This window comes from Helcococcus bovis (assembly GCF_046035835.1).
Lineage (GTDB): Bacteria > Bacillota > Clostridia > Tissierellales > Peptoniphilaceae > Helcococcus > Helcococcus bovis.
Map to the genome: position 1 here is coordinate 1 of NZ_JBFNGB010000006.1, position 57,671 is coordinate 57,671.

Consider the following 57,671-nt stretch of genomic DNA (forward strand, 5'->3'; position numbering starts at 1 on the left):
TATATAAAATAATCTACTCAACCTTCTTGAGCTAATTTTGCTTGAATAAGGTTTTTAGCTGTAACTCCAATTATTTTATTTTTACCTAAATATTTTCTTATTTTATATAAATCGCCATCTTTTTGTCCAATATGAACTACATCAGAATCAATTAATTTAGATATTTTATAATTATCATTAATTATAAATTTAATGCCTTTTTCTTTAAACATTTTCTTTATAACTTTGGATTCTTCAATAAATTAATTTTCTGAAATATTTTTTTCTCTTAATTGAAGCATAGTTATCCCTGAATTTATAGCGATTTCAACATCTTTATAAAATTCTTCTTTATTTTCATTTTTTCTATCAGTAATAGCATAAAATTGTAATGATTTTTTTTATCATATTTTTTTCATATATTTTTTAACTTTAATCACCTCCTAAACAAAAAAAACACAAGCACGCAAAAATAGGCTTGTGTAATAAACATACTATTTCCCTACGTTGGCATTATCCAAATCAGGTCAAAGGTTAAAGCTTCAGCTTACTCTCAGCCCACTCTTGTGAGCACCCTATTTCATATTAATTATAAACAAAAAAGCCGATAAAAAGTAAATCATCCTTTTATCGACTTTTTAAAATATATATTATATAGGTAGATATTAAACAATATCTTTTATTACTGTTTTAGTTATCATATTGTGTCAAATCATATAGTTCAATTATGTTGTTTAATGTTTCAGCATAAATTGGCGATGTAGCATATGTTCTAGATAAATATCTTGTAGCATCTTTATATGAATTTGTTTGTGATTTTCTTGCTCCATAATAGTAACTATAACTCCAATTAGATGGATTTTCATGTCCTGTTATAAGATTTACATAATCTTGGAATGATTCTAGATATGATGGATATTTTCTAAATTCAGATAAAACATTATATGATTTTCCATTTGAATCGTATTCAAATGTAGGTATAACGACTGATGCTCCATCATATGTTCCTTTTATACCAAACATATTATGATATGGAACTGATGATAATGTAGATTTACCATATCCTGTTTCTAAAATTGTTTGAGCCATCATTACAGATGTATAAACATCCCTTCCCTTAGTTGCTTTTTTTGCGTAACTTGCAATTTTATTTATAAATTCTTGTGGTCTTGATGTTTGATAATTTGTATCTTTTACAAAATTTGAATTTGGGTTAATCCAATATCCTTCTCCAGAATAATCAAAACCTAATTTAATCATATTTTGACTTGTACCAATAATATAATAATCTCCTGGTTCAAATGTAACTGATGATGCTGCATAATTTTTAGCATCTTCAACTGTATCATATCCTTTTAGATTTACTTTTACTGGATATGATGAATATTTTGAAAATGTAGTTTCAAATAGAATTTCTTCTCTACTGTTTTGTTTTACTACTTCTTTCTTAACTTCATTAGTTTTTGCTGGACTTTCTGATTTCTTATTTGATCCAGCTTCATTTGGATCAATCCAACCTCCTGGTACACCTTTATATTGTGTTATATTGATCATTCCTCTACTTCTTGAAAAAATATAATAAGTACCTTTACTAAAATTCATTCTTGGATTTAATTTATGTTTTGCTTCATAATCAGAATAATAAACTTTAACACTCTTATTTAATACAAACATATTTTCATCATTTATATATCCTGTAGATTCTGAAACTTCATTACTTTGTGCTGATTCAGCATAAGCTACTTCTTCCTTAGGAACTACAGTCTTATTATCCTTTGGATTTATCCATGCACCTGGATAATTTGGATTTTTAGTAATATTTATCATTCCATCATATTCATTGAAAACATAATAATCTCCAGCAGAATATTTTAATTTTGATTCAGTTTTATATTTTGCGTTATATGATGTATAGTATCCATCTACAGTGTTAACTAATTTATAAGTATTACCAGCTCTTGAAGCCATGCTTCCAGCAAAAGCTATTGCTGTAGCAAATGTAGCAAGTCCCCCTATTTTTAATATCTTTTTTAGATTCATTTTAACTCTCCTGAAATTTTTATATATCTATATTACATCATTAATTAATAAAATGCAACAAAAAAGTTTCAAAATAGTTACAATATTTTTGTGGTTAAAATAATATACCTTTATCTTGTATATTATCATTATCAATTTGTTCAAACACACTATATATAAGCTTTTCAGCAAATTTATAATTTATTAAATTTTGTTTAAATTTTTCAAGTGATAATTTTTCAGCTCCTACTTTTTCTCTTTCAGAATTTAAATGTATCAAAATAGTTACAATTTCATTATCCGTTAAAAAGTTTTCTTCATCCAATTCAGCAATTGAAATTATATTAAAATCTTTATTTTTTATGTTTATATCAATCTCTCCACCTTTTATTTTATAATCTTTTCCAAATGGGAAATAAATATATCTATAAATATTATCATTTTTATCAGTTATTTTATAAGTTAACATATCTTCTCCTAAAAAAGCAGCTGTAAAATAAATTTTTTTGTTATTTTTCAACTGCTCCTTTAATTATTTATCTAATTGTAAAAATCCAACTTTTCTATAAACTTTATCCATTAGTCTTCTAGTTTTATATCTTGACTTTTCTGCCCCTCTAGCTAAAATTTCATCAAGTTTTTCTTTATCTTTCATAATCTCATTAAATTTAGTTTGAAAATCTTCCAATTTTGCAACTACAACATCAGCTAAATCCTTCTTAAATTCTCCATAACCTTGACCTTTATATTTTTCTACAACTTCTACAATTTCTTTTCCTTTAAATGCACAATATATATCAATTAAATTCTTTAGTCCTGCTTGTTCGTCATTATAATCAAAATTCGCAAGAGAATCTGTAACTGCTGACATTATTTTCTTTCTTGCTGCATTTAAATCATCTTGTAAAAATATAGACGCATTCTTATCTTCGTCTGATTTACTCATCTTCTTTTCTGGATTTCTAAGTGACATTATCTTTCTTGTAGATTCACTAATAAGTGGCTCAGGAATTTTGAATGTATCAGAATATCTACTGTTAAATCTTATCGCTAAATCCCTTGTTAATTCTAAATGTTGCTTTTGGTCCTGTCCAACTGGTACAAAATCAGCATTGTATACTAAAATATCAGCAGCCATCAATGTTGGATATGTAAATAAAGCTGCATTTTTATTTTCTTCATTTTTTTCCGATTTTTCCTTAAATTGTGTCATTCTAGACAATTGACCCATATATGAAATAGAATTTAATACCCAATACAATTTTAAGTGATCAACATTATGAGATTGAATAAATAATGTAACTTTTTCCGGATCTAATCCTAAAGCCATATATGTAGCCACAACTTCTCTAGAACGTCTTCTCAAATCAGCAGGAACTTGCGGAACTGTAATTGAATGTAAATCAGCAACCCCAATATAGCAGTCATATTCATCTTGTAATTTAATAAAATTTTGAATAGCTCCTAAGTAATTTCCAATTGTTAATTCTCCTGATGGTTGAACTAAACTTAAAACTGTTTTTTTATTTTCCATTTCTTTCTCCATTTCTTATTGCATTTCTTATTATCATATTAGAATTAATTCTTCCAATTCCTCCAATTGATGGTAAAAATCTAATATTAATTTGTTCATATTTTTCAGAGTTAAAATCTCCATATATTTTATTATCTATAACATCATAACCCAGATCTATTACAATAGCATTTTCTTTGTATTGATTAGTATCTATAATTTTAGCCTTTCCAATTCCAGATATAACAATGTCTGATTTTGAAATTTTTTCATATAAATTTACGGTCTTCGAATGAGCAATTTGAACTGTTGCTCCTTCATTAATTAACATCAATGCTAATGGTTTACCTATAACCTCAGATCTATTTATGATTAACACATCTTTTCCTTCTAAATTGGCTAAAGATTTTAAATATTCAAAAGTTGATAAAGCTGTTGTTGGTGTATTTATATAATCATTAGGTGAAAATAGCTTTAGCTTGCTAAATTCATTCAATCCATCTACATCTTTATATATTGAAATAGTATTTAATATCTTTTTCTGATCTAAATCTGCCTCAATTGGTACAAATACTAAAATTCCTTGTATACTTTCGTCATCATTGTTTTTATTTATATATGATAAAACTTCCTCTTCTAATGTTTTAGAATCAAAAACTTTACTAATTACTTCTAATCCGATTTTTCCAGCTTCTATTTTAATAGATTTTTCAAATGATATAGCTCCTTTATTATCACCTATTCTAATAAGTGATAATTTAATATTTTTATTAATTTTTGAAACAATATTTTTTAATTCTTCGTTAATCTGATTTATAAAATCTTTAGTATCAAGTATCATTTACACCTCTTTTAAAATAAAAAAATCACCATCTTAAATATCATTATAACATTTAGATAGTGATTTTTGAATTATTAATTTGCTTTTACATCTTCCCAAGCTTGTTCAAATTTTTCAACAAAATCTCCTAAGTCCTTAAATACTTCTTGTTGTTTTAAATCTTCTAAATTAGGATATAAAACTTTGTTTGATGTCATAGATTTTGTAGGTTCAATTTCTCTAGCTTTTGTTACAGGTGTTGCTTGAATGTTACCACTTCTTGCAGCAACTTTTGGATCACATAAATAATTTATCAATTTATGAGCATTTTCTAAATTAGTTGCATTTTTTACAATAGCGTAATTATCCATCCATAAGTTTGAATGTTTTGGTAAATAGTAATCTAAATCTGCATTTTCAGCTATAGCATCTGAAGCTTCCCCTGAATACATAACAGCTAAAGCACCATTTTTATTAACCATTTGTTGTTTAATTTCATCATGCAAATATGCTGTAACTAATTTTTTTTGTTCCGTCATTAATTTCTTAACTTCTTCTAATTGTTTTGGATCTTTTGAATTTGAGCTATATCCTAATTTCCAATATCCCGGTCCAAGTGTATCTCTTGAAGAATCTAACATAAATATTTTTTCTTTGTATTTTGGATTAAAAATTGCATCCCATTCATTCAAATCTTTAGGATCAACCATTGTTTTGTTATATAAAATACCTAAAGTTCCATAATACATAGGAATTGAATGTTTATTATTTGGATCAAATTCCTTATTTTTGAATACGTCATCCACTTCCTTAAAGTTAGGAACTTTTGACATATCTATTTCATTCAATAAATCTTCTTGAATCATTTTTTCAACCATGTATTCTGAGGGAACTATAACATCATAGTCTTTCATTGAATTTTTAACATTTGTATACATTCTTTCATTTTCATCAAATTCAGAATATACAACATGTATACCTGTTTCTTTTTCAAAGTCTTCTAAAACTTTTTTATCAATTGTTCCACCCCAGTTATAAAATGAAACTTCTTGTTTCTTTTGCCCTCCACATGCTACTAATACAAATACAAACATAGCCATGATCAAAGTTAAAATTTTCTTTTTCATCTATCAATTTTCTCCTTATTTTTTTTTCATATTTTTATTTTGTAAAATATTTACAATAATTAATAAAATTAAAACTGCTACAAACATTAATGTAGACAATGCATTAATTGTTGGTTCTATACCTCTTTTTGTCATTGAAAATACTGTTGTTGCAATAGTATTTAAACCTGGTGATACTGTAAAGAATGAAATTACAAAATCATCAATTGATAGTGTAAATGCCATCATTGCCCCCGCAATTATCCCCGGTTTTATTTCTGGAATAACTACTTTTATCAATGCTTGAATAGGTGTTGCTCCCAAGTCTAAAGCAGCATCTATCAAGTTTTTATCCATTTGTTTAATTTTAGGTAATACTGATAATACAACATAAGGTATTGTAAATGCAATATGTGATAATATCAGTGTCAAAAGTCCCTTTGGAATTTTTAACATACCATATAAAACCATTAATGAAATAGCTATAACTATATCTGGATTTAACACCGGAATATCATTAATTCCTAAAATTATTCTTCTTTTATTTTTACTAAATTCAGATATGCCAACAGCTGCAAATGTACCTACAATCGTAGAAACTATTGTTGCTGTTACACCTACTAAAAGTGTTGTATTAACAGCATTTAATATAGCTCTGTCTTCAAATAATCTTTGATACCATTTTAATGAAAATCCTGACCAAACTCCTAAAATTCTAGATTGGTTAAATGAGTAAAATATTAAAACGGCAATTGGAGCGTATAAAAATATAAAAACAAACAATAAATAAAATTTTTCAAAAAAGCTAGTTTTCTTATTCATTTATACCTCCCTTTTCTACTGATTCTTTATCAAAAATTAAACTAAATAAAATTATTATCATTAAAAATGTAGCTAAAGCTGAACCATATCCCCAATTTTGAGTTTTTGTAAATTGTCTTTCGATTACATTTCCTATCATATTTACCTTTCCACCACCAAGTAGTAATGAAACTTCAAATGTAGATATTACAGGTACAAATACCATTGTTAAACCTGAGAAAACTCCTGGTAATGACATTGGAAATATAACCTTCCAAAATGTTTTTCTGTCATTTGCTCCTAAATCATGAGCAGCTTCTATTAAACTTTTATCTATTTTTTCAAGCGATGTATAGATAGGAAGTATCATAAATGGTAAAAAGTTATATACCATACCTAGTGTTACAGATGCTTCTGTATACAAAAAACTATCATAAGTTATACCAAAAATTTTCAAGAAATTATCTAAAACACCATTTTGAGATAATATAGAAACCCAAGCATATGATCTAAGTAAGAAATTCATCCACATTGGTATCATGATAAGCAACATAGCCAATGTTCTATACTTCATATTTAATTTAGACATTATATATGCAAATGGGTAGCCTATAATCAAGCAAATTGCTGAAGTAGTAAACGCAATTTTGATTGATGTATAAATCATTTTTAATGTTGAATTTTCAAAAATTTTACTAAAGTTTTCAAAAGATAAGCTTCCACTTTTTGTAAAGGCAAAATAAAAAATCATAAATAAAGGAACAATTATAAATACTGCACACCATAAAAAATATGGAAATGCTAATTGCTTTATTTTTTTCAATTTTCGCCTCCTTTTTCCATAACATGAATATGGTCAGGAATAATTACTAATCCAACTTTTGCTCCTACAGGCTTATCCCATGTTGAATGTATCTTGTACATAAATCCATCAACGTCAACAATAATTTCCCAATGAACTCCCTTAAATGTCAATTCTACAACTTCACCTTGTATCATACCTTTTTCAGGAACTGTAAGTTCTATATCTTCTGGTCTAATTACGATGTCAACTTCTTCATTTTCATCAAATCCAACATCAACAGAATCAAATTCTGTATTTGAAAATTTAACTTTTTTATCTCTTATAGCAATACCATCTAAGATATTAGATTCTCCAATAAATTTTGCAACAAATTTATTTTCAGGTTCATTGTAAATATCAATTGGAGCTCCTATTTGTTGAATTTTACCATTGTTCATAACAACGATTGTATCACTCATTGTCAATGCTTCTTCTTGATCATGTGTAACATAAATAAATGTTATGCCTACTTGTCTTTGAATTCTCTTTAATTCATCTTGCATTGATTTTCTTAATTTTAAGTCTAAGGCACCTAGTGGTTCATCCAATAATAAAACTTTAGGCTTGTTTACCAAAGCTCTAGCAATTGCAACTCTTTGTTGTTGTCCACCGGAAAGAGAATCTACTGATCTATTTTCAAAACCTTCTAAATTAACTAATCTTAGCATTTCTTTTACATTTTTTTCAATTTCATCTTTTGGAACTTTTTTTAATTTAAGACCAAATGCAATATTATCAAAAATACTTAAATGCTTAAATAATGAGTATTTTTGAAATACTGTATTTATATTTCTTTTATATGCTGGTATTGATTGAATTTCTTTACCATCAAATAAAACTTCTCCTGAATCTGAAGTTTCAAATCCTCCAATTATTCTTAAAGTTGTAGTCTTTCCACAACCTGAAGGTCCTAATAATGTAAGAAATTCATCTTCTTTTATATTTAAATTTATATCATCTAATACTTTATTATCTCCAAAGGATTTATTTAACCCCTTCAATTCTATAATATTCATTTGACCTCCTAAAAATTTGGTGGATTTGATATCCACAATACTTTTGACTCACCTTTATATATATTTTTTATATATCTTTCTTCATCAGAAAAGAAATAAAATGTTTCACCTTTTTTTAATCTATATTCTTTTTCACCAAAAACTAATTTAATTTCACCTTTAACAACGTAACCAAATTCTTCTCCTTCATTTGGAGTATATACTTTGCTACATCCATCTCTATCTAGAGTAAACATCACAGGTTCCATATTATTTTTTACAGAATTTGGAACTATCCATTCCATCTTATGTCCTAATTTATCATTAGTTCCAACAAAAAAATCTTCTTCTTTGAAAATAATTTGTTCATCTTCCTTATTTGTAAAAAAATCTCCCAAATTAGTACCCAAAGCTTCTAAAACATCAGCTAAAGTATCAACAGAAGGAGAATTAAGATTTCTTTCAAGTTGAGATATAAATCCCTTTGTAAGTTCGGATCTTTCAGCTAATTCTTCTTGAGTTAAATCCATCTTTTTCCTAAGTTTTTTAATTTTATCACCTATTTCCATCTTATCTCCTTTCTAGTATTTTTTTAAGTAAAAAACTTAATATATTAAACACAAATATAATTATAGCAAAAAAAACACAAAATACAATACCTAAAAGTTTAATTTTTTGTGTTTTTTTTAAGAGTTATTAATTTTTTTAAAATAAAATCGCCACTAACAAATAGTGGCGAATTTACTTAATTAACTTTAATAATATATTATTAAATTATTTTTTTAATTTCCTACATTTAGATATAATTCCTACTACTAACATTCCTAATATAGCTATAACAACTATAGATCCCCCTGGTCTGATATCATAATAAAATGATATTGTTAATCCTAACATCATGTAAATTACACCTAAAAATACTGATAATATTAAGGATTGTTTATAGCTTCTAGCAATAAAAAGTGCAGTAGCAACAGGTAAAACAATTAATGATGCAACCATAAGAGCTCCTATAACTTTTGCAGCTAGTGCTATCGTTATTGCCGAAAATAGTGTAAATATAAAATTAATAAATTTTACCTTCACACCAGATAATCTAGCTAAATTCGGATTAATTGATATGTCGAGCAATGCACCATAATATATGATTGAAATCAACACAATAAATAAAAATACTATAGAAATAAAAATCAAATCAGTTTTTGTAACTGCTGAAATGGATCCAAATAAATAAGATTCAAATGTATTTCCGCCTGGTGCAAAATCTGATAATATTGCCGCTAAACCAAGTCCCAAGCTCATGATAACAGCAGTAGCCATATCTCCATATTGTGGGAATTTTTTTCTAATTATTTCTATAGCAAACGCTGAAAGTACTGCAATTACAACAGCTCCTATCGCAGGATTTATACTCAAAATTAATCCTAATGCTACCCCCATTAATGAAGTATGGGATAGAGCATCACCTATCATTGAAGTTTTTCTGTTTACCATTACAACACCAATTAGTGGAATCATAATTGAAAGCATAAGTCCAGCTAAAAGTGCCCTTCTCATAAAATCAAATTCAAATATTTCAAACATGACTTACACCCCCATCTTCAATTTTATATGTCTTATTAGGTTTTAATATTTCATTAATTAATTCTAGCTCATGTGTAACTATTAAAACTGTAACATTTGATTCTCTATTAATTTTCTCTATTAAATGTAAGAAATCTCTTTTACTCTTTTTATCAACTCCTGCTGTTGGCTCATCAAGAATTAAAAACTTAGGATTGTTAATCATAGCTCTTGCAATTATAACTCTTTGCTGTAATCCACCAGATAACTCATTAAATGGTGTATTTAAATAATTTTCTAATCCCATTTTTATTAATGATTGAATTGCTTTTTCCTTATGTTTTTTTCTTGCAATTTTTATAAATCCAAAGTTTTCATATTGATTAAGAGTAACTAATTCTAAGCAAGTAATTGGAAATGCTATTTTTTCAAAATTTTGAACTTGAGGTACATAACCTATTTCTCTAAAAGATTTAATTTTTGATATATCAGTATTATCTATTAAAATTTTCCCTTTATTTAATTTTATTTCTCCTAAAATAAGTTTCAATAAAGTAGATTTTCCACAACCATTTTCACCGGTTATAGCTACTAAAGATCCTTCTTCAATATTTATATTTAGACCTTTTAATACATATTCTCCTGCATATCCAAAATATAAATCTTTAACTTCTACATAGCTCATTTTACCTCCTTCATAGATTGATATAAATTTTCCAAGTTCATTTTAATTATTTTTTTATATGAATCTAACCCAAATTCTTTTAAGGAGTAATTATATTCCATTGATGCAAGTGGCTTGCTTTTTCCACCAATTTCACTTGCAACTGTATCTGCACCTTTTTGTTGTCCATTAAATTCATAAAAAATTGTCTTTACTCCATAAAACTCACAAAAATCTATAGCTTTTTTTATAGTTTTCAAACTAGGAGTTTCCGTACTTACTAAACCTTGCAATGGATATTGCTTTAATCCAAAATCTCTAGATAAATAAGCATACGCATTGTGAGTTACAACAAAATGCTTAAAGTCTAATTTATCAAATTTTTCCTTATATTCAAATTCCAATTCAGTTAGTTCACTAACTATTTTAGTCTTATTTTCTTTGTATTTTTCTGCATACTGCGGATATTTAGATGACAACTCATTCATAATAACATTAAGATACTTTTTCACATTAACAATTGACATCCAAGAATGAGGATCATATGTAATCTTATCAAGTCCTGATGTTGAACCTTCTAATAATTTTTCAACTAATAACAATTCTCCATTTTTATCAGTTAAATTATATGGAAGTAAAGGCTCTGAAATCCTATCTGAAACCATAACCCAATTTCCTGGTTTTGAAAATTTATAAAAAATCTCTCCTGATTCATGCCCCATTTCTAAAGCATATACCTTATTTTCCTCGACTTCTATAGTTGACTCTTGAGCAATTAATTCACCTTTTGATTTCATATTATTTTTACCAATTTTAATTAATTCATCTTTACTCTTTTTATCATTATTATTTATGAATGAAACTCGCATAACATCCTCATGTGTATGCCCAAAATCAAATTTATAAATTTCTCCTTCTTTAGATTTTTGTTGAACCATATATTGAAAATCACCAATTGCAGCAGCTCCTTTATATGTGATTAAATCTACAGAATCAGATAATGTTACTATTTTCAAATCTGGTGCTACATCTCTTATCTGTGGTAACCAACTTTCCATATTTGCTCCATTAACTATAAGCAAATCTGATTTTAATAATTTTCTCATATTTCTGGGACTTGGCTCCCATAAATGTGGTTCTTTATTTTCAGGCATAAAAGTCCTAACTTCCACCGTATCTCCTGCTATTTCCTTAGTTAATTCTGCAATAGGATAAAAAGAAGTATAGACTACTGGCTTTTTTGAACCAGTAGTCTTACCACTTGTACAAGACGATAAAATGAAAATCATAAAAGTTACTACTAAAATAGGTAGCATTTTCTTTTTTAATTTCATGATTTCACCTTTCATATTGTTAATATTTAACTTTTAAGATATTATACTTAATTTTTCTTTTCAGTTTTTTGCTTTTCAGCTTTTTGTCTTTCAAATCTTGTTTTTATCGCATTTGCAATTTGTGAAGGTTTTATGTCTTTTTTTACAAATGTACCAGTATTGATAGATTTATCTTTTAATATTGCTTCAGCATCATTACCCACTTTAAAATGATAATGCAACATTACTTCTTCTCCATGTGGTTCTAATAAAACAATAACTGGATATTTTGCATTCGCATCTTTTGCCTTAAATTCATGCCAATTGATTTCTCTCTTGCCATGTTTAGCTTTGTGGTCTTTTATGTATTCATATTCTGATTCTGATATAACTTTACCATCTTTTGCCATATCATAGAATTTTAATTTATTTCCTTCAACTTCCAATGCATTAAATCCTACTTCATTTCTCTTCTTAAAGTTTTCATACTCTTTATCTCCATTTTCTAATGAAGCAAAAGCATCTTTAACTTCTTTTGTTTCTCCAAATGAAGCGTAATTCACCCATTTACCAGCCCATTTATCAAGGCTAATAGACTTGTTTGTTTCTTCTTTTTTATCTACTTTTTTATCGATTTTTTGTTCAATTTTAGTTTCAACTACTTTTTTATCATCTTTTTTTTCTCCACAAGCTGATAATACGACAGCTAATGCTAAAATTGAAACAACCGATACTAATTTATTTTTTTTCATTTTTCCCTCCATTTTAGGTATACCTAATTTTTATATTAATTATATTATCATTTTTTAATTTTAATGTCAACTATTTTAGTCGAGATTATAATTAAAAAAATGAGATAGATACAATCTACCCCATCTTAATATTAATTATTTTTGTACATTTCAGCATATACACCATTTAATTTTACTAGTTCATCATGACTTCCAGATTCGATCAATTTACCTTTTTCTAATAAATAAATCTTGTCAACATCTTTTATAGTTGAAAGTCTATGCGCTATTATCAAAGTGGTTCTACCTTTTTTTAGTCTATTTAAACCAAACTGAATCAATTCTTCCGTTTCAGAGTCAACATTTGCAGTAGCTTCATCCAAAACTAATATCTTAGGATCTCTTACCATAGCTCTTGCAAATGAAATAATTTGTCTTTCTCCTGATGAGAATCCAGATCCTGATTCTCTTACCGTAGTATCAATTCCCCTTTCTCTTTGAAGAATTTTTTCTCCACCTACAGAAATTAATGCCAATTCAGCATCATTCTTACTTATTGATGGATCAAATAATGATATATTTTCATAAACAGTACCTTCAAAAATATATGGATTTTGAAATACAATCGCCATATTATTTCTAATTTTTTCCATATTAAGTTTATTGATATCATGTCCATCAATGGTAATTTTCCCCTTATTAATATTATAAAACTTATAAATTAAATTCATTACAGTTGATTTACCTGATCCAGTATGTCCAACAAATGCAGCTGATGTCCCTTTAGGAATGTCTAAATCTAAATTATGAATTACATATTCATCTTCATTATATGCGAATGAAACATCTTCAAATTTGATATTTCCCTCCATATTAGAAATATCTTCCGTTCCTTCTTCAAAACTTTCAACTCTCATAAGTTCAAAAAGTTGGTCAGCAGCTGATTTAGAACTTTGTAATTGTCCTGATTGTTCCATCAATGCATTAATATTTTGATAAACTCTTCTGTTATAGTCTATAAATACAAATAATCCACCAACAGTAATAAATGTTTCCCCTTTTAAGAAGAAATATCCAAATGATACAACAGCAATGGCAACTATAATATTACCTAATGTATTTGTACCATTAAATCCTGAATATGCCCAAAGAGTTGCTAAGTTCCAACCTTGCTTGTTTATGCTATTATTTATCTTAGAAAATTCATCATAAATTTCATCTTCTTTATTAAACGCTTGAACAATTTCCATAGTTTGAATAGTTTCAGCTAAGTTACCATTTAAATCAGATCTATATTTTTTCATATTTTTTTCGGTCTCAGTTGACTTATTAAAATAATCCTTAAATATCAAATAAATGATAGGTGTAGCAATAAATGTTAACATACCTAATTTCCAATTTATTAAAAACAAGGCAATTATTAACCCTATAGTTCTTACAAATGTAGTTAATATTTGAGCAAATAACAAATTAAATAACATCCTTACATCTCTTGTATCATTTGTAATTCTATTTACAATCTTTCCAATTGCGTATTTATCGAAGAATTGAACTGGTAATGATACAACGTGATTAAACGCATCAGTTCTAATATTTTTAGCCAAACTATTTGCTAATTTAGAGAATGCAAGCGAACTAAAATATGAAACAGCCGCTGATAATACTATCGCTCCAAAATAAAGTGATACTAGTAAATAAAATTTATCTATATCCTTAGCTCCAACTCCTTCAACTAATTCTCCATCTAATAATTTTCCTAAAATATATGGCCCTATTAATTCCATAAAAATAGCAATTATTGTAAATATCATGCTTATAAAGAATAGCCCCTTTAATTTCAAAAGATATTCCAACAATTTTTTATTTCTAAATTTTGCCTTTTGTTTATAATCTTCTTTTATAAAACTTCCTTTTTCATTTATATTATTTTTCATCTGAACCTCCTGACTTTTGAGATTCATATTGGCTGTAATACCAACCTTTTTTATCTAATAGTTCTTTATGATTTCCGGATTCAACAATCTTACCATCTTCTAAAACTATAATGTTATCAGCATGTCTTAAACCCGATAATCTATGAGCTACAATGATTGTTGTTTTACCTTGTCTATGATTTATTATATTTTCTATAATTCTCTTTTCAGTAATTGAGTCCACAGCTGATAAAGAGTCATCTAATATTAATATTTCAGGATCTTTAATTATAGCTCTAGAAATTGAAATTCTTTGTTTTTGACCACCTGAGATTGAAATACCTTTTTCCCCAATCATTGTTTGAAGACCGTTTGGTAATGTCCCCAAATCCTTTGTAAAATCAGCAAATTCTATCGCATCCATAACATTTTTTTCTGTCGCATTTTCCTTACCAAATGCAATATTATCATAAACAGATTTGGAAAATAGTAGATGTTGTTGTGGCACATATCCCATCTTATCTCGTATACTCTTTATAGAATATTGTTCTACTGGTTTTCCATCTAATAAAATCAATCCTTCTTCTACTGGATAAAATCTTAATAATTGTTTTAATAATGTTGTTTTACCTGAACCAATTTTCCCAACAATTCCAAGTGTTTCCCCTTTATTAATTCTTAAATTAATATTTTCTAATGAATAAGATTTTTCTCCTGGATATTTAAAATTAAAATTCTTAAATTCCAATGATTGTTCACAATTAAATTCTTCAACATTTTTTCTGTCAACTAAATCTTCTTTATAGGAATTAATTTCTTCTAATCTTTTTAATGATGCCGTTGATTCTTGAATTACATTTATTAAATCTCCAAATGCATACATTGGCCAAATTAACATATTTAAGTATAAGAAAAATGAAGTCATTTCACCTAAAGTTAACTTCCCTTGTCCCATCAAATTTTGTCCAAATAATAATGCAACTACAAATGTAATTGATGGAATCAATCTTCCAGTAGGAATGAAAATAGCATGCAATTTGTCTTGTGCTATCTGCGAATCATACATTTCCTGTGCACTTTTTTCAAATCTATCTTTAGAAACTTCCTGTGTCGAAAAACCTTTTATTACTCTTATACTTGTAATATTTTCCATTACAGATTCACTCATTTTTTCAAATGACTTTTGAATTTTTAAAAATCCAACATGTAATTTACTTCCTAAAACTTTTGTAACAATGATTAATAATGGTAAAAATATAATTGATGCAATCGTCATTGGCCATGAAATTGTAAATCCCATTATTAATATAATACTCAATGGATATACTGTAGAATCAAAAAATGCTAAAATTCCATATCCTGTTAATGTTTGAACTGCACCAACATCTTGAGTTGCTTTACTCATCAATGATCCTGTTGAATTATGATAAAAAAATGTTGGTGATTGTTTTATAATCTTTGTCACTAATCGTTTTCTAAAATCTGTAGCAGATTGAAAACTATATCCAAAAATGTAATAATGCCAAATATACTCTACAATGTATAATATTATTATTGATCCAAATAAAATTACTGAATGTGAAATTAACGTTTGTTGAGTTAATTCCTTATTTTTTACTAAATCAACAAATTTTCCAATCATCCAATTAGGGATTGGAATAAATAAATAGCATAAAAGTAGAGAAGCAATACCTATGGCATATCTTTTTTTGTATTTCTTAAAATACCAAAATATATATTTTAAATTACTCATCTAGCCTCCTAGTATATTTTTATAAATTTTTTCTCTATTTTTAACTATATTTTACATTGTTCTCTCCTCATTTATATATATTACTCTACTATAATATCAAAGATTTCTAATGTTTCAAGTGCTTTTTCAACTAATTCATCTATATTTAATTTAGCTTCTTCAGCTTCAATATCATAAAGTCTTGGTTTTGTTACTGGACGTTCTGGAGCAAAAAATGAACAGCAGTCATCATATGGTTCGATTGATATGTCATAAGTGTCTATCCATTTTGCTTTTTCAATTATTTCAGATTTATCCATATTTATTAATGGTCTAAATATAGGCAATCTTGTAGCATCATTTACAACTGAAATTGATTGAATTGTTTGGCTTGCAACCTGTCCCAATGCTTCCCCTGTAACAAATCCATCAAATCTGTATTTTTCAGCAAGTTTTTCAGCAATTCTCATCATAAATCTTCTAGAAAGAATTGTTGTAAATCTTTCTCTACAATTTTTGTTTATTGAAGTGTAAATATTTAACATATTGATTTCAAAATATCTTATTTCCCCAACATATATTGACATTTGTTTTGCTAATCTACGTGCTTTATCTTTAGCTCTTTCACTAGTAAATGGGTAAGAATGGAAATGTATAGCACCTATTTCAACTCCTCTTCTAGCCATTTCAAATCCAGCTACAGGAGAATCTATACCACCTGATAATAACAATAAAGCTCTACCACCAGTTCCTATTGGTAAACCACCTATTGTAGAATGTTTTTCTAAATAAACATAAGCTCGCTGTCTAATATCAACATGAACTTGAACTTCAGGATTTTTAATATCTACATGAAAATTATCAAAATGACGTAAAACCATTCCTCCAACTTTTGCTGCTATTTGCATTGAATTCATTTCAAATGATTTATCAGCTCTAACCGCAAATGCCTTAAATGATTTTTTTTCTTCATAATTTTTATCTTTTATTAATTCAATTATTGATTTTTCAATATCTTCAAAGTTTTTTTCGCATTGAATACATGGATAAACATATGATAATCCAAATACCATTGTTGATTTTTCAATAATTTCCGGAAATTGTTTTGTATCCAAAACTTCTATAAACAATTTTTCATGATCTAAAAAATGTTCTCCAATATTAAATCCATGTAATGCCTTCAAAACTTGTTTAATTGAATTATTTATAAATTTCTTTCTATTTTTTCCTTTTAACATTAGCTCACCAAAGCTAACTCCTAATAACCATCTCATCCTAATATTCCCCTTATTATTTCAACTTTTTCATTTAATTTTTTTACAAACTCTACAGCTTCATCCATTGTAGAATTTTTTGATAAAGAAATTCTAATACATCCTTCTTTATATTTTTTATCTACATTTATAGATTCCAAAACTCTACTTCCCTTATCTTTACTACAAGCAGATCCAGTAGAAATATATATATCATCCATTTCTAAGTAATGAAGTAAAATTTCAGCTCCAATTTTTTCAAAACATACATTCAAAATATATGGAGAAACATTTTCAACTGGTGAATTAATCACAACTCCGTTCATACTTGATATTTCTTTTCTTAGATACTTATTAATATTTGAAATGTCAACAAAATTATTATCTAATTGAGTAGCTTTTGCAAATCCAATAATTCCCTGAACATTTTCAGTACCTGAAAATAGATCAGCTTCTTGACCACCACCGAAATACAAACTATTAAAAGTTTTAACATTTTTTATATATAACGCAGCAATTCCTTTCGGTCCATTTATCTTATGTGAAGATATAGTATAAAAATCAATATTTCTTAAATCAACATCTATTTTATTAAATGCTTGAATTCCATCCGAATGAAACAGAACTTTTGGATTTTCATTTTTACTAATTTCTGCTAATTTATTTATATCATTAATCGTTCCAAGCTCATTGTTTACATGAATAATTGATACCAATAAAGTATTTTCATCAATTTTTGAAATTAAATCATCTTCATTCACAAAACCAAATTCATCTGTTTTTACTATTCTAACTTCCATTCCAGAATTTTTCGCAGAATTAAAAATACAAGCATGCTCAATACTCGAAATAACAATATTTTTATCTTTCATCTTAACAGAATTTATAACTGAATTATTTGCGATAGTTCCACTTGGAACAAAAAATAAATTTTTAGAATTAATATTTAATTTTTTAGCAATACTTTCTCTTGAATTTTTTATTTCCTTTTCAACATTAAAACCTAAACTGTGTAATGATGATGGATTTGCCCAATATTTTTCATACGCTTCATCAACAACATTCTTAACAATTTCATCCATTTTTGTAGTCGATGCATTATCAAAATATATCATAAATTACCTTCTTTGTGTTATCATAAATCTATAGAATATTATAGCATAAATAAGGATACATAATGTACAATCTAACAAAATCAATTAAAATAGAAAATTTAGATGAAAATTCAATAGTATTAGATATAGAAACCAATGGTGTATCTAGAATTCATTCTCAAGTTTATGTGATCGGTTTAATTTATCAAAATATTTTTTATCAATTTGCTGTAGAAAATGATAAAGAAGAAGAAAAATTATTAAATAAAGTTTTCTCATTCCTAGATAGTAAGCATATAATAACGTTTAATGGTAAAAATTTTGACATACCATTTTTAAAAGCTAGATATGAATTTTACGGAATGAAACCTTTTGAAGAAAATTCTCAATTTGATATTTATAGATATCTTATTTCAAATAGATTAATCACAGATTATAAACAATTTTCTTTACAAGATATTGAAAAATTTAATCAACTTGAAAGACATGAAAATTTTGAAATTGATGATGATGTTAAATTTTATAAAGAAATTGAGAATATAGATATTAGTAAAGTTCTAATACATAATCAATACGATGTTATAAATACTGCTAAATTACTTAATTTAATAGAAAAAATTGAAGAAAATAAAAAATTTACTATTAATCTTAGTTCAGAAATGAAAACAGTAAAAATTTCTAATCTAATTATAGAAAAGGACTTTTTACAAATAAACATAAAAACTAGCTATAATTCTATAGATTATGCATTTGAAAACGAAAATTACACTATAAATTGGAACAAACATGGAATTAAGATAAAAATAAAGGTTATTGAAGGTTATGTATCTGATAACATAAAAGCTTATGTGTATATTAATCCATATAATAAAATAAAAGATGAAAGTAGATATAATTTACAAGATGAATTCATTGTCATATTTGATACAAAATACTATCTAAACAATATTAAAAATATTATAAAAAACATAATGGAATTTGAATTTTACAAAAATTAAATCCCCTTAATTATTTGAACTTTATTAAAAATTTAGCTAAAAAACAAATTTTAATAAATTTCACAAAATAATAAGGGGGTTTTGTTTTATTTTTCTATTTTTTCATAAAATATTTCTGACAATAAAAGTACTTCTGGAATACTCAAAAACTCTGAGCTTATTTTTATTTCATAAATATTTTCATTATATTGATATGCAAAATATGCCACTGAAGAAAAATTATTTCCATTATTATTTTTCACAAATACTTTTCCTATATTTTTAACCTCAACAGTTTTTAATGAACTATCTTTATTCCTTAAGTCATTAAAAAATTCTTCAATTGTATTAAAATTTGTCTTTAATGAAATATCAATCCTATAATCATATCCCACACCATTTACAATATGGTTAGCATTCCCATTAAATATTATTGATTTAGACTTATTATTTACATAATATCTAATATTATTATCAAATTTTTTTATATTTTCAGTAGAAAATTGATCCTCAAGAAATTTAATCACACCTGTTCTAACGTCTTTAACTATTATATTTTCATCTTTTTTTTCATTTTTAGAATTTTTAGCATTTTCATTTCTTAACTTTCCAAACTGTAAATCTGCTTCAGTAACTCCTTTTAGATTTTTAGAATCAAATTTCCCTGTCGCACTACTTGTTTGATCTGTTGTAACTTCTTTATTTCCCACACATGCAGTTAATAAAAATATAAAAGTTACTAATAAAATAAAATTTTTCTTTTTCATAAAACTCCTATCTATAAAAAAATCCTCTAATCAATCGATTACAGGAAAACAAATAACATATTAAAATAAAAAATCCGTGATAAACTCACAGATTACTTTATATGGTGGGCCATCATGGACTTGAACCAAGGACCTACCGGTTATGAGCCGGCCGCTCTAACCAACTGAGCTAATGGCCCCTATAAATTAGGATGGTGGACCTGGATGGACTCGAACCATCGACCTCACGCTTATCAGGCGTGCGCTCTAACCACCTGAGCTACAGGTCCATAAAAAAATAATTGGCAGGGGTAGAAGGACTCGAACCCTCGGCATTTGGTTTTGGAGACCAACGTTCTACCAACTGAACTATACCCCTAAGGTTATTAAGTTGGTTAAATTGGTGCCTGGAGCCGGAATTGAACCAGCGACACACGGAGCTTCAATCCGTTGCTCTACCTACTGAGCTATCCAGGCTAATTCTCTTTCAAAATACAGAAGTGCTTATGGCGGAGAAAGAGGGATTTGAACCCTCGCGTCCCGTGAAGGACCTACTCCCTTAGCAGGGGAGCCTCTTCAGCCACTTGAGTACTTCTCCAAAGTTGGCGGAGGAGGTGGGATTCGAACCCACGCGTGCTTTCACACAAACGGTTTTCAAGACCGCCCCGTTATGGCCACTTCGGTACCCCTCCGTACCTTAAGAATATAATTTATAAAAAAATGGTGACCCGTCGGAGGCTCGAACTCCGGACACCTTGGTTAAAAGCCAAGTGCTCTACCGACTGAGCTAACGGGTCATATTTGGCTGGGGTACTAGGACTCGAACCTAGGAAATGCAAGAGTCAAAGTCTTGTGCCTTACCGACTTGGCTATACCCCATTATGGCGAACCTAAGAGGATTCGAACCTCTGACACACGGCTTAGAAGGCCGTTGCTCTATCCTGCTGAGCTATAGGTCCAAGTTGGAGCGGGTGAAGGGAGTCGAACCCTCGCAACCAGCTTGGAAGGCTGGGGCTCTACCACTGAGCTACACCCGCGAATTTGAATAAACCTATAAAGTTTAATTGGTGGAGGAGAGTGGATTTGAACCACTGAAAGCGAAGCTAACGGATTTACAGTCCGTCCCCTTTGGCCAACTCGGGAACTCCTCCATTTTTGGAGCTGGTGAGAGGACTTGAACCACCAACCTATTGATTACAAATCAATTGCTCTACCGATTGAGCTACACCAGCGTATTATTTATTCAATTCAAAAAAAATATAATTGGCGACCCGAAGGGGGCTCGAACCCCTGACCTCAAGCGTGACAGGCTTGCATTCTAACCAGCTGAACTACCGGGCCAATTAATAAATTATATATGGTGGGCGTTATAGGACTCGAACCTATGACCCCCTGCTTGTAAGGCAGATGCTCTCCCAACTGAGCTAAACGCCCATATATTTGGTGACCCTACCGGGATTCGAACCCGGGTTACCGCCGTGAAAGGGCGATGTCTTAACCGCTTGACCATAGGGCCACTATGTGACTTAATTAGTATACTATATCATCACTCTCTTGTCAAGTTTTTTATCATTACTTCTCTCAAGCGACTATTATATAATACAATAAATTAATTAGTTTGTCAATACTTTTTTTCTTATTTTTTTTATAACTTCAAGCGACTTTTTTATATTACATTAGTTTTTTTATTTTGTCAAATTTTTTTTATTATTTTTTTAATATACTTCTTAATCCCCTCCATTAAGGTATTTTTTTTCGTATCTTCTTGAATTTTAATTACTTCATTGTAGCTGCATTTTGTATCTGTATTTATGATTTCTATTAACATATTTTTAAATCCTTTTATTGTATAATATTCTGAATTTAAATATGAGTTAATTTTAAACAAGTTATTTAAATTATCATTTAAATTAAAATTTATATCAACTAATTGATTTCTGTATAAATCTTTAACGTTATAATATAGTTCACAATACGGGTCAATCATAAAAAATACATTATTTTCTTGATCTAAATAAATATCTTCTTTATTCAGATATATATTTTTACTTGTTATCATATATTTTTCTAAATTAGATAAAGCTTCTAAAATTTTCAAAAATACAACCAAAAACAATTTGTAATCTACTTGTCCTCTAAATTTATTCTCTAATGAAATTTTACCATCTATGTTAAAATCAATATTATTATCATATATTTTAAATTTTAGTAAATTATCTATTGTATTTAACTCAATCATTTTTAATATTATATTTTCACTTTTATCAACAAACATTAATTCCTTAATCATATATACTCCTCATCAATTTTACCATTACATATTTTTCATTCTGTTTTACAAAGCTTATACCATCTATATTAAATGGATATAATTTTCCATTGATTTTTTCTAACATATTATTATTTTTGTCTATTATATAATCTTCATCATTTATTTTTATTATCCCGACTTTACTACTAAAAGATTTAGCTTCATCATACATAAATTCAATTTTCACATTAAATTCCTGATCAATAAAACCCCATTTTCCTTTATTTTTAACAGCTATTAAATCTCCATAATCAAAATCTATTTCATCATATTCTTTTGAATATTTTTCATCCTTTATATCATAAAGTTTATATTTCATACCATTTTTCACAATTATTTTATTATTATATATTGCATTATTCCTACCGTCTTTTTTGAAATCATCTCCATCAACTTTTTTCATTACTTCAAAATTTTGATTTATTATTTGAATTCCTTTATCTATAACTACAGCAATATCATTTTGAAAATTACTCGCTTGTTTATAATCTTTAGATTTTATTTCACCTGTTTGAATAGCATATTTATATTTATCATTATTTTTTACAACAACAAATCCACTTTGAAAGTTATAATCATTTTGATTAAAAAATTTGCCTCTTACAACTTTATTTTCATCAATTAAAACACTTCCTTTTTTATCACTGACAGTTATAAAATTATTATAAAATCCATAAATTTTATCATATTTAGTACTTATTATTTTTCCTAAGTTATTTATCACTTTCCATCCACCACTATTTACAATAAACCTATCCTTATCTTGCACTATATAATCAACATCATCATAAAAATTTTCTAAATAAATTATTTTTCCATAATATTTTTTATTAAATTTTTCATATACAATCTTATCACTTAAATTCATATATTTATTATAATTTTTATAATCTTTTTCTTTTATAAACTTATTTAATATTCTTTCTTGATTTTTAATTATAGTTTCATGGTCAAAATTTATACTATTTAAATAATTAAATGCTTCTTTATAATTATTTAATTCTAAATAACTTTCAAATATTTTGTTTCTAGTGTTTTTATCACTTTTTACATCTTCAGATTTTTTATAATTTTCTAATGCATCTATATAAATTTGATTTTCAAAATACATATCACCGTTTTTTAAATACTGTTTTGAAACACTATCATTTTCATAGTCTTTTTTTATTGCTAAAATCCATAAAAATATCGCTAAATATATTAATATTAAATTTATTAATTTATTCATAACACCCCCATTAATAAAATATATGATAAAGTTACAAAAGGAACCATAGGGAATGTGATTTCACTAGTTTTATACTTAAAATAAAGTATTATAGAAAATATAAAAATTAATATTGATACAACAAATAATAGTTGCCCTGTAAATTCATAGCCTTTATTTAAGTAAATCACCATTAATAATTTCACATCCCCCATTCCTATTTGAGATTTAATTCCTGAATAAAATATTAAAAGTATAAAAAAAACTATTGTGAAATAATCTAATAGAGTAATTTGAATATTAAAATTAAAATATCTTATAGAAAATATTAATAGAATTAGATTTAATGAATTTGGAACAATCTTATCTTTTATGTCAATAAAACTTAAAATTAACAATATTGAAATTATAAAATAGTTAACATTATCATATATATTATAATTTATAAAATTGGCAAATAATAAGAATAAAAAGATGTGTTTATAGTTTGTATACTTTTCACGTTTCATATAAAATGAATAAATTAAACTAATTATCATTGAATGCTTTCTCCATATATCTTATTTCCACAGGAATAATTTCATTTATCTTATTTATATATTCCTCTACATTGCTAATTTCTTTAGCTTCTTCAGGTAAAATTAAAATAAATTTCTTTTTAGGATTTTTTATTTTAATATTTTCTCCTGTAACTGATTGTATTTCTTTATACTTTAGTAAATCTTTTTCAAATTTATTTTTATAAGTTTTTATTAAAGTTAAAAATTCATTTTTAACTTCAAACTTTTTGGATTTCTTTTCAGAATAAAATTCATCAAAAATATTTATAGAATAAACTTTTATCAGTGTATTCGTTGATTTATCAAATAAATCAAATCCCTTACCTGTTTTAAGTTCTATAACACTTGAATTTTCTCTTATATTTTTCGCAAAATATCTTCCACGTTCAAAGTTTGTTTTATCCCAAATAGACTTATTTTTCTGTTTATTATAATTAACCGTCCATGTATCTACTAAAAATTTTTGTTGAATATCATTTTTATATGATAAAAGCCCAAATTTACCTATTTCATTTATATACTTCAAGTTTAATTCTAATCTATTTGAATTTTCTAAAAATTTAGAATTAAAAAATTCAATTCCTGTTATTCCATCAATAATAGTTGATGTACTTAAATTAAAATTTTTAGAAATATCTTTTAATTTATTAATAAATATATTTTTTAATAATTTATTGTAAATTATTTTCTTAAATTCTCCACTAATATCATTTTTTATTAATCTTTTTAAATCTTCTAAAATATTTTTGAAATTTTTCGCACTTACTTCCTTCTCTAAGCCATTTCCAATTATATTTTCATACTCTTTTATATCAAAAGTTGTTGTTTTTAATTCATTAGAATACTCAAATTTATCCACAACTTCAATATATGAGCTAAATTCCATTCCTGTTTCAAATAATGCTTTTCTAGTTAAAGATTCAGTCATAATACTAATAGCAACATTATTAACAATAAAATATCCTATTACAAATAAAATAAAAACCAAACTAGCTTCAATAGTTAATGAACCTTTACTTAAACACTTCTTCATATAATTTATTTACTTTTTCCTTATTTTTAGATCCAACTAATATAATTACTGTTCCTAAATTTTTCCCTTTTATATATTTAAATAACTTGTCTTTTCTTTCAAACTCAATATTTTTTTCATTATATAATTTAGGTAATTCGTCAGTCATTTTAAAATCATCATTCCTATAAAAATTTAATGATTCCAAAACTTCTTTTTCTATATCATTTGTTTCTATTTTTTTATACAATATAAAATTTTGAATATCATTATAATAATCCCCATATACTCCTTTTTTCCTTAGCCAATCATCGGGTAAATAAACATCAACTCCTGATATTTTTCCCTTAAATTCAAATTCAGATTTTTGTTCATATTTTTCTTGATTTTTACAAGCAGTAAATATCAAACATACTATAAGAAATATAAAAATTGTTTTTTTCATTAATATCCTCCAGAAATATCTCTTTTTATGTCATCTATTAAAATATATTTTTTTAATAACCATGTATTTACAATAATTTTTGTATCAAATGATATATTTACTATTAAATTTGTTATATCAAATTCAGGATTGATTTTTTTTATTTCATAATCAATTAGTAATCCAATTCTCCTAATGATATTTTCCCTATCTCCACTTGATAATCTAATAAACCCTAATAAAATTAAATAATCTTTATACTTAAAACTCATTCCACTTGTACTTCCCTTCGTTTTAATTTCTCCTTCATATCCTAATTTATTTATATAAGCGTCTATATAATTATTAACTTTTTCTTTTTGTTCTATTTTATTTTTATCAAGTGTTGTATTGATTTTATTTTTCAATTCAGAAGAATATTTGCTAGTAAAATTAATTATTTTCGATTCTATATTTTTAGTAATTTTTTCAAAATATTTATCAATAGAAATTTCATTAATTTTATCAACAATACTATTCATCTCATCTTTAACATAATTTAAAATTTCTATTTTTAATTTTTTTATTGTTGAATTATCAGTATTAATTTCGTTTTCAATATTACTTATAATATCATTTATATTAGATTGAAATTCTTCATTTTCTAAATTAATTGAATTAAAAATAGCCATTTGTATTGGAGAAAGTATTTCTGAAATTATAGATTGACTTACACCATCAATTGTTTGATTTATGAACTCATCCATATTTTTGTTTAATTTATCAATTTTATCATCCGTATAATCTGATATTGTTTCATAAATATTATCTATAGCAGAATTTGATATATCTTTTATATTATTACCTAAAAGTTTTGGTAATCCTTTTATAGAAACACTCCAATTAGACTTGTTCTTAAAAGCTTCTAAAGAGTTATCTGAATTCAAAGTTTCTAAATCTATAATACTTTCACCAAAACTCATAGATGCAAGTATCAAAGACCTAACTAAAGGCACACCAAATCCTGTAAATCCAGAAATAGCGACTGCAGCAATATTAGCTTCATTAATCAAATCAGAATTTGTGTATGCATATATAGAATTTAATATAAATCTTATTCCAAAAATATAGTTATTTACATTAGATTCATTTTTACTTAAGCTATCATTTCCAAAAAGAATATATTCTATTTGATTATTAAATTCTTCTTTATTTTGTAATTTGTGACTAAATTTTTGGACGATATATTGAGAAATTAAAATATTTTCAAGACTTTTAGACATATTTGAAGGAAATAAATTTGATATATTATTTAATATATTTTTATAATTAGAGATACTATTTTTATTTTTGATATTAAAATCATTAGATGCAGAAAAGTCTATAATTTTATTCTTATTTTCAACGTTTATAAAATCTAATAATGAATTATTAGTTCTTGACTTACCAACTTGATTTAAATTTTTCCCAAAATTTTCTAATTCTTTTTTACTACTTTTAGCTTTTGACTTTTTACCTGAATTTTCTTTAGATTTTGAATTATTAATTGCAAATTTATAAAGTTTAAAATTTCTTAGACTTGGTAATTTTTTTATATTTTTAACATCAAAATTTCCAAGATTTATATCAGACAATTTTGAAATATCTATTTTATAAACTTTGTTACTTGGATCTAATAAAGTTATCATTTGATCAAAAGTAGATTTTGTATCAAGTAATTTTTTCAACAATTTATCAATATTTTCTTTTGTAAATCCAAATTTTGTAGATTTAAAATCTGAATTAAAATTGTTTTTAACTTCAGATTTTTCCATGTTTTTAATTGATTCACCCCAAATATTAAGTTTTGATTGTAAAACATCTGAAGAACTACTCAAAATTTTTAATGATGAGATCATTTCGTTATATATAACATTTAGGACTGAAATATCTGATCTTAATTTAGAATTTGAAGAATTATACTTTTTAATTAAATTTTTAATTTCTGATTTTTTAGAATTTTCTAATTTATCAAATTTTTCTTTGAATTTTTGCCGATTTGTTAATTTAAATTTTGAGCTTAATTCTCTTTTAAAATTTTCCAAATTTTTATTAATTTGAAAAAATTCATTATTAATTTTTCCAAATTTTTCATCATATTGTTTCATATATTTCACTAAATCATCTAAATTTTCATTTACCTTTGAATACTCTTCTTCATAATCTAATTTTTTATCTAAAACATGATTAAAAGTCTTAGTATTCTTTGTAATATCTATAAGATTTAGAACTCCCTTACTTAGCATATATGGGCCTTTTAGTTTCATATAATCAACAATCTGTTTTTCTAAATTAGAGTTATTTAATATATAATCCGATTCTCTTAAATTTAAAGTAATGGAGTTAATTTGAGAATTATAAAATTTACTTTTATCATTTTCTATATTTTCAATTAAAATATCATTTATATAAGCTGATAAGTAATCATTATTATAATTTATACCAAATATATTAAACTTTTTATATAAATCTCTATTATATAAAGATAATGCAGAATTTAACGCCTTTTCATTTGCTATTTGTAAATGTGTTTGCGAAGCAGCTATTTTTACAACATCTATTGTTAATATCGCAAAAGAATACACAGGAAGAATTATTAGAGCTAAAAATATTGAAATTATCCCTTTAGATTTGTATATCATTTTTTTATTTTATTTTTTATATTGTCAGCTAAACCACTAATGCTATCAAACACTCCACTTAATGTGTACTTTCTAAATTTAACATCTTTTATATCATTTAATACTTCTTTAGTAAAATCAAATTTTCTCATAATATCAGATGGATAAATTTTTTTTGTACTTAAAAATTTATCATCTTTTTTATACACAGCAATTGAATTATTAAATATATTTTCATTTATATTAAGTTTGATTTCATCAGTTGTGAACTTTTTAGAAAAATTTTGTAAGTTTATTTCAGTTTTACTTATATCTTCTTTGTTAATTCTTTTTACAATTTCAAATTCATTACTTGTTTTATATAATAATTCTCTACTTTCCACATATGATTTTTCAACAATTAATCCTGCGGAAAATGTTTTTATAGAAATAATAAATAAAATGCTTAAAAATAAAAGTAATGCTGGAAATACTATAGCCGATTCTATAAATTGAACTCCTCCTTTATGATTTTTTATAATTTTATTGAAAATTATTAATATCATTTTCTAATCTCGTAAAAATTGATTTCAACAAATTAGTTAAACCATCTTTGAATATAACAGCTAATATTATAACTACCAACAGTATTAGAACTATCGCTATCATATTAACTTCTCCTTTTTTATTTTTTACAAAAGAATTATAAATTTTTTTTAACATTTTTCCTCCTATGCTACATTTAATAAAATTGGTATCATTACCATAAGTAAAATTCCTATGAAAATAATTATATTAGGAATTAAAAGTTTTCTATTCGCTTCTTGTGTTTTCAAAATTAAATCATTCTTTCTAAATTCATTACTATCCTTTTTTATCATAATTAATACATCCTCTAAATCATCACCTCCCTTCTCAAAATTTTGTACAATATTTCCTATAAATTTTCTAATCAATAAATCATCTGTTCTTGATAAAATTAAATTATAAGCTTCTATTTCACTCATTCCATTTTTTATTAATGAATTTACTAGTTTTAATTTTTCCACAACTTCCCCACTTGAATTATTAATTATAAACTCAATCGAAACTCTTAGTTGTATTCCGGAATTTATCATTAAAGATAATCTTGATATAAATGCCGGTAAATCATTTTTAAATTTTTTCTTTTGTTTTTCATACTTAATAATTTGAGAAACATTTATATAATAATTTAATGTAAATATAAAAATTATAAATAAAAATAATAATAGGATATTATAATATACTGAAATTAGAATTAAAAATAAAAGAATTAAATTATATATAATACAAATTTTCATACTTAAAAATAATATTTCTTGGTACTTTAAATTATCTTCACCATATAAATTCTTCATAGAAATTTTTAATTTTGTAGATAAAAGTTTTGAAAAAAATCCATAATATCTATTTACAAAATAATTGAACGGTAAAATAAAATGATTTATAATTTCAGAATTATAACTAAAAGTATCCTTAAAAGATATTATCTGTTTATAATTTATAAAATGGTATATACTTGATACAAAAATAATGATTGTAAATAAAGTTAAAAATATATATTTTATATTACACCTCCAAGTTTACAATTTTATTACCTAAATAAAAATCGAAAATAAAAGAAATAAATACAGGGATTCTAATTAAATAATCTGAAAATCTTAAAGTATTTGTTGAAGAATTATTAACTAAAAGTAATACGAAAATTGGTAAAAAAATCATAATTAAAAATTCTTTTTTAGAATTATCTACAATCGTTGATAATTCCAACTCCAGGCTTATATTATCTGATAACATATTTTTACTATTATTAGTTATTTTAGATAAATCAATTCCCATTTGAATTGATAAAATTAAACTATCTATAAAAATATCTACTTCTTCTAAATCAGCTTTTTGTTTAAAATCTCTTAAAGCATCGGTTATATTTTTCCCATTTTCAATATCTAAAACTAATTCATCAAGATATTTAACTAAATAAGTGTTATCATGAAAAATATTTTTTATTTCCTTTGATGTTTTTTTTAATGAATTATAAAAATTTTCACCCGAAATAATATTAGAATTAAAAATATCTAAAAATTCTCTAAACATTATCCTTTTTAATCGTAAGTTTTTTTTCTCAAATATTTCATATATGTTTTTATAAAATTTTAAGGAAATAAAAATAGAAAATATGGATGAAAATAAAAACGAATTGAAAAATATATACGTATATAAAAAAATAATCGTGAAAGATATAAAATAACTTATAATCTGCTTATTTCTCATCTCTTATCCTTTCTATTTTTTCAATATTGATTAATTCTCCTATTTTATTAAGTTTATCTGTTTTATAATCATATTTATAAATTTGATTTATTAATGTACTACCATCATCCGTCTGTATAATTTCTGAAATTTCGACTACTCTTCTTTTTAAATGATTAACTCTTTTCAACTGTATTATAATTTCAATGGATGAATTTATAAGCCTTTTTATAGCTTCTAATAGAATATCATCACTTGCTCTAAGAACCATAGTTTCCAATCTTGATAATAAATCTTTTCCAGAATTAGCGTGAACTGTAGTTAGCGAACCTTCATGACCAGTTTGCATGCTTTGTAACATGTCTAAAGATTCATCAGCTCTAACCTCCCCAACAATTATCCTATCAGGTCTCATTCTAAGTGATGTTTTAATTAATTCTTTAATAGTTATTTCACCTTTTTTAGAATTATTTGAATTTCTAGTTTCTAAACTTATCAAATTATCTTTATTGATTAAGTTAAGTTCTCTAGAATCTTCTATTGTTATTATCCTCTCATCATTTGAAATAAATTCTGAAATGGCACTTAAAAAAGTAGTTTTCCCAGTAGATGTACCTCCACTTATAATTAAATTATACTTTGCCTTTATAATTTGATTTAGAAATTTTGCAACATCATTATCTATAGTTTTATATAAAATTAAATCATTTATTGTGATCCCCTTATTTGAAAACTTTCTTATAGTCATAGATGGACTGTTTTTAGAAATCGGTGGAAGGACAATATTAACTCTAGATCCATCATATAATGTAGCATCAACTATTGGACTAGAAACATTTACTTCTCTCCCAGCATCTCCTACTATTTTTTGAATAATCCTATTATAATGTTCATCATCAGAAAAAGTATATTTACTCTTTATCATCTTTCCTTTATATTCAACAAATATATTATTAAAAGAATTTACCATAATTTCATTAATGTCTTCATCTTCTAATAATTTATCTATAATGCTTAATCCACGGTATTCATATTGTAAATCTTTTATAGTTTTTCTAATTTCATCGATATCTACATTAATTTTTTCATCATTACAATAAGTTAAAATAGCATTATTAAAATACTGATTAAGCTGATTATCATTTAAGGATATAATTTCGTAACTTTTCACATATTTTTTTACTTTTGTATAATCTATCATAATAATTCAACCATTTTTGATAAAGAATTAATTTCAATTATCTCATTATTGAGTTTTATGTTATATCCGGATTTTATTGGTCTTATTTCTATTATTTTTTTTATATTATTGGTAATGTTAAGAATGTTAGTTATATTTTGGATATTTTTTGAAATAAAAATTTCATCTGAATTTATCGGAAAATAATATATTATTATATCTGAATTTTTTAAGATTTCTAAATTTCTTTTATTTAGACTAAAACTTAAATCCATGATTGCAAAATTATAATTCATATTTTTTATAGTATTTAAGATCTTTTTTATATTTTCGGTTTTATTAGTTTCAATTGGTATAGAAGAAGCCCCTATATAATCAATATTTTTAGATTTATTTACAGCAATATCTCCACTATCATCCACAAACAATAATGATTCTAATCCTATTTCATTTTCTACTAAACCATAATCATAAAAATAATTACAATTTACTAAAATTGATCTATATTTTTTATTAAACTCCTTATACAAATCTTCCGCTAATAAATTATTTGATCGATTTTCAGAAATATTTACAAAGGAAATAATCTTTATTTCTTCAGAGTAACTATTTATTAATGAATATTTTTCACTTATCATTTCGTAAATATTATCTACATTTTGATACTTTTCTGATTGACTCATTAACTTTACAACGTTTTTATTCTCTTCAACAAAAAAATCAGTGATGTATATAGATTCTGTATCATCTCTATTGTAGTTCTCTACTATAGAACACCTAATATCATCATAATAGTTTAACAATTTGCATAAATGCTGTGAATACACAATATCCAGCATATATAATTTTATATTTTTCATAATTTACCTCCTTATGTTTATATAAATATAATAACATAATTTTTAAATTTGTAACTGTCATTATTGTTACAAAAATTTAATATTTTTAAAATTCTTTGTAATTAAAAAATAGAGGAAAATTTAATTTACTCTCCTCTATTTTTTATTTTATTTATTATAAAATTTTAAGTTTATCTTTTCAACAATTTTTTCAACAGTAAATCCAAAATATTCAAATGCTATATCTGCTGGTGCAGATATTCCAAATGTATTCATTCCTACCAATAATCCATTTAATCCTATATATCTGTACCATGTCTTTTCAGATGAAGCTTCTATAGCAACTCTTTTTGTTATATTTGATGGTAATATAACATCTTTATATTTTTCTGTTTGTTCCTCAAATAACTCAATCGAAGGAACAGAAATAACTCTAGAATATTTTCCTTGATCAAATAATTTTTCAGCTACTTTATAAGCAAGATGAACCTCTGAACCTGATGCCATTAAAATTATTTCAGGGCTATTTCCAAATTCTTTTAATACGTATGCTCCATTAAATAAATTAATTCCTGTATTTTCAATTGATGGTACAGTTTGTCTTGTAAGAATTAAATTAATAGGTCTATCTTTTGATTTTAAAACATATTCCCACGCCGCTGCTGTTTCTCTATTATCAGCAGGTCTTATAGTAATACAATTAGGTATTGATCTTAACATTGGAAGTTGGTCAATAGCCTGATGTGTTGGACCATCTTCCCCCAACCCAATACTATCATGAGTGAATATATTAACTACTTTTTGATGCATTAAAGCAGATAATCTTATTGCTGGTTTCATATAATCTGCAAAAGATAAAAATGTACCCGTGTATGGCAACAATCCTCCATGTAAACTTATACCATTTGCTATTGCAGCCATTGAATGTTCTCTAATTCCATAATGAATATTTTTCCCAACAGGATTTTTCTTTGAGAAGAATGTTTCATCTTCTATTGTAGTATTATTTGATCCTGCTAAATCAGCAGATCCTCCAAAAAACGAATCAAAATGTTTTGCTATTTTATTTAACACAACTCCAGAAGAAGCTCTTGTTGCTAAATCCTTATTAAATTCATAATAATCTTTTTCGTTAAAAAAATTAAAATCATAAGTATTATTAATAGAATTTATAAATGATTCATATTTGTCAGGATACTTAAATTTATATTGATTTAGTAGTTTAATCCATTCATCTTCGTAAATTTTATGTTTTGATATAGTTTTACCTAAGTATGACTTTACATCATCACTTATAGTAAACATTTCTTTAACATCATATCCTAATTTCAACTTCATTTCTTCTATATCTTCTAATTTTAATGGATTACCATGAACATCTGATGTATTTTCTTTATTAGTTCCATATCCTATTTTAGAATGAATTTCTATTAATGTTGGTCTTTTACTATCTTTTTTAGCATCTTCAATAGCTTCTCTAATTGCATTAATATCATTTGCATCTTTTACATCTAATACCTGCCAGCCTAACGCTTCATATCTTTTTGCAACATTTTCAGAAAATGCTATTTCAGTTGTTCCATCAATCGTAATTTTATTAGAATCATACAACATGATTAATTTTCCAAGTCCTAATGTACCCGCTAAAGATGATGCTTCATTTGACACACCTTCCATCAAACATCCATCACCAGCTAACACATATGTGTAATGATCTATTAATTTTATTTCTTTTGTATTATATTTTGCAGCTAAATGTTTTTCCGCCATTGCAAAGCCAACAGCATTAGCAACACCTTGTCCTAATGGTCCGGTTGTAACCTCAACACCATCTGTGTATCCATATTCTGGATGTCCCGGTGTTTTTGAGCCCAATTGTCTGAAATTTTTTATATCCTCCATACTTAAATCAAAACCAAATAAATGTAATAAAGAATATTGTAAAGCTGATGCATGACCTGCTGATAAAATAAATCTATCTCTATTAAACCATTTTGGATTTTTAGGATTATATTTCATTACATCATTATATAAAACATATCCTATTGGAGAAGCCCCTATTGGAGTCCCCTGATGTCCAGAATTTGCTTTTAAAACCATTTCTGCAGATAATACTCTTATCGTATCAATAACTTTCTTTTCCATAATATTCCTCTCTAAAATTACACTAAATTTTTATAAAATATACGGGAGATATGACAATTTTCATTTTCTCCCGTTATATAAAATTATTTCATAGATTTTTTATATTTTTCCCAATCACTTAAAAAATCATTAATTCCTTTATCCGTTAAAGCATGATTCCATAATTTAGGGAATAATGTTCCAGGTATTGTTGCAATATGTGCTCCTGCCTTTGATGATTCCTCAACATGAGCTAATGTCCTTACAGATGCAGCAATAATTTCCGATTTGAAATTATACATATCTATTATATATCTCAAATCTTCAACTAACTCTATACCGGATTTACCTAAATCATCTATTCTTCCTATGAATGGACTTATATATGTGGCTCCGGCTTTCATAGCTAACAGCCCTTGAGCCACTGAAAAAATTAAAGTGCAGTTAGTTTTTATTCCTTCTTGTGATAAAATTTTAATTGCTTTTAATCCTTCTTCAGTCATCGGAATTTTAACAACAATATTATCTGCCCATTTAGAAATTATTCTAGCTTCTTTAACCATTTCTTCAGATGTTAAACCTATAACTTCTGCAGAAACCGGTCCCTTTACAAGTGAACAAATATCTTTGATTACTTCTTCAAAATCCCTTCCTTCTCTAGAAATTAGTGTAGGATTTGTAGTAACCCCATCTACCAAACCTAGATCGTCTATTCTTTTTATTTCATCAACATTTGCCGTATCTAAAAAAAACTTCATATTATCTCCTTATCAATTACTGTCCATAATAAGCATTTTTACCATGTTTTCTATAATAATGTTTATCTTGAACTCTTTTTGGTGTTTTTTCAGCATTTGGATTTATCAAAATTGTAAAAGTAGCCATTTTTGCAACTTCTTCCAATACAACAGAATTATGCACCGCATCAAAACAATCTTTCCCCCAAACAAATGATCCGTGATTTTTCAATAAAACAGCTGGAGTTTTTGTAAATTCTTTATCTTTCATATAATCAACTATTAATAATCCTGTGTTTTTTTCATAATCATCATCAATCTCTTCTTGAGTTAAATTTCTTAAAACCGGTACATCGCTATAAATATAATCTGCATGCGTAGTTCCAAAACATGGTATATCTATCCCGGCTTGAGCCCACGAAGTAGCATATGGAGAATGCGTATGAACAATACCTTTAACTTCTGCAAATTTTTTATAAATTTCTAAATGCGTTTTTGTATCTGATGAAGGTTTTTTTTCACCTTCAATTATTTCTCCATCAAGATTAACTAAAACAATATCTTCAACCTTTAATTTATCATAATCAACACCACTTGGTTTAATAGCCACAATTTTACTTTCTTCATCAATTTCACTTACATTTCCCCAAGTAAATTTCACTAAATCATATTTTGGAAGAAGTAAATTAGCCTCATAAACTCTTTTTTTCAATTCTTCAAGCATAATCCCTCCTATTGTAATATTTACCAAGAATATTTTTTGCAAACTTACATTGTTCATTTATGATTTCTATATAATTATCTTCTCCTAGATACCAAAATTCAGTAACGAATCTATTCACCTTTAATTCATGTAATTTTTTAAATATTTTTTCAAAATCTACATTTCCATCACCAAAATGCATATTCCTATATTTACCTGGAACAGTTTCTTTTATATGAAAAGCAAATATTTTACCTCTTCCGGTATCTATATCTTCTAAAATATCTTTATTATATTTTATTGCAGCATTATTTAAATTACCACAATCAGGATACACACCTAAATATGGAGAATTAATTTCATCTACATATTCCATAGCTTTTGAAACTGTATCCATAAATTCAGTTTCCATTGTTTCAAAACCTAATAACATTCCTTTAGCTGATGCAATTTCAACTATTTTTTTTAAATTATCTTCAAATAATTTTTTTGTTTCAGCATTACCATTTTCATAGTAAACATCATATCCTGCTAATTGAATTATTCTTACTCCTAATTTTTCCGCTAAATTAATAGCTTTTTCTGCAATAATTATACTTTTAGCTCTAGTTTCTTCATCTAAAGACCCTAAAGGATATTTTCTATGTCCACTTAAACACATTGATCTTATATGAAAATTTGTTTTCTCCATAACACTAATTAAACTATTAATTTCTTCTTGAGACCAATCTAGTCTACCTAATTTTTGATCAGTTTCATCTATGCTGATTTCTAAAAAATCATATCCTGCAGATTTTGCAATATTAAACTTTTCTTCCCATCTTAAATCAATAGGTAAAGCTTTCTCATAAAGTCCTAATTGATATTTCATTTAGTCCTCCAAAGTATAATATGTAACTGTATTTGTTTCTCTATTAGCTGATATAACTCTTAACTTATTATTATAAATATAAGATGTAACATTTGCTGTTCCAATTTCACTATCAATATCAATTCGATCAAATGTATTAGTAGTATCATTAAATTTCAATGCAAATAAATCTCTTTCTCCTCCACGATGACCGATAAATAATATAGGTTTATTATTTATAACTTGTACATTTAATGCATGTAAAAATCTTAAAGGTTTTTTGTATGAATAAATTTTCTCAAAATTATTTTCACTAATTTCTTTATATATATCTAAATGATCTCCATGAAATTCAGAAAATGTTACTAATTCATTTTTACCATCACCATCTAAGTCATAAAGCAATGAATCAGATGTTGATTGATCTAAAATTTTTTCTATATTCCATTTACCATTATTTATCGGAGGAATAACCTTAAATACACCATTTTCTGATGTAATTAGGGCATATTCTTCACCGCTACTTACTTTATAAAACCCATGATTTTTTGTTAAGTTATCTTTCAAAACTTCAAACCCTAATTGATTTTCTCCATTAAATTTATCTAAATTTTCAGGTAATTTAGCAACATAAATTTTTCCTGGTTGGTTCCAATCATTTTTAAAATCAAACCCACTTTTTATTGTACATGCAATTAAAAAGTTTTCTTCACCATTGCTCAAAACATCAAATCTATGAACAAAAGGTAAAACAGCAATTACATTAACTTTCCACCTTCCATCAACTTTTTTTACTTGAACAATTTTTGCATCATATCCATCATTTGGTGAATAAAATTTATATGTGGTTAAAAAACTATTTTTTTGATTTGGTACAGGGATAATTGACATTACCCCTCCATATTCCTCTACAATAGTTTCCTCATATTTACCATTTGCATCAAATAAGTTTAATGGCCCATTTTTTTCAGTACCAACTATAAATTTTAATTTTCCGTCAACAATAAAATTATTAACAGAATAAGCTTTCTCCATTTCCGCAATTATTTGTTTATTGAATTTCATCTACAGCCTCCAAAATAACATTTAGAAACTCTTCTCTTGTTTTTGCATCTAAAAGTTTTTCAACAATCTCTCTTTTTTCCAATATAGATCCTAATTGACATAATAGTTCTAAATGACTATTACTATCTTTAGCAGATAAAACTATCAATAATTTTACTGGATCATTATCTAATTCACCAAATTCAATATCATTTTTTAATGTAGTGAAATATAATTTAGTTTCTATCGCTCCTTCCTCAGGTCTTGCATGAGATAATGCAACATTTTTAGCTATAACTATATATGGACCAAATTTTAATACACTATCTATCATTGCATCTATATATTTTTCTTCAATAATATTTCTTTCTACTAATTTAACTGATGCTTTTTTTATTGAATCAACCCAATCTTTGGAATCTATATTTAATTCTATATCATCTATTGTTAAATTTTTTAAACTATACATTACTTCCTACTTTCTAAATATAAAATTAATTTGAAATTCCCGCTTCAACTAATTTAGTTTTTATTTCATCTAATGATAATATATTTTTAATTCCTATGACTTTAACTCCTAAATTTTTAGAATCATCAAAATTTTTTTCAAAAGCTAAACTACAAACGACAACATCAAAATTCCTTGATGAGTTCTTTCCTTCTGATAAAGATGTATGAGAAACATCAGCTTTTATATTTAAATCAGAAAATGCCTGTTTAACTTTCATTTCCATTAATAAACTTGTACCTGCTCCATTTGCACAACAAACTAAAACCTTCATTTTTATCTCCTATTTATTTTTATTTTTTTTATATTGTTCATAGTCAGAAGTTATTAAAAAATAATTTTCTTTATCTTTTTTATATTGTAATTGAGGTATAATCAATAATACAATAGTAATTACTCCAACTCCAATATATCCTAAATATTTCATTATTATTGTAAATGCTGGCCATACTGTTGCCCAGTCAAACATTCCTAAATATCCTCCATGTAATGATAATCCAACTAATGATGCAATAAATGCAGATCCAAATACTTGAATTAATCCACTTAAAAATGGAGTTATAATTGCAGCTTTTAATCCACCTTTATTATTTGCAAACACACCAATTGTTGCATTATCGAAAAATACAGGCACGAATCCTGCTATTACAATTGTAGGACTCTTTAGTAAAATTAAAGTTATTATAGCTAAAAATTGACCTAAAGCCCCAAATAAAAATCCTATTGTTATTGCATTTGGTGAACCAAAGCCATAAACTGCAGCACAGTCAATTCCTGGAACAGCACCTGGTAACAATTTATTAGAGATACCTTGGAATGAAACTGTAAGTTCTGTAACGAATGTTCTAACGCCTAATTGTAATATTGCTAAATATACAGCAAATTGCAATGCTGTTGTTAGTATGTAAAACACAAATGAATCACCTTGTTTTAAGAATTTTGCAGCAATTAAATAGTCTTTACCTAAAATCATCAAAATTATTCCAAAAAATGCTGTCATTAACAATGAAGTTGAAACCATATTATCATTAAAAATAGACAACCAGCCTGGTAATTGGATATCTTCTAACTTTTTAGAATTTTTTGATTTTTTACCAATATACTCTGATAATTTACTCATAAAATAAACACCGAACATTTGTTGGTGTGCTAATGCGAAACCTGCACCATCAGTAACTTCTTGAGTAGGTTTTATCGTTAAGTTTGAACCTACTGCCCAATATGTACCTAGCAAAATAGCCATTATAATTAGCATTGGTGTATCTCCAAGTCCAGGAAATGCATATAATATTAACCAAAAGGCTGTTGCTGCTTGTTGCATTTGTACATGCCCTGTTGTAAATACAGCTCTTAATTTTGTAAACTTTTGCAATCTAACTAACACTAAATTAAATATAAAAGCTATAAGAAGAAGTATCATAACTTGGGAGAAAGATCTCCCTATGTTTGTCATTGCGGATTGAACAGCATTTTGACCAAAATATGGGTCAATAACCATAGCCGACAGATTAAATTTTTCTTTTAATCCAACTAAAATTGGTCTGAATGTTGTTACCAATCCACCAGATCCTACAGCTAAAATAAAATATCCCACGGTAGCTTTTATAAATCCACTTAAACTATCATACCAAGGTTTCTTTAATAAAATATATCCTAGTAGGACCATAAACCCTATTAAATAAGCAGGTTTTGTTAGTATATTAAATACTATAAATTTCCATATCATTTCTAAATATTCCATATTTTTCCTCCATCCTAATTATTTATTTTATAAAAATGCTTTATATGGCAAATCAGGTTCAATTGTAAATGCATCTTCGAATCCTCTACGATACATATACTCTAAATCGTCTTTATTATCAGGGAAAATGAATTTTCCACCAGGTTGCCAAATATATGGCTTAAATTTATAATTTAATCTATATTTCTTATAGTTCCACAACATCATTATTTCTTTTGGATCACCTAAAAAATTTGACCAAATATCATGATGAACAGGTATAACAACTTGTGTCTTTAATTCTTCCGCTACCCTTAAAACATCAGATGATGTTAATTTATCAGTCATTCCTCTAGGATTTTCTCCATATCCAACTATTGCAACATCAATTTTATTTTCATTACCATGTTTTACAAAATAGTTTGAATGATGTGAATCGCCTGCGTGATAAATATTTCCGCCACTTGTTTCTATTAAATAATTAACTGCTAATTCTGACATTTCAGGTGGCATATTATCTTTTAATACAACATCTTCATCGACAGTTAAAAGCATAGTTCTATCAAATGAATCAAATACTTTAAGTTTCGTATCTTTTATTTCAAATTCATCACCAGGTTTCACTGTAACAAGTCTTTCTTCAGGAACACCCCACTTTCTCCAAATATCGGTACAGCTTTTCGGTCCGATAAATTTCGTATCTTTAGTATTTTGCATTATTGCAGCTGCAACATCTATATCAATATGATCACTATGCGAATGTGTAGACATTATAGCATCTAATTCCTTAATTGCAAATGGATCAATAACACATGGTGTTGTTCTTAAATTTGGTTGAAGTGCTACACATCCAACCGCTCTTTGATGTTGATGTTTTTCTTTCATAAGTTTATTTTTTTGAGTCTTTTTTCCTGTTTGAACCCATAAGTCCACACACAAATTTGCTCCCCCATGAGATTTAACCCATAATCCCATATTTCCAAGCCACCACATAGCAACTTTATTTTCAGCAACAATTTCGTTTTCTATTTCTTCATTTAGCCATGTACCCCATTCAGGAAATGTTTTTAGTATCCATGACTCCCTTGTAATTTCATCAATTTTTGACATAATACCCTCCTAATAATTTTATGATTACCTTTACAAATGGATTGTAAAACATTTCTTTCTTTAAGTCAATTATTTTATTTAAATAAAAACGTAAAATTTTTCTTTTTTATTTTCTTTTGGATAAAAAAGAATATATAAATAAGTTTTGATTATTTTTTATGTTCTTTTGAAATATTAAATACGAAAACTTTATTATTAATTTTTTTTAATATTTGACTAAAATATTTTCAAAGAGTATAATCTAATAAAAATACAGATTTAAAACCTCATTACATTATTTAAAAGGAAAATTATGAAACATAGCAAAGATATAATTAATAAAAGAAGAAAAAATTTATTACTATTAATAAATGAATTAAAAAAATCAACAAATATTAATCTAGCAGAAAAATTAAACGTTTCTCTCCCAACTATTAGAAGGGATATTGAATATCTACATAATAAAAATTTAATATATAAATACCATGGATATGTTTCAGCTATAAGTTCAAATGAAATACTAAAATCTATAACGGAAAACAAAAAAAATCAAATTGCTAAAATAGCTGCGACACTAATAGATGATGACGACATAATTTTTATAAATTCGGCATATACAAGTATACAAAGTATAAAATATATAGAACCTTCAAAGTTTGTATCAGTAATTACTAATAATGGAAATGTTTTAACCATGCATACATTACCTAAAATAAAAATAATTTTAACAGGCGGAGAAATAAAAAAACCAAAATCTGCTTTAACGGGAGAATTCGCACTAAATAATATAATAAATACTCAGGCAAATAAAGCAATTTTAGGAGCAAGTGGATTTCACATTACTGAAGGCATTACAACAGCTAATATTGATGAAGTAGCAATCAACAAAGCAATGATTGAAAGAGCTAACAAAGTTATATTATGTGTTGACAGCTCTAAATTGAATCATAAAAGTGCATTTGTATCAGGAGATGTAAGAGATGTAGATATTTTAATTACTAATTCTGATGCAGATCCAGAAATAATTGAATCTCTTAAACTTTTTGGAATTGAATGTATTTTAGTAGATGAAAATGGGATTGTAAAATAAAATGTAAAAACTGTATTATCAATTACTTTTTAGTAAAAGATTAATACAGTTTTTTATATTTTATTAATTAAATAAGAAATTATCTAAAATAATTTCAAAATCACTTCTCTTACTTAAGATTTCCTTAAGATTTTTTAATTCTTCGACTCTATCTGTTATAATACCGTCTAAACTCATATTAGTAAACTTTTTCATATTATAATAACTATTGACAGTCCAAACCATAGCCTTTTTACCCATCAATTTTATTTTTTCTAAAGATGATTCTGTCACCTGATTTTCTTCCATTAAGAAATAATCACATTTTAAATCACTTAAATCACCAAATGAAAAATAGTACAAATATCCGCTATAAATTTCAGGATATTTTTCTTCAATATATTTAATTAAATTATAGTCTAAAGATATTAATACAGTTTCATTTATCATATCTCTTTCTTTAACAATTTTTACTAAATCATCAACCATCTTTTTATCAGCAGTAGCACCCTTCAACTCAATTAATAATTTAATTTTTCCCTTTGATACATCCAACATTTCTTCTATTGTAGCAATCTTTTGCCCCTTCTTAAACGAATTGGAACTTGTTTTTAAATTTAATTTTTTGATTTCTTTTAAATTTAATTGGCTTGATTTTAAATCTACCCCTGTTAATCTATTTAATGTATTATCATGATTAATAATATAATGTCCATCTTTGCTTCTTTGAACATCTATTTCACTATAAGCTGCCTTAAATTCTATTGCCTTTTTCAGCCCTTCTATACTATTTTCAACTTCTAAAAATCCACCCGCTCTATGTGCAACAATATTTATCACACTAGATTCTCTATATAAATTATCAAAAAAATAAGAATTTATTATAGAAAATAAAACATTAAATACAAATAAACCTACACCAAAAATAATTCCATATTTCTTAAAATCTATCTTGCTTTTTACATTTTGTTTTTCTATAGAGTAATATTTTATAAATTTTTCATTATCAAGATTATTTTTTCTATAATCATAATAAAGATTTGTTAATTCACTTATAAAATATGGTGCTGTCATAAGTATAACTAACGTCAAAAATTGATATAAACTAAAAGATAAAAATATGGTAAATACCCTTGATATAAACATAGAAATATTTAAGCTATTAATATAATTAATAATTGTTAAAATTAAAAAGTTAAATCCTACATATACTATAAACCACATTAACATCTTAAGTATGATAAACCTTATAATAAAATCTTTTTTATTTTCTAATATTAATTTTCGAGAGCTCTTCATGGCATCAACTAAAGACATATCCTCTATAGTTAAAAAATGAAAAGTAAATATATAAATTATTAGAGTAATTATTATAATAAAACCAATTATATAATATGCTAAAAAATATATATCATTGGAGAATAAAAATTCTTTAATAAAATTTGGTATTTGAAAATTTTTAATAGGAGTGTATATTATCCTAAATCCTAATAAGGAAAAAGCTAAAGCTACATAAATAGATATAAAAACTCCTGAAATATTCAATAAATTTTTAAATGATTTAATTCCAAGTAAAATCATATTTCTTAAGCCCGGATTAAATTTATTTTCTTTATACAATGCACTTGATACTATAAAAGTATTTATATCAAAAATTGTTAAAAAGAAAATAATAAGCAAGGTACATATAAGAATCCCAGTACCTCTAAAACTTAATAAACCACTAACAAAATCCCCACTTGTTAATGACCTTCTGCCCATTGACAATAATACTAATCTTAAAAGATATTTTAAGACTGGAAAAATTACCAATATCAAAAAAATTTTAGTAATAATTTGATATTTTAAAAATGCCCATATTAATTCTTTATTTGATTTAATTTTTTTTATGTTATTAATAAAATTTTTTTTCATAATATACTCTCAATCTCTTAAATTATAATCTTTCATTATTTCCTTTGCTACTTGATAATCACTTTTTATTTTTATTTTTTTTCCATTAATTTTTTGAAAATCTTCATTTCCTTTTCCTGCAATAAATATAACTGTTTTATCACCGGAATTTTCAAAAGCATATCTAATAGCTTCTTCCCTATCATCCATTTTCATATAATTACTTGTAATCGGACTTATCTTATTAATTATTTTTTTAGAAATATCATCATAAGAAGTATATCCAGAATCCTCTGGTACAATATATATATAATCTGAAACTTTAGTTGATGTCTTTACTAATCCGTTTAATCTATTTTCAGCAACATTACCACTTATTCCAAAAATTGAAACTATCTTATAATCCTTAAATCTTTCTTTAATAAAATCATATGTTTTTTCAAAACTTAATTGATTATGAGCATAAGAAACGTATAATACATATTTTTCATCATTTGTTATAAGTATATTTTCTCTACCATCTACTTCAGCATTTATCAAACCTTTATAAATAGATTCATAATCAATTCCAAAATACTTAGCAGTTAAAATAGCAGCCATTGCATTTTCTATATTATAAGTTGCATATTGATGAATTTTATATTCCTCAACATTTTCTTCATACTTGACAGAAAAATCTAAAACATCGTCAATAAATTTATATTCAACTAATGAAATATCACTTGAATAATCATTTGAAAATGTCATATAATTTAAATTTTTATCTTTAATAATAGATTTTACTTTATCTACAAAATCCATTTCTTTGTTATAAATAGCAAATTTTGAATTATTAAATATTTTTAATTTTGAATCAAAATAATCATCAAATGAACTATGTTCTAATGGACTAACATGGTCTTCTCCAATATTTAAGAATAAACTTAAGTCAAATTCTAAATTATTAATTCTATAATATTTCAATGCTTGTGATGATGTTTCAATTATCATATATTCTAACCCTGAATCAACAGCATTTTTAATATATCTATATAAATCAATAGCTTCCGGTGTAGTTAAAGATGCTCCAATTGTTGATATACCATCATAAACATCAATTGATGAAATTAATCCGGCAGGTTTTTTTGAATTTTTACGTAAATATTCATCTAAAATATTTTTAATATACATTACCGTAGTAGATTTGCCTTTTGTACCGGTAACACCGATAGTTTTTATTTTTCTATCAGGATAATCATAAAAAAATCTAGAAATTTCCATCATTGATATTCTTATATCATTAACTAAAATATAAGGCATATCAACATCATATTTTTTCTCTGAAACATAACATACAGCACCGGTTTCTTTTGATGACAATAAATATTCTTCCTTAAAATTTAATCCTTTACAAAAAAATAATGTATTGTTTTTAACATTTCTAGAATCATAAGTAATTTCTTCTATATCTATATCTTCTATATTAGAACCTATAAATAAACTAAATTTTTTTAAAATCTCGATAATATCATTTAATTTTTTCATTTTTGCTCCTAAAAAAAAATTATGTAATATAATATATATTATACTACATATTATAATAAATTTTACGGAGAAAATATGAAAATCAATTTTATAAAAGTTCCAATTTTCTATGGTTATGACAGACCTGGAGTTGAACTTGGTCCTGATACAATGATACAAAATAATATAATTGATATTTTTGAAAAAAAGGTAATATAATTAAAAAAATATTTAACACTAATGTAGATAAATATAGTGAGCAGGAAAAATTTGCTACAAGTAAAAAATTAAAATACTATAAAGGTATGCTCGACTCAAATAAAGATCTTGCAAATAAGTTATATTAAACATTGAAAGAAGGTATTTTACCATTTGTTTTAGGAGGAGATCATTCTTTAGGCATAGGATTATATTAAAGAAAAGGTATAGAAGCTTGTATTGAAAAATTGTTGCTAAAATTAAAAGAAAAAAAACAAAAAATATACACCTAAGTTATGATATAGATTCTTTGGACGAGAAACTTGTTCCCAAACCGGTAAGCCCGAAAAAGACGGAATGAATATAGAACAATCTAAAAAACTCATAAAATCAATATTACAAACAAAATTGGTGCGTTCTATTGACTTCGTTGAATTTAATCCTATGATGGATATTAATGATATAACATTAAAAACGTAATTAAAATGTTAAATGTATTTTCTTTAGAATTATCTAAATTATAAAAAATTAAGGTGTTGAAAAGTCAACACCTTTTTATATTAAATAATTTTATCAATCACTTGCTGTTTATCACTATTCCTTTGTTTTTCCTCTTCTAATCTATCAAAATAACACTTAGCACACATTGATTCGTACTCTACTTCATGTTCCCCATCAATAGCAACTTGACTACCTTCAAATACGAAAACGCCATCTATCTTTCTTCCATTAAATACCGCTTTTCTTCCACATCTGCAAATAGTTTTTAATTCTTCTACAGAATGAGCAATTAAAAGTAGTCTAGATGAACCTTCAAACCCATTGGTTTGAAAATCTGTTCTTAATCCATAACATATAACAGGAATATCCTTTATAACAGCAATTTTCATTAATTGATCAATTTGATCCCCACTTAAAAATTGTACTTCATCTACTAATACACAAGATATATTTTCTCCATTTTCAATTTTGTAAAAATTATCAAATAAATCATCATTTTTTTGAACAATATAATCAACTTTTCTCGTAACTCCAAGTCTAGAAACTAGTTTATCGTCACCTTTTGAATCAATTGCAGGTTTAAGTAATCTAACTTTCATTCCACGTTCTTCATAGTTGTGAGCAACCTGCATTAATGAAGTTGATTTTCCTGAGTTCATCGCACCATATCTAAAATATAATTTCGCCATAATAATCTCCCAAATTTAATCTTTTATTATTATATCTTAAATAAAAAAAAAGTACCAGAATTTCTTCTAGTACTTTTATAATTGTTATTATTCAACGATTTTTGATACAACACCTGAAGCAACTGTTCTACCACCTTCTCTGATCGCAAATCTTAAACCTTCTTCGATAGCGATTGGAGAAATTAATGTGATTGTAAATGTTGCGTTATCACCAGGCATAACCATTTCAACACCGTCAGCTAATTTGATATCACCTGTAACGTCTGTTGTTCTTAAATAGAATTGTGGTCTATATCCTGAGAAGAATGGAGTATGTCTTCCACCTTCTTCTTTTGTTAATACGTATACTTCACCTTCAAATTTTGTGTGTGGATGAATTGTACCTGGTTTTGCTAAAACTTGTCCTCTTTCGATATCATCTCTTGTAACCCCTCTTAATAGAGCACCGATGTTATCTCCAGCTTCAGCTAAGTCTAATTGTTTTCTAAACATTTCTACCCCTGTAACAACAACTGTTTGAGGTTTTTCTACTAAACCAACGATTTCTACGTTATCACCAACTTTAACAACACCTCTTTCAACTCTACCTGTAGCTACTGTACCTCTACCTGTGATTGAAAATACGTCTTCAACTGGCATGATAAATGGTTTATCAGTATCTCTTTCTGGTGTTGGAATCCATTCATCAACTGCATCCATTAATGCAACAATTTTATCTCCCCATTCTCCATCTGGTTCTTGTAAAGCTTTTAATCCTGAACCTACTACAAATGGTGTGTTATCTCCATCGTAATCATATTCTGACAACATTTCTCTAACTTCCATTTCTACTAATTCGATTAATTCTGGATCGTCAACTTGGTCTTCTTTGTTTAAGAATACTACGATTTTTGGAACCCCAACTTGTCTTGCTAATAAGATGTGTTCTCTTGTTTGAGGCATTGGACCGTCAGCTGCTGATACGATTAAGATAGCACCGTCCATTTGAGCAGCACCAGTAATCATGTTCTTTACGTAATCAGCGTGTCCTGGACAGTCTACGTGAGCGTAGTGTCTTTTTGCTGTTTCATATTCAACGTGAGAAGTATTGATTGTAATACCTCTTTCTCTTTCTTCAGGTGCTTTATCGATATTTGCATAATCAACGAATGTACCTGTACCATTTCTCTTGTTTAATACAAGAGTAATAGCTGCTGTTGTTGTTGTTTTACCATGGTCAACGTGACCGATTGTACCAACGTTTACGTGTGGTTTGTCTTTAATAAATTTTTCTTTAGCCATTTTTTCCTCCTAATTTTTTATTATGACTTTTTACCTTCTAATACTTTTTCTTTTATGCTATTTGGAACTTGTTCATAGTGGTCAAATTGCATTGAATATGTTGCACGTCCTTGTGTATTTGAACGTAATGATGTGGCATATCCAAACATTTCTGATAATGGAATAAACGCATCAACGATTTGAACCCCTTCTCTTGTTCCCATACCATCAAGTCTACCTCTTCTTGATGAAACGTCACCCATAACATCTCCTAGATATTCTTCAGGAGTAACAATTTCAACTTTTTCGATAGGTTCTAATAAAGCTGGACCAGCTTTTTCAACAGCTGCTCTTAGTCCCATAGCACCAGCAATTTGGAATGCTGTTTCTGATGAGTCAACTTCGTGGTAAGATCCATCATATAGTGTAACAATGATATCTAATAATGGATATCCTGCTAATACACCAGCTTCACAAGCTTCTCTAACACCTTTTTCTACAGAACCGATATATTCTCTTGGAACAACCCCTCCGACAATATTATCAATAAATTCAACACCTTTACCTGGTTCATTTGGTTTTACTCTTAGTCTTACATGACCGTATTGACCACGTCCACCAGATTGACGTACAAATTTACCTTCTGCTTCTGCTTCTTTAGTAATAGATTCTCTGTATGAAACTTGTGGATTACCAACATTAGCTTCTACTTTGAATTCTCTTAACAATCTATCTACGATAATTTCTAAGTGTAATTCACCCATACCTGCGATGATTGTTTGTCCAGTTTCTTGATTTGTGTATGTCTTAAATGTTGGATCTTCTTCTGCTAATTTAGCTAAAGCAATACCCATTTTTTCTTGAGATGCTTTAGTTTTTGGTTCGATAGCAACAGAAATTACTGGTTCTGGGAATTCCATGTTTTCTAAGATAATTTGATTATCTTGATCACATAATGTATCCCCTGTTGTAGTATCTTTTAATCCGATTGCTGCCCCAATGTTACCTGCAGAAATATGATCTAACTCAGTTCTTTGGTTTGAGTGCATTTCTAGGATACGTCCTAATCTTTCTCTCTTACCTTTTGTTGAGTTGTATACATAAGAACCTGATTCAATGTGACCTGAGTAAACTCTAAAGTAAGTTAACTTACCTACGAATGGGTCAGCAACAACTTTAAATGCTAAAGCTGAGAATGGTTCTTCAACACTTGGATGTCTTTCATCTTCAACTGTTTCTTCTTCTTCAGTTTTCTTTGGTTTTGTACCTTTAATAGCTGGTACATCTAGTGGTGATGGTAAGTAATATACCATAGCATCGATAAGTGATTGAACACCTCTCTTTTTATATGCTGAACCACATAATACAGGATAAATATCTCTATTTACTGTTGAAACTCTTACAGCTTCTCTTAATTCTTCAACTGTAATTTCTTCCTCTTCCAAGAATTTCATCATTATTTCTTCATTTGAATCTGCTACAGCTTCAATTAATTGATTTCTATATTCTTTTGCTAATTCTAATTGATCTTCTGGAATTTCAACAACTTTTGCTGATTCTCCTGTTTCATCATTTTCATCATAAACTACTGCGTCCATTTCGATTAGGTCAATAATACCACTAAATGTGTGTGCATTACCGATTGGTAATTGAACTGGTACTGCATTAGCTTTTAATTTATCTCTAATTGTATTTACTGACATTATAAAGTCTGCACCTGTTGCATCCATTTTGTTAATATAACAAATTCTTGGAACTCTATATTTATCAGCTTGTCTCCAAACTGTTTCTGATTGAGGTTCTACCCCACTCTTAGCGTCAAATAATGCAACTGATCCATCAAGAACTCTTAATGATCTTTCTACTTCAACTGTAAAGTCAACGTGCCCTGGTGTGTCGATAATATTAATTTTATGATTTTTCCAGTATGCTGTTGTTGCAGCAGAAGCGATTGTGATACCTCTTTCTTGTTCTTGAGCCATGGAGTCCATAACTGCAGTCCCTTCGTGAGTATCACCCATTTTATGAATTTTACCTGTATAGAATAATATTCTCTCTGTTACTGTTGTTTTACCAGCATCAATGTGAGCCATTATCCCAACATTTCTAATTTTTTCTAAACTAATATCTGGCACTTCCTTCTCCTTATTAATTTATATTAATATCTGAAATGTGCAAAAGCTCTATTAGCTTCAGCCATTCTGTGCATTTCTTCTTTTTTCTTTACACTTGAGCCTGTATTGTTTGCTGCATCTAAGATTTCTTTACTTAATCTTTCCATCATTGTTTTTTCGCCTCTAGCTCTTGAATATGTTACTAACCATCTTAAAGCTAAAGTTTGTCTTCTAGCTGGTCTAACTTCCATAGGAACTTGGTATGTCGCCCCACCTATTCTTCTTGCTTTAACTTCTAAAAGTGGCATAACATTTTGTAAAGCTTTTTGGAACACTTCAAGCGCATTTTCGCCTGTTGTTTCTGCTAATTTTTCAAATGCAGAATAAACAATCTTTTGAGCAACACCTTTTTTACCGTCAAGCATAACATTGTTGATTAGCTTAGTTACTACTTTATCTCCGTATATTGGATCTGGTAGTACATCCCTTTTAGGTACACTATTTTTTCTTGGCACTGTTCTTCCCTCCTTACCATAAAATAATTCATTGGTACTCGATTTTCATCGATCGTGCTTGCTGATATATAAATCTAAACAAAAGCACTTTATTTTTTATTTTTATATTTTTGTGCTATTAAGCCTTCTTAGCACCATATTTAGATCTAGCTTGTTTTCTACCAGAAACTCCAGCTGTATCCAATGTTCCTCTAATAATGTGGTATCTTACCCCAGGTAAATCTTTTACTCTACCACCTCTTATAAGTACAACTGAGTGTTCTTGTAAGTTGTGTCCGATACCAGGAATATATGATAGAACTTCTGCTCCATTTGTCAATCTTACTCTAGCAATCTTACGTAAAGCTGAGTTAGGTTTTTTAGGTGTTGTTGTTCTAACTGATGTACATACACCTCTCTTTTGAGGAGAATTTACTTGAGTATTTTTCTTCTTTAGAGTATTAAAATTGTAACCTAATGCAGGAGTATTTGATTTTTTACTTTCGCTCTTTCTATTGTTCCTAATTAGTTGGTTAATTGTAGGCATTCTTTGCACCTCCTTTTACTTAAATTTATATATCAACATATGTTGAAATAATCTTAATCAATGGACATATTATATTTAAATGCAATATGCCCATTGACTAATATAGTTTATCAAAACTATTAATTTATGTCAACATTTGTACTATTTTTCAGTACTTATTTCTTCTTTTTCTTCTAATATTGTTGAATATTTACTTAAACCTGTACCAGCTGGAATTAATTTACCTATAATAATATTTTCTTTTAATCCAACTAAATCATCTGTCTTAGCTTTTATTGAAGCATCAGTCAATACTCTTGTTGTTTCTTGGAATGATGCAGCTGATAAGAATGAATCTGAAGCAATACTTGCTTTAGTAATACCTAACAATACATATTCATATTCTGCAGGTTTTTTGCCTTTTTCAATCAATTCTTTATTTCTATTATCAACATATCTTCTATTTTGCATAGTTCCAACTAAGAATTCAGAATCACCCATTTCGGTAATATTAACTTTTTGTAGCATTTGTTTGATGATAATTTCAATATGTTTATCATCGATATCTACACCTTGTAATCTATAAACTTTTTGAATTTCTTTGATTATATAATCTTGAACAGCTTGTGTTCCTAATAATTCTAAATATTCATGAGGATTTATAGAACCTTCTGTTATTTTGTCACCTTTTTCAATATATCCACCATCAACAATTCCAACTTTTGGATTTACATTAAATGGTAAAATATATTTTGATGTTTCTTCACCATCGTTAATAAATATTTTAATTCTTTCTTCACTGTCATCAACTGTAACAGTTCCTGAATTTTTAGCAATAATAGCTTGTCCTTTTGGTCTTCTTGCTTCAAATAATTCTTCAACCCTAGGAAGACCTTGTGTGATAGCTCCTCCTCCGGCAACCCCACCAGAGTGGAATGTACGCATTGTAAGCTGTGTACCAGGTTCTCCGATTGATTGAGCAGCAACAATACCTACTGCTTCCCCGATATTTGTTTCTTTACCTGTTGCTAAGTTTCTACCATAACATTTTGAACATACGCCAAATTCTGATTTACATTCAAGAGCTGATCTAATTTTAACTTCTTTTATTTGAATAATTTCTGAATCTCCACCAAATTTTTCCATCACATGTTCTTTTGTAATTTCATCAGCCATTTCTTCAGTAATTATTTCATTTTTATGAACAATAATTTGTCCTGTTACAGGGTTTAATATATCTTCAAATGATGTTCTACCAACAATTCTGTCTCTTAATTTCTCAATTACTTCTTTACCTTCAAGAATATCTTTAACTGTAATATATGAATCTGTACCACAGTCATCTTCTCTAATAATAACGTCTTGAGAAACGTCTACAAGTCTTCTTGTTAAATAACCAGAGTCAGCAGTTCTAATAGCTGTATCTGATAATCCTTTTCTAGAACCGTGTGTTGAAATAAAGAACTCTTGCACTGATAAACCTTCACGGAAATTAGCTTTAACCGGAATTTCTATTGTTCTACCAGTTGTTGATGCCATAAGTCCACGCATACCACCAAGTTGTCTTATTTGTCTAACACTACCTCTAGCTCCAGAGTTAGCCATGATAGCTATTGTGTTTGTAGCATCTAAGTTTTCCATTAGAGCTTTTGTTACATCTTCTGTAGCTTGTTCCCATGTTTTGATTACTTGATTATATCTTTCTTCTTCAGTATATAATCCCATGTTTGTGTATTCTTCAATTTCAACAATCTTATCATCTGCTGCTTTAATTATTGATTGTTTATCATCAGGTGTAATAACATCAGCCATTCCTATTGAAATGGATGCTTTTGTTGAATAGTTATATCCTGTTTTCTTAATATAATCTAGAAGTCTTGCTGTTCTTATATTTCCATATTTATGGAATGCTTTATCTATAATTTTAGATAACATTTTACTATCTACAAGAACATCAACTTCTAATGAATATGGATCTTTGTTTCTATCAACAAATCCTAAATCTTGAGGTATTTCACTATTAAAAATAAATCTACCAACAGTCGATCTTACAACCTTTCCCTTATCTTCTTCATCTTTTTTAATCTTTACACCAATTCTAGAATGTAAATGAATAACTTTATTTTCCAGAGCTTTAATCATTTCATTATAATCACTAAATACGTAATCTGTATCTTCCACTGTAAATTCTGATGTTAAATAATATGAACCTAAAACCATATCTTGTGTAGGTGTTGTAATAGGTTTTCCATCTTTTGGTGCTAGAATATTGTTTGTACTCATCATCAATAATCTTGCTTCCGCCTGTGCTTCTGCTGATAATGGAACGTGAACAGCCATTTGGTCACCATCGAAGTCAGCATTATATGCTGTACATACAAGTGGATGTAATTTTATAGCTTTACCTTCTACTAATACAGGTTCAAATGCTTGAATCCCCAATCTGTGAAGTGTAGGTGCACGGTTAAGCAATACTGGATGGTCCTTAATTACTTCTTCCAATGCTCCCCATACTATAGGATCTTTTCTATCAATTAATTTTTTAGCTGATCTAATATTTTTAGCTTCATATTTTGAAACTAATCTTTCCATAATAAATGGTTTAAATAATTCTAATGCCATATATTTTGGTAAACCACATTGGTAAAATTCTAATTCCGGTCCAACAACGATTACGGAACGTCCAGAATAGTCTACTCTCTTACCTAGTAAGTTTTGTCTAAATCTACCTGTTTTACCTTTTAACATATCAGATAGAGATTTCAATGGTCTATTTGAAGCTCCAGTAACTGGTTTTCCTCTTCTACCATTATCAATTAAAGCATCAACTGATTCTTGTAGCATTCTTTTTTCATTTCTTACAATAATGTCTGGTGCTCCAATTTCAAGTAATCTCTTTAATCTGTTATTTCTATTTATAACTCTTCTATATAAGTCGTTTAAATCTGATGTTGCAAATCTTCCACCTTCTAATTGAACCATTGGTCTTAAATCTGGTGGAATAACTGGTAATACATGTAGACACATCCATTCTGGTCTATTTTTTGATTGTAAGAATGATTCAATAACTTCAAGTCTTCTATATATTCTTACTCTCTTTTGACCAGATGCTGTTTCTAATTCTTCTGTTAATTCTGCATGTAATTCTTCTAAATTTATATCTGATAGTAATTTTTCAATTGCTTCTGCACCCATTGAAGCGGTGAATTCATCACCGTATTCAATGTATAATTTATTATATTCTGTTTCTGTTAATACTTGTTTATATGAAACTTCATCACAATCACCAGGATCAGTTACAATATAATTTGCAAAATATAAAACTTTTTCTAATGATTTTGGACTCATATCTAATAATAATCCCATTCTTGAAGGAATCCCTTTAAAATACCAAATATGAGATACTGGTGTAGCTAATTCTATGTGTCCCATTCTTTCACGTCTAACTTTAGCTTTTGTAACTTCAACGCCACATTTTTCACATACTACGCCTTTATATCTTATTCTTTTATATTTACCGCAAGCGCATTCATAGTCTTTGATTGGTCCAAATATCTTTTGACAAAATAGACCTTCTCTTTCTGGCTTCAATGTTCTGTAATTAATTGTTTCAGGTTTTTTAACCTCTCCTCTTGACCAATCTCTAATCATATCTGGAGAAGCCAAGCCTACTTGCATCGCTTTAAAACTTGCCATTAAGAAATGCTCCTTTCTGTAATTCTTAATTTATAAATGATTGTTCTGGATATTCGTCTTTTTCTTCAACCATTCTTTCGATTTGACGATAGTCATCATTTTCTTCTGTATTTTCAGCTAAAATAATTTCTTCGCCCTTTTCATCTAATAATTTTACATTTAACGCTAATGATTGTAATTCTTTAGTTAAAACTTTGAATGATTCAGGTGTACCTGGTTCAGGAATATTTTCACCCTTTACAATAGCTTCATATGTCTTAACTCTTCCGATTATATCATCAGATTTTACAGTTAGCATTTCTTGTAATGTATGTGCTGCACCGTATGCTTCTAATGCCCAAACTTCCATTTCACCAAATCTTTGTCCACCAAACTGTGCTTTACCACCTAAAGGTTGTTGTGTAACTAATGAATATGGTCCTGTTGATCTAGCGTGTATTTTTTCATCAACTAAATGGTGAAGTTTCAACATATACATGTAACCTACTGTAACATTATTTGCAAATGGTTCACCTGTTCTACCATCTCTAAGTTGAATTTTACCTGTTTTACTATATCCTGCAGCTTCAAGAGCTTCTTCAATATCTTTATCAGATGCCCCGTCAAATACTGGAGTAGCTACGTGCCAACCTAATTTTTTAGCAGCCATGCCTAAGTGAACTTCTAGTACTTGTCCAATATTCATACGTGATGGTACCCCTAGTGGATTTAAAACAATTTGTACTGGATCTCCATTTGGTAAGAATGGCATATCTTCTATTGGTAGTATTCTTGATACAACCCCTTTATTTCCGTGACGACCACACATCTTATCACCAACAGAAATTTTTCTCTTAGTTGCAATATATACTCTTATTACTTCATTTATTCCTGGAGCTAATTCATCTCCATTATCTCTTGAATATTTTTTAATATCTACAACAACTCCAGCTTCCCCATGTGGAACTCTTAAAGAAGTATCTCTAACTTCTCTTGCTTTTTCACCAAAGATTGCTCTTAATAATCTTTCTTCAGGAGATAATTCAGTTTCCCCTTTTGGTGTTACTTTTCCTACTAAGATATCACCTGCTTGTACTTCCGCACCAATTCTGATAATACCATTTTCATCTAAATCTTTTCTCATGTCATCACCGATACTTGGTATATCTCTTGTAATATCTTCAGGTCCTAATTTAGTTTCTCTTGCTTCTGCTGTATGTTCTTCAATATGAACTGATGTCAAAACATCATCAATAACTAATTTTTCATTTAATAACATAGCATCTTCATAGTTATAACCTTCCCATGTCATAAATGCTATTAAAATATTTTTACCTAATGCTAATTCACCCATGTCAGTTGATGGTCCGTCAGAAATAATTTCTCCAGCTTCAACATGTTGACCAGCTTTAACTATTGGTCTTTGATTGAATGTTGTACCTTGGTTAGCTCTCTTAAATTTCAATACTGTATATTCATCATATTTTCCATTTTCATCTGGAACATCTTTTTCTATTTGAATTCTTTCATCCCCAACATATTTAACTGTACCTGCATTTTTAGCAACAATTACAACTCCTGAATCTTTAGCTGTTCTATATTCAATACCTGTTGCTATAATTGGTGCTTCAGATTTTAACAATGGAACAGCTTGTCTTTGCATGTTCGCACCCATCAGTGCACGAGTAGCATCGTCGTTTTCTAAGAAAGGAATCAATGATGCCCCTACGGAAACTATTTGTTGTGGAGAAACGTCCATATAATCTATATCTTCTTTTGGATATACGTCGTTAACAGCATTTATCCCTCTTGAAGAAACTCTTTCATTTATAAACACACCATTTTCATCTAATGGTTCATTAGCTTGTGCTTTGATGTAGATATCTTCTTCATCTGCTGTTAAATAGTGAATTTCAGATGTAACTCTACCTGTACCCTTTTCAACTTTTCTATATGGTGTTTCAATAAATCCATAATCATTAATTCTTCCGTATGTTGTTAAAGATGTAATTAACCCGATATTTGGACCTTCAGGTGTTTCAATTGGACATACTCTACCATAGTGAGAAGTATGAACGTCACGAACCTCGTATCCGGCTCTATCTCTGGACAAACCACCAGGTCCTAAAGCTGACAATCTTCTTTTATGTGTTAATTCTGAAATTGGATTTGTTTGATCCATAAATTGTGATAATTGTGATGAACCAAAGAATTCTTTAATAGCAGCTGAAACAGGTCTATTATTTAGCAACCCTTTAGGTGTTAACATATTAGGATCAGATGTTGTCATTCTTTCTCTTATTACTCTTTCCATTCTTGAAAGCCCAATTCTAAATTGATTTTGTAATAATTCACCAACAGATCTAACTCTTCTATTTCCTAAGTGATCAATATCATCAATTTTACCAACTCCTTGATATAGGTTTAATTGGTATGAAAAACTTGCAATTATATCTTCCATTGTAATTGTATTTGATGAAATTAATTCT

Annotated in this window: 51 protein-coding genes, 15 tRNA genes, 2 pseudogenes and 1 riboswitch (1 of these 69 running past the window's edge); of the genes and pseudogenes, 4 read left to right on the plus strand and 64 right to left on the minus strand. The window is 27.1% G+C overall.

What is annotated here, in order from left to right; translation table 11 throughout:
- Positions 1 to 17: 17 nt before the first annotated feature.
- The 18 genes and pseudogenes from ABGF48_RS02725 to ABGF48_RS02810 all read right to left on the minus strand — a co-directional run bounded on the left by ABGF48_RS02725 (position 18) and on the right by ABGF48_RS02810 (position 18,361).
- Positions 18 to 356, minus strand: a pseudogene (locus ABGF48_RS02725) (thiamine phosphate synthase).
- 105 nt (positions 357 to 461) lie between these two features.
- Positions 462 to 567, minus strand: a riboswitch (TPP riboswitch).
- A gap of 102 nt (positions 568 to 669) precedes the next feature.
- Positions 670 to 2,019 carry a glycoside hydrolase family 73 protein gene (locus ABGF48_RS02730; RefSeq protein ID WP_408104826.1) on the minus strand — a complete coding sequence of 450 codons (1,350 nt, stop codon included), beginning with the start codon at positions 2,017 to 2,019 and terminating at the stop codon, positions 670 to 672.
- 94 nt (positions 2,020 to 2,113) lie between these two features.
- The gene (locus ABGF48_RS02735) at positions 2,114 to 2,467 is read right to left on the minus strand and encodes a hypothetical protein (protein ID WP_408104827.1); all 354 of its coding nucleotides are present in this window, start codon (positions 2,465 to 2,467) and stop codon (positions 2,114 to 2,116) included.
- 63 nt (positions 2,468 to 2,530) lie between these two features.
- A complete protein-coding gene (gene trpS / locus ABGF48_RS02740; RefSeq protein WP_408104828.1) occupies positions 2,531 to 3,532 on the minus strand; it encodes a tryptophan--tRNA ligase in 1,002 nt (333 codons plus the stop codon).
- Positions 3,522 to 4,352 carry a tetrahydrofolate dehydrogenase/cyclohydrolase catalytic domain-containing protein gene (locus ABGF48_RS02745; RefSeq protein ID WP_408104829.1) on the minus strand — a complete coding sequence of 277 codons (831 nt, stop codon included), beginning with the start codon at positions 4,350 to 4,352 and terminating at the stop codon, positions 3,522 to 3,524. The genes trpS and ABGF48_RS02745 overlap by 11 nt, the downstream gene beginning before the upstream one ends.
- A gap of 74 nt (positions 4,353 to 4,426) precedes the next feature.
- Positions 4,427 to 5,458, minus strand: a complete 1,032-nt coding sequence (locus ABGF48_RS02750) for an ABC transporter substrate-binding protein (protein ID WP_408104830.1) — start codon at positions 5,456 to 5,458, stop codon at positions 4,427 to 4,429.
- 15 nt (positions 5,459 to 5,473) lie between these two features.
- Positions 5,474 to 6,259 carry an ABC transporter permease gene (locus ABGF48_RS02755; RefSeq protein WP_408104831.1) on the minus strand — a complete coding sequence of 262 codons (786 nt, stop codon included), beginning with the start codon at positions 6,257 to 6,259 and terminating at the stop codon, positions 5,474 to 5,476.
- Positions 6,252 to 7,061, minus strand: a complete 810-nt coding sequence (locus tag ABGF48_RS02760) for an ABC transporter permease (RefSeq protein WP_408104832.1) — start codon at positions 7,059 to 7,061, stop codon at positions 6,252 to 6,254. Before ABGF48_RS02760 ends, ABGF48_RS02755 begins: the two co-directional genes overlap by 8 nt.
- Positions 7,058 to 8,098: a spermidine/putrescine ABC transporter ATP-binding protein gene (gene potA, locus ABGF48_RS02765; RefSeq protein ID WP_408104833.1), complete on the minus strand. Its 1,041-nt coding sequence runs from the start codon at positions 8,096 to 8,098 to the stop codon at positions 7,058 to 7,060. Before potA ends, ABGF48_RS02760 begins: the two co-directional genes overlap by 4 nt.
- Before the next feature lie 8 nt (positions 8,099 to 8,106).
- A complete protein-coding gene (locus ABGF48_RS02770) occupies positions 8,107 to 8,646 on the minus strand; it encodes a helix-turn-helix domain-containing protein (RefSeq protein WP_408104834.1) in 540 nt (179 codons plus the stop codon).
- Between the two features lie 205 nt (positions 8,647 to 8,851).
- Complete coding sequence (locus ABGF48_RS02775; RefSeq protein ID WP_408104896.1) at positions 8,852 to 9,652, minus strand: metal ABC transporter permease; 801 nt, start codon at positions 9,650 to 9,652, stop codon at positions 8,852 to 8,854.
- 1 nt (position 9,653) lies between these two features.
- Entirely contained in the window at positions 9,654 to 10,325 is a 672-nt protein-coding gene (locus tag ABGF48_RS02780; RefSeq protein WP_408104835.1) for a metal ABC transporter ATP-binding protein, read from the minus strand.
- Positions 10,322 to 11,638 carry a metal ABC transporter substrate-binding protein gene (locus tag ABGF48_RS02785; protein ID WP_408104836.1) on the minus strand — a complete coding sequence of 439 codons (1,317 nt, stop codon included), beginning with the start codon at positions 11,636 to 11,638 and terminating at the stop codon, positions 10,322 to 10,324. Before ABGF48_RS02785 ends, ABGF48_RS02780 begins: the two co-directional genes overlap by 4 nt.
- 47 nt (positions 11,639 to 11,685) lie before the next feature.
- Positions 11,686 to 12,369 carry a ZinT/AdcA family metal-binding protein gene (locus tag ABGF48_RS02790; protein WP_408104837.1) on the minus strand — a complete coding sequence of 228 codons (684 nt, stop codon included), beginning with the start codon at positions 12,367 to 12,369 and terminating at the stop codon, positions 11,686 to 11,688.
- A gap of 131 nt (positions 12,370 to 12,500) precedes the next feature.
- Entirely contained in the window at positions 12,501 to 14,282 is a 1,782-nt protein-coding gene (locus tag ABGF48_RS02795) for an ABC transporter ATP-binding protein (RefSeq protein WP_408104838.1), read from the minus strand.
- Complete coding sequence (locus ABGF48_RS02800; RefSeq protein ID WP_408104839.1) at positions 14,272 to 16,014, minus strand: ABC transporter ATP-binding protein; 1,743 nt, start codon at positions 16,012 to 16,014, stop codon at positions 14,272 to 14,274. Before ABGF48_RS02800 ends, ABGF48_RS02795 begins: the two co-directional genes overlap by 11 nt.
- An 80-nt stretch (positions 16,015 to 16,094) precedes the next feature.
- Complete coding sequence (gene thiI, locus ABGF48_RS02805; protein ID WP_408104840.1) at positions 16,095 to 17,267, minus strand: tRNA uracil 4-sulfurtransferase ThiI; 1,173 nt, start codon at positions 17,265 to 17,267, stop codon at positions 16,095 to 16,097.
- Positions 17,264 to 18,361: a cysteine desulfurase family protein gene (locus ABGF48_RS02810; protein WP_408104841.1), complete on the minus strand. Its 1,098-nt coding sequence runs from the start codon at positions 18,359 to 18,361 to the stop codon at positions 17,264 to 17,266. The genes thiI and ABGF48_RS02810 overlap by 4 nt, the downstream gene beginning before the upstream one ends.
- 62 nt (positions 18,362 to 18,423) lie before the next feature.
- Between ABGF48_RS02810 and ABGF48_RS02815 the strand changes: the two genes are divergently transcribed.
- Entirely contained in the window at positions 18,424 to 19,338 is a 915-nt protein-coding gene (locus tag ABGF48_RS02815; protein ID WP_408104842.1) for a ribonuclease H-like domain-containing protein, read from the plus strand.
- Positions 19,339 to 19,424: 86 nt separating this feature from the next.
- On the opposite strand, the gene ABGF48_RS02820 is transcribed toward ABGF48_RS02815, so the two are convergent.
- From ABGF48_RS02820 to ulaG, 37 genes are all read right to left on the minus strand, one after another.
- Positions 19,425 to 20,084 carry a hypothetical protein gene (locus ABGF48_RS02820; protein WP_408104843.1) on the minus strand — a complete coding sequence of 220 codons (660 nt, stop codon included), beginning with the start codon at positions 20,082 to 20,084 and terminating at the stop codon, positions 19,425 to 19,427.
- Between the two features lie 102 nt (positions 20,085 to 20,186).
- A tRNA-Ile gene (locus ABGF48_RS02825) sits at positions 20,187 to 20,263 on the minus strand.
- 13 nt (positions 20,264 to 20,276) lie between these two features.
- Positions 20,277 to 20,353 (minus strand) — tRNA-Ile (locus tag ABGF48_RS02830).
- A 13-nt stretch (positions 20,354 to 20,366) separates the two neighbouring features.
- Positions 20,367 to 20,442, minus strand: a tRNA-Trp gene (locus ABGF48_RS02835).
- Positions 20,443 to 20,464: 22 nt separating this feature from the next.
- Positions 20,465 to 20,540, minus strand: a tRNA-Phe gene (locus ABGF48_RS02840).
- Between the two features lie 30 nt (positions 20,541 to 20,570).
- A tRNA-Ser gene (locus ABGF48_RS02845) sits at positions 20,571 to 20,661 on the minus strand.
- A gap of 5 nt (positions 20,662 to 20,666) precedes the next feature.
- A tRNA-Ser gene (locus ABGF48_RS02850) sits at positions 20,667 to 20,755 on the minus strand.
- 29 nt (positions 20,756 to 20,784) lie between these two features.
- Positions 20,785 to 20,860 (minus strand) — tRNA-Lys (locus tag ABGF48_RS02855).
- Between the two features lie 5 nt (positions 20,861 to 20,865).
- Positions 20,866 to 20,942, minus strand: a tRNA-Gln gene (locus ABGF48_RS02860).
- Positions 20,943 to 20,945: 3 nt separating this feature from the next.
- A tRNA-Arg gene (locus ABGF48_RS02865) sits at positions 20,946 to 21,022 on the minus strand.
- 4 nt (positions 21,023 to 21,026) lie between these two features.
- Positions 21,027 to 21,100: transfer RNA gene (locus ABGF48_RS02870), tRNA-Gly, on the minus strand.
- A gap of 28 nt (positions 21,101 to 21,128) precedes the next feature.
- Positions 21,129 to 21,214: transfer RNA gene (locus ABGF48_RS02875), tRNA-Tyr, on the minus strand.
- 5 nt (positions 21,215 to 21,219) lie between these two features.
- Positions 21,220 to 21,295, minus strand: a tRNA-Thr gene (locus ABGF48_RS02880).
- Between the two features lie 32 nt (positions 21,296 to 21,327).
- Positions 21,328 to 21,404, minus strand: a tRNA-Asp gene (locus ABGF48_RS02885).
- Positions 21,405 to 21,421: 17 nt separating this feature from the next.
- Positions 21,422 to 21,497 (minus strand) — tRNA-Val (locus ABGF48_RS02890).
- Positions 21,498 to 21,504: 7 nt separating this feature from the next.
- Positions 21,505 to 21,579 (minus strand) — tRNA-Glu (locus ABGF48_RS02895).
- A gap of 177 nt (positions 21,580 to 21,756) precedes the next feature.
- Positions 21,757 to 22,353: a DUF6382 domain-containing protein gene (locus ABGF48_RS02900; protein ID WP_408104844.1), complete on the minus strand. Its 597-nt coding sequence runs from the start codon at positions 22,351 to 22,353 to the stop codon at positions 21,757 to 21,759.
- Positions 22,346 to 23,602 (minus strand): WG repeat-containing protein, encoded by a 1,257-nt coding sequence (locus ABGF48_RS02905; RefSeq protein ID WP_408104845.1) that lies wholly within the window; start codon positions 23,600 to 23,602, stop codon positions 22,346 to 22,348. The genes ABGF48_RS02900 and ABGF48_RS02905 overlap by 8 nt, the downstream gene beginning before the upstream one ends.
- Complete coding sequence (locus ABGF48_RS02910; protein ID WP_408104846.1) at positions 23,599 to 24,120, minus strand: prepilin peptidase; 522 nt, start codon at positions 24,118 to 24,120, stop codon at positions 23,599 to 23,601. Before ABGF48_RS02910 ends, ABGF48_RS02905 begins: the two co-directional genes overlap by 4 nt.
- Complete coding sequence (locus tag ABGF48_RS02915) at positions 24,110 to 25,174, minus strand: hypothetical protein (RefSeq protein WP_408104847.1); 1,065 nt, start codon at positions 25,172 to 25,174, stop codon at positions 24,110 to 24,112. Before ABGF48_RS02915 ends, ABGF48_RS02910 begins: the two co-directional genes overlap by 11 nt.
- A complete protein-coding gene (locus ABGF48_RS02920; protein WP_408104848.1) occupies positions 25,155 to 25,598 on the minus strand; it encodes a hypothetical protein in 444 nt (147 codons plus the stop codon). Before ABGF48_RS02920 ends, ABGF48_RS02915 begins: the two co-directional genes overlap by 20 nt.
- Positions 25,598 to 28,237 (minus strand): DUF5702 domain-containing protein, encoded by a 2,640-nt coding sequence (locus tag ABGF48_RS02925; RefSeq protein ID WP_408104849.1) that lies wholly within the window; start codon positions 28,235 to 28,237, stop codon positions 25,598 to 25,600. Before ABGF48_RS02925 ends, ABGF48_RS02920 begins: the two co-directional genes overlap by 1 nt.
- Entirely contained in the window at positions 28,234 to 28,761 is a 528-nt protein-coding gene (locus tag ABGF48_RS02930; protein ID WP_408104850.1) for a hypothetical protein, read from the minus strand. The genes ABGF48_RS02925 and ABGF48_RS02930 overlap by 4 nt, the downstream gene beginning before the upstream one ends.
- Complete coding sequence (locus ABGF48_RS02935; protein WP_408104851.1) at positions 28,739 to 28,918, minus strand: Flp1 family type IVb pilin; 180 nt, start codon at positions 28,916 to 28,918, stop codon at positions 28,739 to 28,741. The genes ABGF48_RS02930 and ABGF48_RS02935 overlap by 23 nt, the downstream gene beginning before the upstream one ends.
- Positions 28,919 to 28,926: 8 nt before the next feature.
- Positions 28,927 to 29,574, minus strand: a complete 648-nt coding sequence (locus ABGF48_RS02940) for a type II secretion system F family protein (protein WP_408104852.1) — start codon at positions 29,572 to 29,574, stop codon at positions 28,927 to 28,929.
- 211 nt (positions 29,575 to 29,785) lie between these two features.
- Positions 29,786 to 30,310, minus strand: coding sequence for a type II secretion system F family protein (locus tag ABGF48_RS02945; protein WP_408104853.1), 525 nt, complete (start codon positions 30,308 to 30,310; stop codon positions 29,786 to 29,788).
- 166 nt (positions 30,311 to 30,476) lie between these two features.
- A complete protein-coding gene (locus ABGF48_RS02950; protein ID WP_408104854.1) occupies positions 30,477 to 31,667 on the minus strand; it encodes a CpaF family protein in 1,191 nt (396 codons plus the stop codon).
- Positions 31,664 to 32,506, minus strand: a complete 843-nt coding sequence (locus tag ABGF48_RS02955) for a hypothetical protein (protein WP_408104855.1) — start codon at positions 32,504 to 32,506, stop codon at positions 31,664 to 31,666. Before ABGF48_RS02955 ends, ABGF48_RS02950 begins: the two co-directional genes overlap by 4 nt.
- 147 nt (positions 32,507 to 32,653) lie before the next feature.
- Positions 32,654 to 34,630, minus strand: a complete 1,977-nt coding sequence (tkt, locus tag ABGF48_RS02960) for a transketolase (RefSeq protein WP_408104856.1) — start codon at positions 34,628 to 34,630, stop codon at positions 32,654 to 32,656.
- Positions 34,631 to 34,713: 83 nt separating this feature from the next.
- Entirely contained in the window at positions 34,714 to 35,367 is a 654-nt protein-coding gene (gene fsa / locus ABGF48_RS02965; protein WP_408104857.1) for a fructose-6-phosphate aldolase, read from the minus strand.
- 16 nt (positions 35,368 to 35,383) lie between these two features.
- Positions 35,384 to 36,070: an L-ribulose-5-phosphate 4-epimerase gene (locus ABGF48_RS02970; protein WP_408104858.1), complete on the minus strand. Its 687-nt coding sequence runs from the start codon at positions 36,068 to 36,070 to the stop codon at positions 35,384 to 35,386.
- Positions 36,063 to 36,920 carry an L-ribulose-5-phosphate 3-epimerase gene (locus ABGF48_RS02975; protein ID WP_408104859.1) on the minus strand — a complete coding sequence of 286 codons (858 nt, stop codon included), beginning with the start codon at positions 36,918 to 36,920 and terminating at the stop codon, positions 36,063 to 36,065. The genes ABGF48_RS02970 and ABGF48_RS02975 overlap by 8 nt, the downstream gene beginning before the upstream one ends.
- Positions 36,921 to 37,964, minus strand: a complete 1,044-nt coding sequence (locus tag ABGF48_RS02980) for a hypothetical protein (RefSeq protein ID WP_408104860.1) — start codon at positions 37,962 to 37,964, stop codon at positions 36,921 to 36,923.
- Positions 37,951 to 38,412 carry a PTS sugar transporter subunit IIA gene (locus ABGF48_RS02985; RefSeq protein WP_408104861.1) on the minus strand — a complete coding sequence of 154 codons (462 nt, stop codon included), beginning with the start codon at positions 38,410 to 38,412 and terminating at the stop codon, positions 37,951 to 37,953. Before ABGF48_RS02985 ends, ABGF48_RS02980 begins: the two co-directional genes overlap by 14 nt.
- A 25-nt stretch (positions 38,413 to 38,437) precedes the next feature.
- Positions 38,438 to 38,725 carry a PTS sugar transporter subunit IIB gene (locus tag ABGF48_RS02990; protein ID WP_408104862.1) on the minus strand — a complete coding sequence of 96 codons (288 nt, stop codon included), beginning with the start codon at positions 38,723 to 38,725 and terminating at the stop codon, positions 38,438 to 38,440.
- Between the two features lie 9 nt (positions 38,726 to 38,734).
- Positions 38,735 to 40,192 (minus strand): PTS ascorbate transporter subunit IIC, encoded by a 1,458-nt coding sequence (locus tag ABGF48_RS02995; protein WP_408104863.1) that lies wholly within the window; start codon positions 40,190 to 40,192, stop codon positions 38,735 to 38,737.
- 27 nt (positions 40,193 to 40,219) lie between these two features.
- A complete protein-coding gene (ulaG, locus tag ABGF48_RS03000; RefSeq protein WP_408104864.1) occupies positions 40,220 to 41,281 on the minus strand; it encodes an L-ascorbate 6-phosphate lactonase in 1,062 nt (353 codons plus the stop codon).
- A 292-nt stretch (positions 41,282 to 41,573) separates the two neighbouring features.
- Here ulaG and ABGF48_RS03005 point away from each other — a divergent pair, with 292 nt between their 5' ends.
- Positions 41,574 to 42,350 carry a DeoR/GlpR family DNA-binding transcription regulator gene (locus ABGF48_RS03005; protein ID WP_408104865.1) on the plus strand — a complete coding sequence of 259 codons (777 nt, stop codon included), beginning with the start codon at positions 41,574 to 41,576 and terminating at the stop codon, positions 42,348 to 42,350.
- 63 nt (positions 42,351 to 42,413) lie between these two features.
- On the opposite strand, the gene ABGF48_RS03010 is transcribed toward ABGF48_RS03005, so the two are convergent.
- The gene (locus ABGF48_RS03010; protein ID WP_408104866.1) at positions 42,414 to 44,243 is read right to left on the minus strand and encodes a glycerophosphodiester phosphodiesterase family protein; all 1,830 of its coding nucleotides are present in this window, start codon (positions 44,241 to 44,243) and stop codon (positions 42,414 to 42,416) included.
- Positions 44,244 to 44,252: 9 nt separating this feature from the next.
- Positions 44,253 to 45,746, minus strand: coding sequence for a Mur ligase family protein (locus ABGF48_RS03015; RefSeq protein WP_408104867.1), 1,494 nt, complete (start codon positions 45,744 to 45,746; stop codon positions 44,253 to 44,255).
- 75 nt (positions 45,747 to 45,821) lie between these two features.
- Here ABGF48_RS03015 and ABGF48_RS03020 point away from each other — a divergent pair, with 75 nt between their 5' ends.
- Complete coding sequence (locus ABGF48_RS03020; RefSeq protein ID WP_408104868.1) at positions 45,822 to 45,944, plus strand: hypothetical protein; 123 nt, start codon at positions 45,822 to 45,824, stop codon at positions 45,942 to 45,944.
- Positions 45,945 to 46,268: 324 nt separating this feature from the next.
- A pseudogene (locus ABGF48_RS03025) lies at positions 46,269 to 46,403 on the plus strand (hypothetical protein); the annotation flags it as partial.
- 80 nt (positions 46,404 to 46,483) lie between these two features.
- On the opposite strand, the gene ABGF48_RS03030 reads toward ABGF48_RS03025, so the two are convergent.
- The 7 genes from ABGF48_RS03030 to rpoB all read right to left on the minus strand — a co-directional run.
- Complete coding sequence (locus ABGF48_RS03030) at positions 46,484 to 47,113, minus strand: thymidine kinase (protein WP_408104869.1); 630 nt, start codon at positions 47,111 to 47,113, stop codon at positions 46,484 to 46,486.
- A gap of 87 nt (positions 47,114 to 47,200) precedes the next feature.
- Entirely contained in the window at positions 47,201 to 48,394 is a 1,194-nt protein-coding gene (gene tuf / locus ABGF48_RS03035; RefSeq protein ID WP_408104870.1) for an elongation factor Tu, read from the minus strand.
- Between the two features lie 20 nt (positions 48,395 to 48,414).
- Entirely contained in the window at positions 48,415 to 50,466 is a 2,052-nt protein-coding gene (gene fusA, locus ABGF48_RS03040; RefSeq protein WP_408104897.1) for an elongation factor G, read from the minus strand.
- A 65-nt stretch (positions 50,467 to 50,531) separates the two neighbouring features.
- Positions 50,532 to 51,002: a 30S ribosomal protein S7 gene (gene rpsG, locus ABGF48_RS03045; RefSeq protein ID WP_408104871.1), complete on the minus strand. Its 471-nt coding sequence runs from the start codon at positions 51,000 to 51,002 to the stop codon at positions 50,532 to 50,534.
- 118 nt (positions 51,003 to 51,120) lie between these two features.
- A complete protein-coding gene (gene rpsL, locus ABGF48_RS03050) occupies positions 51,121 to 51,528 on the minus strand; it encodes a 30S ribosomal protein S12 (RefSeq protein ID WP_408104872.1) in 408 nt (135 codons plus the stop codon).
- A gap of 141 nt (positions 51,529 to 51,669) precedes the next feature.
- Positions 51,670 to 55,203 (minus strand): DNA-directed RNA polymerase subunit beta', encoded by a 3,534-nt coding sequence (gene rpoC, locus ABGF48_RS03055; protein ID WP_408104873.1) that lies wholly within the window; start codon positions 55,201 to 55,203, stop codon positions 51,670 to 51,672.
- Between the two features lie 25 nt (positions 55,204 to 55,228).
- Positions 55,229 to 57,671 carry the 3' portion of a DNA-directed RNA polymerase subunit beta gene (gene rpoB, locus ABGF48_RS03060; protein WP_408104874.1) on the minus strand. Its footprint extends 1,199 nt past the window's final position, so the window shows 2,443 of its 3,642 coding nt (coding positions 1,200-3,642); its start codon lies beyond the right edge, outside the window; its stop codon occupies positions 55,229 to 55,231.

Excerpts from the sequence above, each read along its gene's own strand:
- ABGF48_RS02730 (WP_408104826.1), bottom strand. The coding sequence starts at position 2,019 with ATGAATCTAAAAAAGATATTAAAAATAGGGGGACTTGCTACATTTGCT.
- ABGF48_RS02735 (WP_408104827.1), bottom strand. The coding sequence starts at position 2,467 with ATGTTAACTTATAAAATAACTGATAAAAATGATAATATTTATAGATAT.
- trpS (WP_408104828.1), bottom strand. The coding sequence starts at position 3,532 with ATGGAAAATAAAAAAACAGTTTTAAGTTTAGTTCAACCATCAGGAGAA.
- ABGF48_RS02745 (WP_408104829.1), bottom strand. The coding sequence starts at position 4,352 with ATGATACTTGATACTAAAGATTTTATAAATCAGATTAACGAAGAATTA.
- ABGF48_RS02750 (WP_408104830.1), bottom strand. The coding sequence starts at position 5,458 with ATGAAAAAGAAAATTTTAACTTTGATCATGGCTATGTTTGTATTTGTA.
- ABGF48_RS02755 (WP_408104831.1), bottom strand. The coding sequence starts at position 6,259 with ATGAATAAGAAAACTAGCTTTTTTGAAAAATTTTATTTATTGTTTGTT.
- potA (WP_408104833.1), bottom strand. The coding sequence starts at position 8,098 with ATGAATATTATAGAATTGAAGGGGTTAAATAAATCCTTTGGAGATAAT.
- ABGF48_RS02770 (WP_408104834.1), bottom strand. The coding sequence starts at position 8,646 with ATGGAAATAGGTGATAAAATTAAAAAACTTAGGAAAAAGATGGATTTA.
- ABGF48_RS02780 (WP_408104835.1), bottom strand. The coding sequence starts at position 10,325 with ATGAGCTATGTAGAAGTTAAAGATTTATATTTTGGATATGCAGGAGAA.
- ABGF48_RS02785 (WP_408104836.1), bottom strand. The coding sequence starts at position 11,638 with ATGAAATTAAAAAAGAAAATGCTACCTATTTTAGTAGTAACTTTTATG.
- ABGF48_RS02790 (WP_408104837.1), bottom strand. The coding sequence starts at position 12,369 with ATGAAAAAAAATAAATTAGTATCGGTTGTTTCAATTTTAGCATTAGCT.
- ABGF48_RS02795 (WP_408104838.1), bottom strand. The coding sequence starts at position 14,282 with ATGAAAAATAATATAAATGAAAAAGGAAGTTTTATAAAAGAAGATTAT.
- ABGF48_RS02800 (WP_408104839.1), bottom strand. The coding sequence starts at position 16,014 with ATGAGTAATTTAAAATATATATTTTGGTATTTTAAGAAATACAAAAAA.
- thiI (WP_408104840.1), bottom strand. The coding sequence starts at position 17,267 with ATGAGATGGTTATTAGGAGTTAGCTTTGGTGAGCTAATGTTAAAAGGA.
- ABGF48_RS02810 (WP_408104841.1), bottom strand. The coding sequence starts at position 18,361 with ATGATATATTTTGATAATGCATCGACTACAAAAATGGATGAAATTGTT.
- ABGF48_RS02815 (WP_408104842.1), top strand. The coding sequence starts at position 18,424 with ATGTACAATCTAACAAAATCAATTAAAATAGAAAATTTAGATGAAAAT.
- ABGF48_RS02820 (WP_408104843.1), bottom strand. The coding sequence starts at position 20,084 with ATGAAAAAGAAAAATTTTATTTTATTAGTAACTTTTATATTTTTATTA.
- ABGF48_RS02900 (WP_408104844.1), bottom strand. The coding sequence starts at position 22,353 with ATGATTAAGGAATTAATGTTTGTTGATAAAAGTGAAAATATAATATTA.
- ABGF48_RS02905 (WP_408104845.1), bottom strand. The coding sequence starts at position 23,602 with ATGAATAAATTAATAAATTTAATATTAATATATTTAGCGATATTTTTA.
- ABGF48_RS02910 (WP_408104846.1), bottom strand. The coding sequence starts at position 24,120 with ATGATAATTAGTTTAATTTATTCATTTTATATGAAACGTGAAAAGTAT.
- ABGF48_RS02915 (WP_408104847.1), bottom strand. The coding sequence starts at position 25,174 with ATGAAGAAGTGTTTAAGTAAAGGTTCATTAACTATTGAAGCTAGTTTG.
- ABGF48_RS02920 (WP_408104848.1), bottom strand. The coding sequence starts at position 25,598 with ATGAAAAAAACAATTTTTATATTTCTTATAGTATGTTTGATATTTACT.
- ABGF48_RS02925 (WP_408104849.1), bottom strand. The coding sequence starts at position 28,237 with ATGATATACAAATCTAAAGGGATAATTTCAATATTTTTAGCTCTAATA.
- ABGF48_RS02930 (WP_408104850.1), bottom strand. The coding sequence starts at position 28,761 with ATGATATTAATAATTTTCAATAAAATTATAAAAAATCATAAAGGAGGA.
- ABGF48_RS02935 (WP_408104851.1), bottom strand. The coding sequence starts at position 28,918 with ATGTTAAAAAAAATTTATAATTCTTTTGTAAAAAATAAAAAAGGAGAA.
- ABGF48_RS02940 (WP_408104852.1), bottom strand. The coding sequence starts at position 29,574 with ATGAAGAATTTATATGGTGAAGATAATTTAAAGTACCAAGAAATATTA.
- ABGF48_RS02945 (WP_408104853.1), bottom strand. The coding sequence starts at position 30,310 with ATGTTTAGAGAATTTTTAGATATTTTTAATTCTAATATTATTTCGGGT.
- ABGF48_RS02950 (WP_408104854.1), bottom strand. The coding sequence starts at position 31,667 with ATGATAGATTATACAAAAGTAAAAAAATATGTGAAAAGTTACGAAATT.
- ABGF48_RS02955 (WP_408104855.1), bottom strand. The coding sequence starts at position 32,506 with ATGAAAAATATAAAATTATATATGCTGGATATTGTGTATTCACAGCAT.
- tkt (WP_408104856.1), bottom strand. The coding sequence starts at position 34,630 with ATGGAAAAGAAAGTTATTGATACGATAAGAGTATTATCTGCAGAAATG.
- fsa (WP_408104857.1), bottom strand. The coding sequence starts at position 35,367 with ATGAAGTTTTTTTTAGATACGGCAAATGTTGATGAAATAAAAAGAATA.
- ABGF48_RS02970 (WP_408104858.1), bottom strand. The coding sequence starts at position 36,070 with ATGCTTGAAGAATTGAAAAAAAGAGTTTATGAGGCTAATTTACTTCTT.
- ABGF48_RS02975 (WP_408104859.1), bottom strand. The coding sequence starts at position 36,920 with ATGAAATATCAATTAGGACTTTATGAGAAAGCTTTACCTATTGATTTA.
- ABGF48_RS02980 (WP_408104860.1), bottom strand. The coding sequence starts at position 37,964 with ATGAAATTCAATAAACAAATAATTGCGGAAATGGAGAAAGCTTATTCT.
- ABGF48_RS02985 (WP_408104861.1), bottom strand. The coding sequence starts at position 38,412 with ATGTATAGTTTAAAAAATTTAACAATAGATGATATAGAATTAAATATA.
- ABGF48_RS02990 (WP_408104862.1), bottom strand. The coding sequence starts at position 38,725 with ATGAAGGTTTTAGTTTGTTGTGCAAATGGAGCAGGTACAAGTTTATTA.
- ABGF48_RS02995 (WP_408104863.1), bottom strand. The coding sequence starts at position 40,192 with ATGGAATATTTAGAAATGATATGGAAATTTATAGTATTTAATATACTA.
- ulaG (WP_408104864.1), bottom strand. The coding sequence starts at position 41,281 with ATGTCAAAAATTGATGAAATTACAAGGGAGTCATGGATACTAAAAACA.
- ABGF48_RS03005 (WP_408104865.1), top strand. The coding sequence starts at position 41,574 with ATGAAACATAGCAAAGATATAATTAATAAAAGAAGAAAAAATTTATTA.
- ABGF48_RS03010 (WP_408104866.1), bottom strand. The coding sequence starts at position 44,243 with ATGAAAAAAAATTTTATTAATAACATAAAAAAAATTAAATCAAATAAA.
- ABGF48_RS03015 (WP_408104867.1), bottom strand. The coding sequence starts at position 45,746 with ATGAAAAAATTAAATGATATTATCGAGATTTTAAAAAAATTTAGTTTA.
- ABGF48_RS03020 (WP_408104868.1), top strand. The coding sequence starts at position 45,822 with ATGAAAATCAATTTTATAAAAGTTCCAATTTTCTATGGTTATGACAGA.
- ABGF48_RS03030 (WP_408104869.1), bottom strand. The coding sequence starts at position 47,113 with ATGGCGAAATTATATTTTAGATATGGTGCGATGAACTCAGGAAAATCA.
- tuf (WP_408104870.1), bottom strand. The coding sequence starts at position 48,394 with ATGGCTAAAGAAAAATTTATTAAAGACAAACCACACGTAAACGTTGGT.
- fusA (WP_408104897.1), bottom strand. The coding sequence starts at position 50,466 with ATGGCTCACATTGATGCTGGTAAAACAACAGTAACAGAGAGAATATTA.
- rpsL (WP_408104872.1), bottom strand. The coding sequence starts at position 51,528 with ATGCCTACAATTAACCAACTAATTAGGAACAATAGAAAGAGCGAAAGT.
- rpoC (WP_408104873.1), bottom strand. The coding sequence starts at position 55,203 with ATGGCAAGTTTTAAAGCGATGCAAGTAGGCTTGGCTTCTCCAGATATG.